This window comes from Embleya sp. NPDC008237 (assembly GCF_042956465.1).
GTDB lineage: Bacteria > Actinomycetota > Actinomycetes > Streptomycetales > Streptomycetaceae > Embleya.
Genome location: NZ_JBIBGL010000006.1, coordinates 1 through 56271, shown reverse-complemented (window position 1 = coordinate 56271; position 56271 = coordinate 1). Strand labels below are relative to the sequence as shown.

Here is a 56271-nt window from a genome sequence, read left to right as displayed (position 1 = left end):
GCTACGTCGGTCGTCGACTCGTGGATCGTCGGGCGAACGTTCACGCGCGGGCCGGCTCACCGGGCACCGGCCCACCGGCCCCGACCAGCACCTGGCCCAGCGCCAGCCCGCCGTCGTTCGGCGGCACCCGGCGATGGCGCAGCACGGTGAAATCCCGTTCGCGCAACGCCCGTCCGCAACCCGAGGACAGGATCGCGTTGGCGAACACGCCGCCGGTGAGCACGACCGGCGTGGGCCCGAACCGCTCCCGCGCGTGTTCGGCCACCGCGACCACCAGGTCGACGACCGCGTGGTGAAAGCGCGCCGCGAGCAGTTCCGGCTCGCTCCCGGCTCGCAGGTCGGCGATCGCCGCCGCGAACACCGGACCCGGGTCGGCGATCAGCGGATCGTCGTCGCCGTCCCCCGGGAGCAGCCCGAACGTGTACCCGGGAACCGGCCCGGAGCGCCGAACGGCCGCCCCCTCCAGCTCGATCGCCGCCTGCGCCTCGTAACCGGCCACGTGACAGACGCCGATCAGCGACGCGTACGCGTCGAAGAGCCGCCCCATGCTGGAGGTGGGCACGCAGTTCAGGTCGCGTTCGAGCTGGCGCGCCAACACCCGGCGTTCCTCGTCCGATCCGGCCTGCACGCACGGCAGGTCGTCCGCCCACTCGATGCCGGCGGCGTGCAGGTGGGCCAGTGCCATCCGATACGGGCGGGCCACCGCCGCGTCGCCCCCGGCCAGCGGCGCGTAGCGCAGGTGCGCCACCCGTCGGTAGCCGGCGTAGTCGGCGAGCAGGAACTCCCCGCCCCAGACCGCGCCGTCGTCCCCGTAGCCGGTCCCGTCGAACGCGACGCCCAGCACCGGCGCGGTGCCGTCCGATCCGTGTTCGGCCATCGCGGCGGCGATGTGCGCGTGGTGGTGCTGGACCAGCCGCACGGGCCGCCGGGCCGCGGTGCGCCGAGCCCAGCCGGTGGACCGGTAGCCCGGGTGGCGATCGGCGACCAGCACTTCGGGCCGCACGCCGGTGACCGTGCCCAGGTGCTCCGTCGCGTGCTCGAACGCACGTTGCGTGGCCAGGTCGTCCATGTCGCCGACATGCCCGGACAACCACGCCTCGTGGCCCTCGGCCAGCGCGAACGTGTTCTTCAGGTCCCCGCCGACGGCGAGTGTCGCGGGCACCGACACCGGCAGCCGGATCGGCAGCGGAGCCCAACCCCGGGAGCGCCGGACGAACAGCGGTTCGCCGTCCACGACCCGCACCACCGAGTCGTCCAGCGGCACCCGGATCGCCCGATCGTGGGTGAGCCAGCCGTCGGCGAGCGGCGCGAGCCGGGTCAACGCCTCGGCGTCGTCGGTCACGATCGGCTCGCCGGCCGCGTTGCCGCTGGTGAGCACGAGCAGGCGCGGCCCGGGCCGATCGTCGAGCAACCCCAGGAGCAGGTGGTGCACGGGCGTGTACGGCAACATGAAGCCCAGGTCGGGGCAGCGCGGGGCGATCGCCTCCGGCAGCGCGGACCGGGCGGCCCGGCGGCGCCGCAGCAGCACGATCGGTCGGGCGGCGCCGGTGAGCAACTCCCGCTCCGCGTCCCCGATCGCGGCATGCGGCTCGATCTCGGCGAGGGTACGGGCCAGCAGCGCGAACGGTTTGTCACCGCGCCCCTTGCGCTCGCGCAGCCGCAGTACCGCGTCCTCGTCGGCCGCGTCGCAGGCCAGGTGGTAGCCGCCGATGCCCTTGACCGCCAGGATCGCCCCCTCCGCGAGCATCCGGCGGGCCTCGTCCAGCGTGCCGAAGCCGATCGGCGCCCCGTCCGCGCCGACCAGGGTAAGCCGGGGTCCGCAGGCGTGGCACGCGATGGGTTGTGCGTGGAAGCGCCGGTTGCTCGGATCGGTGTACTCCCGGGTGCAGTCCGCGCACATCGGGAAATCGGCCATGGTGGTGTGCGCGCGGTCGTAGGGCAGTGCGGTGACGATGGTGAAGCGTGGGCCGCAGTCGGTGCACGTGATGAACGGATGCAGGTGCCGGCGATCGGTGGGGTCCGCCAGCTCGGCCAGGCAGGGCGCGCACGTGGCGACGTCCGGTGGGATCTGCGTACGCTGCCCGGCGCCCGGCTCCGGCGGTGTGGAGGCCACGATCGCGAATCCGGTGTCGCCGCCGATCTCGAGTTCCTCGTGGGTGATCGAGTCGACCGAGGCCAGGGCGGGCGCGTCGGTGTCGATCCGGCGGCAGAAGGCGGCCACCTCGGTCGACCGGCCCTCGATCTCCACCAGCACGCCCGCACCGGTGTTGGTGACATGGCCGGCCAGACCCAGCTCGGTGGCCAACGTGTAGACGAACGGTCGGAATCCCACGCCCTGCACGGTGCCCCGCACGGTGATCCGGCGCCGCTGTGCGACGTCGGCCTGCCCCTCGGCGGTCAAGACGGCTCCCCCGCCGGCGCGGGCCACCGGTCGAACCCGTGGTCGTCCTCGTGTGCGTGAGCGAGGTGCTCGTGCCCCTGCCCGTACTCGTGCTGGTGCGGGTGCGGGTGCGGGTGGGCGTGATCGTGCCCGTTTCGGTGGCCGTGGTCCGGCGATCCGCCCGAGTGCCCGTGCCCGTGCCCGTGCCCGTGCTCGTGTCCGTGCCCGTTCGCCGCGTGCCGCGCCATGACCGGCGTGTGCACCGAGCCCCCGTCGAGCACCGCGAGTGCCCGTGCCAGCAGATCGCCCACACCACGACCGGTCCTGGCCGACGTGAACAGCACCTCGACCCCGGGGTTGACCCGCCGGACGTTCGCCAGGAACGCGGGTTCGTCGAACTCCACCGCCTCGGCGAGGTCGGTCTTGGTCAGCACCACCAGGTTCGCCAGGCCGAACGCGGACGGATACTTGAGCGGCTTGTCCTCCCCCTCGGTCACCGACGCGAGCGCGACCCGCAGGCTCTCGCCCAGGTCGTAGGAGGCCGGGCAGACCAGGTTGCCGACGTTCTCCACGAACAACAGCCGGGTCCGTGTCGGCAGCCAGCCGGTGAGCTGCCCGCGCACCATCGCGGCCTCCAGGTGGCACAACCCGTCGGTGAGGACCTGCTTGACCGGCGCGCCGGCCCGGGCCAGCCGCGTGGCGTCGTTGTCGGTGGCCAGGTCGGCGGTCAACGCCGCGACCGGCACGCCGCGTTCGCCGGCCAGGCGCAGTTCGGCCTCCAGCAGCGCGGTCTTGCCGCTGCCGGGGCTGGACAGCAGGTTGATCGCGATCACCCCGCGTGCGGCCAGTTCGGCGCGCAGGTCGCTCGCGCCGCGATCGTTGTGGGCGAGTACGGCCTGCCGCAACTCGTCGACTCGGCACATGACGGATCAACCCTCCTGAATGGCCTCGGCGTATCCGACGTCCTCGACCGGGTCGGCCCAGCACACGTCGAGGATCTGCAACTCGCGTCCGCACAGCAGTTCGGCTGTCGCTCCCGCGCACTTCGGACAGCACAGATCCGGCGGCACGCCCACCGCCCACTCCACGGCGCACGCCGCGCAGCGGGCCCGGCCGACGACGGTCTCCATCACCAACTCGGCATCGCACAGCACCGTTTCGGCGCGCGCGACCTCGAAGGCGAAGGCCAGTGCGTCGGGGACCACACCGGCGAGTTCCCCCACCCGCAGCCGCACGCTCAACGCCGCGCGCTCGCCGGTGCGCGCGGCCGCCGCCTCGACCTGTTCGACGACGGCCATCGCAATCGACATCTCGTGCATCGGCCCTCCGCCGGTTCGCCGGTCCCACGCCTCGATCCACCGGCTCGGCCGGCCGAGCCCGAGGCTCCATTACAGGCTCGGCCGGCGATGTGTCCCGGCACCCACGCCGTGGCCGACGCCCGACGTACCCCATTCGCCGCAACCCGGTGGGCCCCGGCCGGGCACCGCGCGGGCCGGCCTACATGGCGCGCATCCGCAGATAGCGCTGGATGTCGGCCCGATTCACGAGCACGACCAGCCCCGCCAGGAGCACTCCGCCGATCAGGATCCTTCGCATGCCGGCACCTCTTCGGAATCGGAACCGCGCACCGCGTCCACGGCGGCGGGTCGTGCATCGACCGGGCCCGGCGCGTCCGAGGCACCGACTCGCCCGTCGACCGTTTGTTCGGTTGCCCGCCCGGCTGGGCGGTCGGTCTGGCGCGCGACCGGTGCCTGGTGCCGCAGCACCCGCAGGATCAGCGCGACCGCCTCGTCCACGGCGGCCGCCACGGGCGGACTGAGCCCCACCCGCTCGTCCAGGTCGGCCGGTTCGCAGCCGACCACCAGCACCCGGCGCGGCGGTGTGCCGCCGGTGCCCGCGCTCAGCGTGCCCAGCAGGGCGAGCACCGCGTCGGGCCCCATCCGGTGGCCGTCCAGCAGCGCCGAATCGGGCTCCACCGAGCCCGGTACGGCGGCCTCGATCAGGTAGACCGTGCCCGGTTCGCCGCCGCGTGCGGTGGCATCCACCAGGATCAACGTGTCGTAGCCTTCCAGGAGTTGGTAGGCCAGATGCACACCGCGCACCCCGAAGTCGACCACCTCGGCACCGGCCGGCAGCGAGTGTGCGGCGATCCTGCCGACCGTCTCCACCCCGAATCCGTCGTCGCCGAGGAAGATGTTGCCGACCCCGGCGACGAGCACGCGCTCGACGCCGTCGGTCGGCAGGCCGCGGCCGGTCATTCGTCCTCCGCGAGGGTGAGTTCGTCGGGTCGGAAGTACAGGAACCGGCCCTGTGCCCGCCGGATGTCCGCGCCGGGGTCGTCCGCCACGGTCACCGCGACATGCACTTCGCCGTCGACGTCGTGCAACACCGCCTCGACCACCGCGTCCCGGCCGTGCAGGAACAGGTCCTGGGCATCGGTACGGCGCAATCCCGGCCGCAATCGCACCCGGCTGCCCGCCCCGATCGAACGCCCGTCCACCGGAACCCGATCCGAACCGGGATCGAACCCCGCGTCGCTCGCCGGATCCCACCAGGGCCGCTCGCCGCCCGACCCGAACGGATCGGCCGCGCCGGGTTCGACCAGGGTCGTCGGCGCACTCGGTCCGCTGCTCCCGCGCAGCGTGCGCACCGCGCCGTGCAGCCGGTCCCACACCTCCGGGGGCAGCGAGTCGACCAGATCCACGGCGGCGCCCGCGCGAATGTCGGTGCCGCGCGCCTCGCGCTTCTCCCGCTCGGTCAGCGCCGACGTGCGCAGCGCGAGAATCTCGTCGATCTCGGTCGCGTCGTAGAGCGCGCCCGGGCTCTCCGGAGCCACCTGCGGGTGATCCTCCAGGATGATCGGCGAGGACAACACCACGTCGTCCCGCTCCCCGACCAGCACCGGCCAGGTCCGCAGATTGACACACGACGCCACGGCGGCGCCCGCCCACTCCGGCGGATCGGTCATCGACAGGAACGACCCGGCGTCCACCCCGAGCAGCACGTGCGCCGACACCAGCGCGTACGGCAGCGCCGCGTCCCGGTCGGCGCCCGGATCCGGCGTCCATCCGGCGGTGTTCGCCACCTCGACGGTGAGTTTGAGGGTGCGGTACGGGCCGGGGATCTCGGCGGTCCGCAGCCGGATCACGCCCTCCGCCCGGGCCCGCCTGCGGACCAACCGGCCGAGCACCCGGCCGTCGAGCTCGACCGCCTCGCTCTCCTCGCGCTCGGCCCGCTCGAACGGCACGATCAGCCCGTCACCGGCCAAGTCGACTACGGGCACCGCGAGTTCGACCCGCTCCTCGACGCCCTCGTCCCACGGCACGAGCACCCGATCGGGCAGCTCCAACGCGTCCACATCGGTGAATCCCCCGTCGGGGCCCACCTGTTGCACCGTGCGTCGTTGCGCATGCAGGAAGCGCAACTCGACCGAGAGGTTCGCACCGTCCCGCGGTTCGATCAGGCACTCGGTCCGCTGGTCGTGGTGTTCGCCGCTGCCCTGCCCCCAGGCCGGGGGCACCAGGACGCCGAACTGCCAGCGCATCCGGTTCTTGGCAGCCGAGGCCCGGTACGGGTAGAGCACGTAGCCCTCGAACAGTACGGCGTCGGCGATCTGCCGAGCGGCGGCGAACCGCTCCTCGGTGGCGAGCCCGGACGGTGTCATCGCACGATCTCCTCGGTGTCGCCGCCGCGATCCGGCGCGCGGTGGCGGCCGGCCGCGACGCCGAGGATGCGCGCGGCCGCGGAGTCGGGTTCGGCCGCCGCCAACAGGGCCTGCATCGTGGCCTCCCAGGAGGGCAGCGCATGCCGGGAACGGTAGGCGAGCAACGCGTCCATGCTCTCGCGCGGCAGGCGCAGCCAGCCGCAGCCGGGGAAGTGCTGCTCGATCATCTCCCGCCACACGGCCACCGGCATGCGGCACGCGGCCTCCTTGTGCCAGGGCACCGGTTCGACCCGGAATCCGCCGGGGCCGATGAACGCGGTTCCGGAGAAGAGCATCAGCAGCGGCGCCTCGCCCTCGCCCAGGGCGTGGAAGTAGCGGGAGGAGGCGATGTCCATGTCGTAGGTGCACGGAACCACCAGGTCGACCTCGGTCTCCCCGGTGAAGCCCGGCACGGTCAACGCGACCTGGGCGAACCGGATCGGGTGCAGCGTGCTGCCCCAGCGGGATCGTTCGCCGAACAGCACGTCCAGCCGGTCGCCCTCGGCCGCGCCGTAGCGCCGCCGGGCCGGCTCGATCCGCAGTTGCACGTGCAGCGCGAGCGCGTGCACCCGGGCCTGCTCGGCGGCGGTGATCCGCAACCGGAAGACCAGGGTGGGGCCCGCCGCGTAGCCGTCCGCTCGCACCCCGACGCAGGAGAAGTCCAACTCGGTCACGGCCGTTCGTCCCTTCCGGGCACGCGAGCCCGCGAGCGCACGTCGGCGAAGAACGCGGCCAGGTCGGCGCGCGCCTCGGCACCGCCGTCGAAGCCCTGCCAGTGCAGTCGCATCCGGCCCACCAGCGCGTAGCAGACGTCGACCGGGACCAGGAAACACTCGCTCGCCCCGTCGGTGCGCCGCACCAGCAGCGCCTCGACGTCGGCCTGCAGCAGTCGGGCGAGCCGACTCTCGCCGAGCACTGCCTGCCACAGCTGCGGATCCAGGTCGCTTTCGGTGGCGCCGGCCGGGCTGGGGTAGAAGGCGATCAGCCGGTCCGCCGCGGCGTTGCGCAGGAAGAACGCCATGCCGACCGGGATCTGCAGGGCCTCCCACGCACCGTCGTCCAGGCTGTGTTCGGGGTCGACGAGGTAGCGCTCGGGCACGGCCCGATAGCGACCGCCGGCCGCACCGCGCTGCTCGAACAACATGGCGCAGCCGCGGCACGCGCAGGCCAGGACCCGGGCGTCGGTGTCGACGAGGTGGCGGTGTCCCGGGCCGACCTCCTGGGCGCACAACTCGCAGCGTTCCGGCTGTGGTCCGGCCGGCCGGCGGAATCGGCGCAGCCCGTCCGCCGGCCGCATACGCGTGGGGGGTGGCGCGCTCACCGCGCGGCCCGAGCCGGGTCGGCCGGTCGCACGCCGATCTGGAGCAGCGCGGGTTCCGCGGGCGCGGCCGGGGCCTCCTCGATCTCGACGCGCTCGATCTCGGGTGCGTAGCCCGCGAGGATCCCCTCGATGGCCTCCCGCGCACCGTCGGTGCCCGTGCTCGTGCTCGCGCATCCGCAGCCGCCGCTCGCGGCGGTGATCCGCAGTCGTACGCTCCGGGCGTGCTCGTCGTAGTCGAGCAGTTCGGCGCGGTGTTCCGGGTGGGCCGCGAGACCGCGGGCGACCCGGGTGGGCACGTCGTCCGGATGCAGGTCGTGCAGGACCAGCAGCCCGGTGACCAGTTCGTCGTCGAGCACGGCGCGCCGGTCCGCATCGGCGTCGCGCAACAGCGCGGCCAGGCGGGCCAGGCCCGCGCCGTAGAAGTCCATCAGGGCGCGTACCAGTTCCTCGGCGGCGGCCCGGCCGGCCGGGTCGCCGCTCTCGGCCAGGCGGGTGAGGATCTCCTCGACCCGCAGTCCGGTCTGTTCGGCGTTCATCCGCTCAGCCCGCTCAGACCGGTGGGCACGTGCAGCTTCTGTAGGGTCTTGCCGTCGCCGAGGTACATGTGCACGCCGCACGGCAGGCAGGGGTCGAAGCTGCGCACGGCCCGCATGATGTCGATGCCCTTGAAGTTCTCCGGGGAGTTCTCCTCGAAGATCGGCGTGTTCTGCACCGCGTCCTCGTAGGGCCCGGGGGTGCCCAGGGTGTCGCGGACGCTGGCGTTCCACGGAGTGGGCGGGTACGGGTGATAGTTGGCGATCTTCCCGTCCCGGATCACCATGTGGTGCGAGAGCACGCCGCGCACGGCCTCGGTGAAGCCGACGCCGACCGCCTCGTCGGGCACCTCGAACTTCTCCCAGGTCTTGGTCCGGCCCGAACGCACCTCGTCGAGTGCCTTCTCGGCGAAGTGCACCGCCATGGCGGCCATGTACGCCTGGAAGTAGGTGCGGGCGCGGTTGCGCTCCAGGGCGTTGCTCCACTGCGGGATCTTCCACTCGAAGGTGGTCTCCGGCTTGGTCATCGACTTGGGCAGGTTGATCACCACGCTGTGCCCGGTGGCTTTGACGAAGCCGGTGTCGACCAGTCCGTTGAGCGCGGTGGACCACAGCCGGGCGAGCGGGCCGCCGCCGGTGTCCAGGGCCAGATAGTCGGTGCCGTCGAACCAGCGCGGCGACATCACCCAGCTGTAGTTGTTCTCGAAGTCCCGCTTCTGCGGTGCGGGGATGGTGTGCTGATTCCACGGGTGGCGCGGGTCGACCGGGTTGCCCAGCGGGTCGTGCGTGACGAACTGCTCCTGGCCCTCCCAGTCCTGGTAGTAGGAGCTGCCGAGCAGGATCCGGATGCCCAGGTTGATCTCGGTCAGGTCGTTGGTGATCAGTTTGCCGTCCACCACGATGCCGGGGCTGACGTACATCCGCCGGCCCCAGTCGGTCATGTTGCGATAGGTGAAGTCGCAGTGGTCGGGGTCGTTGAGCGCGCCCCAGCAGCCGAGCAACACCCGCCGTCGGCCGACCTCTTCGTAGCCCGGCAGGGCCGTGTAGAAGAAGTCGAAGAGGTCGTCGTGCAGCGGCACCACGCGCTTCATGAACTCGACGTAGCGCATCAGTCGGGACAGGTAGTCGGTGAACAACTGAACCGAGGCGACCGTGCCGACGCCGCCCGGGTAGAGCGTGGAGGGGTGCACGTGCCGGCCCTCCATCAGGCAGAACATCTCCCGGGTGTAGCGGCTGACCGCCAGCGCCTCGCGGTAGAACTCACCCTCGATCGGGTTGAGCGAGCGCATGATGTCGGCGATGGTGCGGTAGCCATGTTCCGCGGCATGCGGGGCCTCGGTGCGTTCGGCCAGATCCAGCACGCCGGGGTTGGTCTCGCGGACCATGCGCTCGCAGTAGTCCACCCCGACCAGGTTCTCCTGGAAGATGTTGTGGTCGAACATGTACTCGGCGGCCTCACCGAGGTTGATGATCCACTCGGCCAGGTGCGGCGGCTTGACGCCGTAGGCCATGTTCTGCGCGTAGACCGAGCAGGTGGCGTGGTTGTCGCCGCAGATACCGCAGATCCGGCTGGTGATGAAGTGCGCGTCGCGGGGGTCCTTGCCGCGCATGAACACGCTGTAGCCGCGGAAGACCGACGAGGTGCTGTAGCACTCGGCGACCCGCTTCTGCTTGAAGTCGATCTTGGTGTGGATGCCCAGGCTGCCCACGATCCGGGTGATCGGATCCCAGGACATCTCGGTGAGGCCGCTGCCGTCGCCGGCCACTTTGGTCGAGGGTGCCATCGTGTGTCGTGCCCTTCTGCGGTGTGGGACGGGACGGCGGCACGCTCGGGGTCGGCCGCGGGGTCGAGGACTGCGCGCGGCTCACCAGGGCGGGCGGTAGCCGGTGGTCAGCTTGCGGTCGGAGTGGCGCCACTTGGGTTCCTTGTCCACGGTCTGCGCGGTGATCGAGCGCAGTTTGCGGATCAGCAGGCCGTACGCGCCGCTGGCGGTCGCGGAGACCTTGCTGCCGGGCGGTTCGTCCATGAACGGCATGAACTTGTCCGGGAAGCCGGGCATCGTGCAGGCGATGCAGATCCCGCCGACGTTCGGACAACCGCCGACGCCGTTGATCCAACCGCGCTTGGGCACGTTGCACTTGACCACCGGACCCCAGCAGCCCAGCTTCACCAGGCACAGCGGCGAGCCGTACTCGTCGGCGAACTGGCCCTGTTCGTAGTAGCCGCCGCGGTCGCAGCCCTCGTGCACGGTGGCGCCGAACAGCCAGGTCGGGCGCAGTTTGTCGTCCAACGGGATCATCGGCGCGGACCCGGCGAGCTGGTAGAGCAGGTAGGTCAGCGTCTCGGCGAAGTTGTCCGGCTGGATGGGGCACCCGGGCACGCAGACGATCGGCAGGCCCGCCTTGGAGGTCCAGTCCCAGCCCAGGTAGTCGGGCACGCCCATGGCGCCGGTCGGGTTGCCGGCCATCGCGTGGATGCCGCCGTACGTGGCGCACGTGCCGATCGCCACCACGCCGGTGGCCTTGGGCGCGAGCCGGTCCAGCCATTCGCTCGTGGTGATCGGTTGGCCGGTGGTGGGGTCGTCGCCGAATCCGCACCAGTAACCCTCGGGCTTGATCGACTCGTTCGGGATGGATCCCTCGATCACCAGGACGAAGGGGTCGAGTTCGCCGCGTTCGGCCTTGAAGAACCATTCGATGAAGGTGTCCGCGCCCCCGACCGGGCCGCACTCGAAATCGATCAGCGGCCAGTGCACGGCGATCGGGGGCAGTCCGGGCAGCGCGCCGGTGACGATCTCCTCGATCGACGGCTGCATCGCGGCGGTCAGGGCGACGGAGTCGCCGTCGCAGCTCAGACCGGCATTGATCCACAGGATATGGATCGGGGACGGTGAGTCGGCCGGCGTGGCGGCGGTCGCACTCTCGGCGGTGTTCTCGGACGTGGCGCGCATGACGACGCCTCCTCGAAAGGTTATGAGTCAGACATAACGGACTCCTGAACCTTCCTATCAGTCCACCACGTGACGCGCCTCACACCCGGGCCATCCGGGCGAGTCGCGACACGCCGATTCCGCGGCGGCGCCGAGACCGGCCGGCCGCCGCGGCACCGGTCCGCGTCAGGAGGCCGGCGGTGCGGGCGCGACCCGGGTGGGGGTCGCGGCGGCTGCCGGGCCGTAGCGGGCCAGGAACATGTCCACACCGCCCGTGATCAGCCGCCGGGTCAGATCGGCGTCGGGGACCGCACCCGACGAGCCGTAGGCGATGTGCGGCATCAGGACCAGGCCGGAGAGTTGGATCGCAGCCAACGGCACGTCGTCGATCGCGAGTTCGCCGCGCTCGACGAGTTCCGCGAGCGCCGTGCGGACCACCACGTGGAAGCGGTCCGGTCCCAGCTCGCGCCAGGTGCGCCCCAGGTCCGGCAGCCGCGGCATCGAGCCCATCACCACGTTGTGCAGGGTGAGCACCTCCGGCGTGGCATGCCCCGCCACCCACGCCTCGCAGATCGCCGTCAGGTCGGCCCGCACGTCCGTCGAGGAGCCCAGCCGCTCCTCGATCAGGCGGGTGGACTCGGCGAGCGCCCGGTCCAGGATCTCGCCGACGATGGCCGTGAACAGGGCTTCCTTGCTGCCGAAGTGGTTGTAGACGGTCACCTTCGCGACGCCCGCCTCGGCGGCGATGGTGTCCATGCCCACCTGGTAGCCCTCGCGCAGGAAGGCCTGCGTGGCCGCCTCCAGGATCGCCTTGCGCTTGCGCGCCGCGCGGTCGCCGGAAGGGATGCGCTTGGGGGTCTGCTCCGCTGCCCACACAGTCGTGTCTCCGTTCGTCGAGCGCAGTCTAACCAAGGTGAACCGAACCGGTGAGTTCATCCGAACTGCACTGTTGAGTTCAACTGAACTGCACTGTATGGTTTGGCCATCGAAGCGGGCCTTTTCCGGGAGGGGATCAGCACATGAAGCGCTCGAAGCACCTGAAACGCATTGCGGACATACAGCACATGGAGCACAAGACGCACGAGCAGGCCGTGCGCTCGGCGCGACCGGGGGCGGCATTCGCGCTGCTCGCCGCGGTGCAGGCGATCCTCAACACGTCGGTCACCATCACCTCGGCCGCGGGGCCCGACATCGCCGCCGACCTCGACCTCGGCGCATCGGGCCTGATCTGGGCCGGCGCCGCGTACACCCTGGCGTTCAGCGGCCTACTGCTGCTCGGTGGCCGGGTGGCCGACCTGCGCGGACGGCGGGCCGGCTTCCGGATCGGCACCGCGGTGTTCGCCGCCGCGTCCCTGGCCGGCGCCCTCGTACCGGGCGGTGGATGGCTGATCGCGGCCCGACTCGCCCAGGGCGCCGGCGCCGCACTCGCCGCACCGGCCGCGATGGCGCTGGTCGGTGACGTGTTCCCGGCCGATGCCGCCCGTCGGCGGGCGATGGCCGCGTGGGGCGGGCTCTCCGGGGTCGGTGCGGCGCTGGGCATGCAACTCGGCGGCGCGACCGCGACCTGGGCGTCCTGGCGATGGTCGTTCGCGGTGCTCGCGCTGGTCGGCCTCGCCGTCGCCGTGCTCGCCGGCCGCCATCTGCCGTCCGGCCCGGCCCGGGTCCCCGGCCGGGTGGACGTACTCGGCGCCGCTCTGGTCACCGGCGGCGTCGCGGTGCTCAGCCTGGGGCTGGTTGCAGTGGGCACCCACGGCTGGCTCGCCCCGGAGGTACTGCTGCCGCTGGTCGTGGGGCTGCTGCTGCTGGCGGCCTTCGGCGTGGCCGAGAACCGGGTCGCGGCGCCGCTCGTGCCGCTGCCGTTCCTCGCCTCCCGTCGACGCGTGGCCGCGCTCGCCACAGGCATGCTCGCGCCGATCGCCGGGTCGACGGCCGCGTTCTTGATGTCGCTGTACTTCCAGCGGGTGCTGGAGTGGTCCGCGCTGCGCTCGGCGATGGGCTTCGTCCCGTACACGCTGATGCTGATCGCGGTCAGCGCCGGCAGTGTGCCGATCGTGGCCCGGCTGGGCGTGCGGTGGACGGCCGCACTGGGGCTGGTCACGATGGCCGGCGCCTTCCTGCTGTTCTCCCGGATCGGCCCGGACGCGGCCTACCCGGGAGCACCGCTCGCGGGCATGCTCACCCTGCCGATCGGCATCGGCCTGACCGCCGCAGCGGCGGTGGTCGCCGCCACCCGCGGCGTACCGCCCGCCCAGGCCGCGCTCGCCGGCGGCGCGTTCAACACCACGATGCTGCTCGGCCCCACCGTCGGCATGGCCCTGTTCGCCTCGCTCGCCGACGCGCACACCGGCACCGGCCCCTCCCCCGAACAGGCGGCCACCGACGGCTACACGTTCGCCTTCCGGGCCGCGGCGGCGCTGTTCGCCCTCGCCGCGCTCGCCGCGGTGAGCCTGCGGGCCCGCCGTACGCCCCATCCGCGACCCGTCCGGGTCTGAGCCCGACCGTGCCGCCACCCCACCCGAACCACCGCTCCACCCATCGAAGGAGTTCACCGATCATGACCACGACGACCTGGGTCGCGGGCTTCCGCTCCGCCGTGCTCGACCCGAACGAGAGCATCCTGATCCAGCCCTCGCGGGGCTTCCGCGACCAGACGGTGCGGCAGATCCTGCACCTGGACGGCGGCGGTACCACGCTGCGGGTGCTGCTCAGCAACGAATACGGCAAGGAACCGCTCGTCATCGGCGCCGCCCGGGTGGCCGTCGGCACCGGCGAGGGCACGATCGACCCCGCGACGGACACCGTGCTGCGCTTCGGCGGCGCGGCCGAGGTGACCATCCCCGTCGGCGGATACCGCCGGAGCGACCCGGTGGAGTTGGCCGTGCAGGCCGGGACCGACCTGGCGCTGACCCTGTACCTGCCCGGGGACACCGGCCTCGCCACCTACTCCGCCACCCCGTCGCAACTCGCCTACGTGCTACCGGGCAACGCCGTCTCGGCGAGCTTCGTGGGCGCGGAGGAGGCGGACAACCGCTACTTCGTCGCCGGAGTGGACGTACTGGCTCCCGAAGGCACCGCGATCGCCGTGGCGTTCGGCGACTCCTGGTTCGAGGGCGGGGGCACCTCCACCGGTGCCAACCTGCGCTTTCCCGACCAGTTGAACCGGCGACTGCACCGGGGTTGGGTGGTCAACCAGGGTATCGGCGGCAACCGATTGCTGACCGACGAGGTCGGCCTGCGCGGTCTCGCCCGCTTCGACCGCGACGTGCTCACCGTGCCCGGGGCCACCCACGTGCTCTTCCACTTCGGCCTCAACGACCTGGGCCTGCCGGGCATGTCCGGCGAACCACCGGCCACGGCGGAGGATCTGATCGCCGGATTCACCACGCTGGCCGCTCGGGCCAGGGCGGCGGGGCTGACCGGCATCGGGATGACCATGGGCCCCTACGCCGGCACCATCTATCCCGGCATCGACAGCGCGCAGGGGCGGGTGATCCGCCGTCGGGTCAACGACTGGATCCGCACCGCGGCGGTCTTCGACGCGGTCGTGGACGTCGCGGCGGCGGTTCAGGACCCCGACGAGCCGGATCGCATCCGGCCCGACCTGGACAGCGGCGACCACCTGCACCTCAACGACGCGGGCGCACGGGCGATGGCCGAGGCCGTGGACCTGTCGTACCTGCGACTGTGACGGCACCACCGGACCCGTCGGAGCGGGCACCGGGTCGTCCCGGACACGGCTCCGGGCACCCGACGGGAACTCGGCCCTCACCTTCCGTGGCGGGACGGCAGGTATCCACCCCACACGGCCCGACGGGCGCCCGACCCTCGCGTCCCGCGACGCGGCGGCGGGCGCCCGTCGCGTGTTTCCCGGCGGCGAACGCCGGGCACTCGCCGTGCCGTTCAGCAGCGATACGGCGCCGCCGGGCTCACCGCGGCCCGGTCCCTCGGGTCCAGGGACATCGTCGCTTCCAGCAGTGCCTCCAGGTCGGGGTCCGGCCACGGGCGCACGGCGGCCAGCGGGGGGCGATGCCGGCCGGTGGCGATGTCCTCCAGGATGTCGGCGGCGCCGATCCGCCCCCCGATCGCCCGGTCCGTCGCCGGCGCGCTGCCGGTCCACGCCGCCCGGAACGAGGCGCCCAGGCTGTACACCTCGGCGGCGTCGGTGAGGCTCACGTGGTGTCCGGGCCCGGTGTCCAGGAGTTGCCGGGCGACCTCGGGGGCCGTGGTCAGGTCCATCCCGCCCCGATAGGGAAGCGGCAGCGGAAGCAGATCCCGATGATGGGTCAGGTCGTGGTCGATGAACTCGATCCCGTCGCCCGGGGTGACCAGGATGTTCATCGGCTGGATGTCCCCGTGGTGCCAGCCCACCGCGTGCAGCCGCGCCAGCGCCGCGAACGCCCGCCGGGCCAGCGCGGGCAATCGGTCCGCGGGGCCGGGACCGGTACGGCGGGCCGATTCGCACCAGCGCCACAGGGTCACCCCCTGACGCCACTCCACCGCCGTCCACACGCCGTCGCCGACGTGTCCGTGTGTGCCGCCGACCGGATACAGGCCCTGTTCGCGAAGTATGGTCAACGCACGGGCCTCGTGGTGCAGCGAGACGGCGTCGGCCGGCCCCTCCGCGGTCTTGATCCGCCACCCGCCCGCCCGCCAGGCGTGGGTGTGATGCGAGGTCAGCGGGCGTGGCCGGTCGGCGATGCCGAGAGTCTCCAACGCGGCGGCGAGCAGCGGATCCATCGTCACATTCTCCCGGACGCGCAGGACAAGATCGTCCTGCGCCGGGCCGGTCCCCGGGAGAGAATTCGGGCGAGTTGCGCCGAGATCGGCAGGCCGGTCGCACTCTCGATCCAGCCGAACTCGCCCACGCAGTTGGTCTCCAGGTAGGTCCAGCCGGCCGAGGTGACCACGAAGTCCAGTGCGGCGTAGACCAACCCCAGGTCGCGCACGTGCTCCACGCATGCCCTCGCGATCTCCGCCGGCGGGTCGATCGCCCGGTACTCGGCCGCCTCCCGCGGAACGGCCCGCCAGTCGAGCGCGCCGTCGGTCCTGATCGCGGCGGCGAACACCCGATCGTCCACGACCGTCACCCGGGCGTCGAACAGTCGGTCCTCGACCAGGGCTTGCAGGTAGTGCAGAGTGCCGGCGATGCCCGCCAGGTCGTCCGTGAGGTGGATGCGGGTGGTCGGGATGAAGGTGGTGTGCCGCTGGGTGAGCGCCTTGACCACGACCTTGTCCCGGTGTGTGGCGATGAACGCCCGGGCGGCGTGCGGATCGCTGGTGAACAGCGTGTCGGGCACCGCGAAACCGTTGCGCGCGGCGGTCGCCAGTTGGGTGGGCTTGTGCAGTGAGGCCGCCACGACGGTGGGGTCGTCGATCCACACCTTCAGCGGGTGGGCGCGCAACAGGCCCAGCAGTGCGGTGGTGTTCTCGTCCGCACGCCAGCGCTCCTCGGCGGTGGCCAGGGTGTCCGGCCGGGTGGGCTTGCGCCAGTAGACCGCACAGCGCTCGTCCAGGGTCACCGTCGCCCGCCCCGAGGCCAGCACGGTGTGCCAGCGCCCACCGGCGAACCGACCCGTGACCAGCGGGCGTTCGCGCAGGCGGCCCGGGTCCAGCCGGAGCAGGGCCACGGGGCCGCCGAGGAGGTGCGCCGCCACCATGTCGGCGGTCAGGTCCTCCTCGGTGGCCACGATCACGACGCTCGCGTCGTGATCAGTCATCCTTCTTGTATCCCCTGGGTTCCTGCGTTCCGGTGTAGGTGCCGGAGTCGACCGCGTGGATCAGCAGCGTTCCGCCCGGGGTGACGTTGACGCACAAGTCGGGATCGTAGTGGTGCCGGGGCAGTGCGGGCGCACCTCGGGTGGGGACGGGGGCCCTGCGGCCGAGAATCAAGGGACCGGGCATGACCTCTCCTGACTGTGGGTGTCCGACGAACCCGAAACGGTGCGTCACCTTCATCAACGCCCGGATGGGGCACATCAGTTGCATCTGCTTGGCAAAAAGAGGCGGCCGACCCCCTCCCGCTTCGCCCGAGACGGTCGCTCCGAACGCGATGCGACCGCCGCGAAGGGTCCCCCGGATCCGTCCCGGACCGGGTCGGACGCGGATCGGGCCGACCTGACAGGATGGCCGGCATGCCCCTGGTGGAAGCGTCGGTCGAGGTACCCGTCGACCCGGCGACGGCGTTCGCGGTGTCGCAGACGACCGGCGCGGTGCGCAGGCGGTGGGATCCGTTCATCCGCGGGCAGCGCTTCCTGGACGGTGCCACCGAGCCGGGCAAGGGTGTGCGCACGCTCACCATTCATCGGGTCGGCTTTCGGATGATCAGCGAGTACGTCTCCTACCAGCCGCCGACCAACGTGGGCATGCGGATGGTCGAGGGGTCGTGGTTCTTCGCGAAGATGGGCGGCGGTTGGCGGTTCACCCCGGTCCCGGGCGAGCCGGGTCGCACCCGGGCGGTGTGGCGCTACAACTTCGGCTGTCGTCCGCGCTGGTTGGCGCCGGTCGCCGAGCGCATCGGGACGCTCGTACTCCGGCGTGAGATCGAGCACCGCATCGCCCGCTTCGCGCGTGCGTGTTCCGACCCGATCGTCCTGGCCGCGATCCGTGGCGGCGACGTGCCCCCGCCGGCGGGCGACGGAGCGGCGCGGGACTGAGCGCGGCGGGGCCGAGTCGCTCGGGCCGAGCAGGGCGGGCGCCGCCGGCCGAAGACCGCGCGACGCAAGGCCGGGCGACACCGAGACCCGGCACCCCGCGCGTCAGCGCGCTCTCGTGCCGCCGCTGCCGCCGGGTGTGCCGCCGGTCAGGCGCTCCTCCAGGTGTTTGCCCTCGATGTCCGGGTCCGGGACGTACTCGGCGAACCACTGGGGGTGGTACCAGAGCCTCGCGCGGATGATCGCCATCGTCGCCGGGACCAGGGTCAGCCGGACCACGAAGGCGTCCAGGAAGACACCGACCGCGAAGCCGAAGCCGATCGTCTTGATGGTCGGGTCGTCGGTGAACATGAATGCCACGAAGATCGCGAACATGATCAGCGCCGCCGCCGTCACCACGCGGGCGGACAGCCCGGTGCCGCGCGCGACCGCACCGCGTGCATCGCCGGTGGTGGAGAAGTCCTCCTTGATCCGGGAGACGACGAACACCTCGTAGTCGCTGGACAGTCCGAAGATGATCGCGAGCATCAGGATCGGCAGGAAGCTGATCGTCTCGGTCGGGGTGACGTCGAAGATGTGCTCGCCCCAGCCCCATTGGAACATCGCGACCAGGGCGCCGAGCGCCGCCGCGACCGACAGCAGGAAGCCGATGATCGACTTGATCGGCACCAGGATGGTCCGGAACGCGAAGGTGAGCAGCACGAACGCCAGCCCGATCACCACGGCCAGGAACACCGGAAGCGCGGCGGAGAGCTTGGCGGACACGTCGATGTTGGACGCGGTGCTGCCACCGACCAGGATCGGCGCGCCGACGCCCGCCTCGATCGCCGCACGGTTGTCGCGGATGTGGTGCACCAGGTCGGCGGTGGTGCCGGAGTCGGGCCCGGTGGTGGGAATCACCCGGACCACGGCGACCTGATCGTTCACGGCGAGCGGGCCCGCCGTGGCCACGTCCGGCTGCTGCTTGAGCGCGATCACCAGATTCTGCATGCCGGCCTGATTCACCGGCCCGTCGGCGACCACCAGGAGGGGTCCGTTGAACCCGGGTCCGAAACTCGCCGCGGTCAGGTCGTACGCCTTGCGCTGGGTCGAAGACTCGGGCTGGGAGGAGGCGCTGGGCAGGCCCAGCTCCATGCTCGTCGCCGGGATCGCCAGTACGAGCAACAGACCGATGCCGAGGACCAGCACCGGAATCCGGTGGCGCACCACGAAGCGTGCCCAGGCCGCGCCGAAGGTCCGGGCCGGTTCGGTCGCGGTGATCCGGGCCACCTCCTCGTGATGGCCGGGGCGCAGCCGCGTGTCGATGAACGAGGCAACCTTGGGACCGGCGAAGCCCAGGATCGCGGGCAGCAGGGTGAGCGCGATCAACAACGCGACCGCCACCGCCGCGGCGGCGCACAGGCCCATCAGGGTCAGGAACGGGATGCCCACCACGGCCAGCCCGCACAGGGCGATGATCACGGTGAGCCCGGCGAAGACCACCGAACTGCCGGCGGTGCCCAGGGCCAGGGCTGCGGACTCCTCCACCGCCATGCCGGAGATCAGATTGTTGCGGTGCCTGAACAGGATGAAGAGCCCGTAGTCGATGCCGCAGGACAACCCGAGCATGAGCGCCACCGTCGTGGACGCCGACGCGATGTTCACCACCGACGCGAGCGCGGTCACACCCATCAGGGCGATCACGACGCCGATGATCGCGGTGACGATCGGCACGCCGGCGGCCACGATCGCGCCGAACGTGATCAGCAGGATGATCAGCGCGATCACCAGACCGAGCACCTCCGGCAGCTCGGAGGGGGTGATCCGCCAGCCCGGGTACACACTGCCCGAGTACTCGACTTGCACCCCGGCCTGCCGGGCCGGCGCCACCGCGTCCCGGAGCTTGTCCAGGGTGGCGTCCTCGACGTCGGCCGGCTGCGCGGTGTACTGGACCCAGCCGAGCGCGACCTGCGCGTCGGGCGCCACGCCCTGATCGGTGAACGGGTCGGACACGGAGGCCACTTGCGGTACGGTCCGCAACTGCGCGATCGCCGCCTCGATACCGGCCCGAGGGCCCTGGTCGGTGACCTTGGCCGTGCCCTTCCCGGCGAACACCACCTGTGTCTGGCCGCCGCCGAGCGCAGGCAGCTTGTCCTGCAGCAGGTCCGTCGTGCGTTGTGCCTCGGTCCCGGGGATCGTGAAGGTGTCATTGGTCTTGCCGCCACTCACCGTGGCAAGAACCACCGCGCCCACGGCCAGGGCAAGCCAGATGGCCAACACGAGCCGCCGACGCCGAAACGCCCACTTCCCCAGCCGGAACAGATAGGTGGACAAGCCGCTTCCCTCCGCACCGACCGACCGGCCGTAACCCCTTCACGGACCGTCACGCGACGCCCCGCGATCACACCGACACATCGCAATCCCGCCCATTTTGCGCACTTTGCCGCAGCAAAGCCCCCGACGACGCGCCGGTGAATCCGCCGAGACCCCCGCCGAACCGACGAATCCCCGGCAGGACCTGTGCGCGGGCCCCGGGTTCGGCCGGCCGGTTGTTCGTGGTTGTATCGGGGCGAACCTCTGCCTCCCGATGGGAAGACCATTGCCCGTGCCCCGCCAGGATTCGACCCGGCGAGCCCTCGGCGCAGTCCGCGACTGGATGGTCTCGGCCCCCGGTACCTATCTCTGGCTGCTGATCCTCTATGTGACGACAGCCGATCAGTACATCCGGCTGACCGCCGACGAGCGCATCGCCTTCCTCCGCGGACAGAGCACGAACCTGCACAACCTCGACACCGCGCCGCTGCGGGTGCTGGTGACCAGCGCCGCGTGGGACCAGGGTTTGCACCTGTTCAAGTTCACGGTCATGTTCACCGTGCTGTGCGCGGTCGCCGAGCGGTGGATCGGGACTCGGCGGTGGCTGGCCGTCGCCGCACTCGGGCACGTGGGCGCCACGTGCATCAGCCAGGCGATCGTCCTGGCGCAGGTCCACGCCGGGACGGCGGCCCCGAGCGCGCGCTTTCAGCTGGACGTCGGCCCCAGCTACGGGTACATGGCCGTCGCGGGGCTGCTCTGCCACCGCATCGCCGGACCGTGGTTGTGGCCCTATCTGGCGGGCCTGGCCCTGTACGTCGGCCTGCCGATGTTCGTGCATCGGGACTTCACCGCGACCGGACACCTGAGCGCGGTGCTGATCGGGCTGTGTTGCCTGCCGTTCACCCGCAGCCGGCCGAAGTGGGACTCCGGTGCGTGGTGGCGTACGGTACGCCCCCGGAGCGTGCCGCCCGAGTCCGCGCGGCAGCCCGCGGGGCCGGCCGGAAGCCCCTTCCCCGCCGCCGACCCGGTCGAGGCGGCTCCCGCCTCCAAGCCGTCCGGCGGTTTCCCGCACGGGCGCTGAGCGGCCCCGTCCGCACCGGCCGTTCCTTCGCGCGTGGCGTATCGGCCGGGTGCGACACGCATCGGCCCGGTTCGCGACGAGACACGCCACTGCGCCGGGTCGACGATCGGATTCTTGCCCGATATGACCGGTTAATGTCGCTTCATGCAGGCATGGAATGGCAGCTCCCATCCCCTCGGCGCCACCTTCGACGGCTCGGGCACCAACTTCGCGGTGTTCTCCGAGGTCGCCGAACGCGTCGAGGTCGCGCTGATCGGCGACGACGGCACCGAGCAGCGGGTGCCGCTGCCCGAGGTGGACGGCTTCGTGTGGCACGGCTACCTGCCCGGCGTCGGGCCGGGCACACGCTACGGGTACCGCGTGTACGGACCGCACGATCCCGACCGGGGGCACCGCTGCAATCCGGCGAAGATCCTGATCGACCCCTACGCCAAGGCGATCGACGGCAACACCGACGGCCACCCGTCGCTGCTCGACTACCGTCCCGAGGCGCGGGACCAGCGGAACACCTCGGACAACCTGGGCCACACCATGTTGTCGGTGGTGACCGACTCGACCTTCGACTGGGGCGACGACCGCAGCCCGAATCGTCCTTACCACGAGACGGTGATCTACGAGGCGCACGTCAAGGGCATGACCCGCACCCATCCCGCCGTCCCCGAGCACCGGCGCGGCACCTACGCCGGCCTCGCCCATCCCGCCGTGATCGAGCACCTGACCGCACTCGGCGTCACCGCGATCGAGCTCATGCCGGTGCACCAGTTCGTCCAGGACGGATTGTTGATCGGCCGAGGGTTGTCGAACTACTGGGGCTACAACACCATCGGCTTCCTCGCCCCGCACAACGCCTATTCGTCCTCCGGGAGCCGCGGCGAACAGGTCACCGAGTTCAAGGCGATGGTCAAGGCCCTGCACGCGGCCGGGATCGAGGTCATCCTCGACGTGGTCTACAACCACACCGCGGAGGGCAACGAGTTGGGGCCCACGCTCTCCTTCCGCGGCATCGACAACGCCTCGTACTACCGCCTCGTGGACGACGATCCGGCGCACTACTACGACACCACCGGCACCGGGAACAGTCTGCTGATGCGGCACCCCAACGTGCTCCAGCTGATCATGGACTCGCTGCGCCACTGGGTCACCGAGATGCACGTGGACGGCTTCCGCTTCGATCTGGCGGCCACCCTGGCCCGGCAGTTCCACGAGGTGGACCGGCTCTCCGCGTTCTTCGACCTGGTCCAGCAGGATCCGGTGGTCAGCCGGGTCAAACTGATCGCCGAGCCGTGGGATCTGGGCGAGGGCGGCTACCAGGTCGGCAACTTCCCGCCGCTGTGGAGCGAGTGGAACGGCAAGTTCCGGGACTGTGTACGCGACTTCTGGCGCGGTACGGACGGCGTGCTGCCCGAGTTCGCGGTGCGCCTGACCGGTTCCGCCGACCTGTACACGAGCGAGCACCGCAGGCCCCTCGCGGGCGTCAACTTCGTCACCGCGCACGACGGCTTCACCCTGCGCGACCTGGTGTCCTACAACACCAAGCACAACGAGGCCAACGGCGAGCAGGGTCGCGACGGCGCCGACGACAACCGCTCGTGGAACTCCGGCGCCGAGGGCGACACCGACGACCCGGGCGTACGCGCGCTGCGCGAGCGTCGGCAGCGCAACCTGCTCACGACCCTGTTCGTCGCGCAGGGCGTGCCGATGCTCTCGCACGGCGACGAACTCGGCCGCACCCAGCACGGCAACAACAACGTGTACTGCCAGGACAACGAGATCGCGTGGATGGACTGGGCCCGGGCCGTCACCGACCCGGCCCGACAGGATCTCCTGGAATTCACCCGCGGCCTGGTCCGGCTCCGCGCCGAACACCCCGTGCTGCGCCGCCGGCGCTTCTTTCGCGGCGACGGCGCGGACGGCCCGGCCGACCTGCTGTGGTTCCGCCCGGACGGCACGGAGATGACCGCGAAGGACTGGGATCGACCCGACGCCCGCTCCGTCGTGGTCTTCCTCAACGGGGACGCCATCTCCGAACGGGACTCCCGAGGCGGCCCGATCGTCGACGACTCGTTTCTGTTCGTGCTCAACGCCCACTACGAGGGCGTGAACGTCCGCATCCCGGTCCTGCACGACCACGGCGACATCTGGCACGTCGCCGTGGACACCGCCGACCCGGACGGCGCCGACGAGGTGGAGGTCAAGGCCGGCAGCGTCCGGTCGGTCGAGGCACACAGTGCCCTGGTGCTGATCCGGCGCCGCCGGCCCGAGTGAGCACCGGAGCCGCACCGCCTCGCCGCGGCCGCAGTGAGCGCGGCCCGCGGTGCCCGGCCGCCCGGAATCCGGGGCCGGGCACCGCGGGCCGTGCGCCGATCAGTCCCGGTTCGAGGGGTGGACCGTGCCGGCGTAGCGGCGGGTGAACCCGTCCGCCGCCGCGACCGTGACGTCGTACCGGCCGTGCGGATCGGTCGGCCAGGTCACGGTGTCCCGGTCCCGGGCGCCGACCCACTGCTCGCGAGCGGTTCCGCCGAAGTCGTTCGGCGTGATGGTGAAGCGCACGTCGGTGTCGCCCTCGTTGGCCAGCCGAAGCTCCACCCGGGCCGCGTCGGGCCGGCGGCCGCTCAGTGTGGCCCGGACCGAGGGGACCGCGACGTCGCGCTGCGGATCACGGACCACGATCCCGGCGAATCGCCGGACGAAGCCGTCCGCGCCGTGCACGCTGAAGTCGTAGGCGCCGTCGGTGCCGGCGGCCTCCCAGACGTAGGTCGCGCTCTCGCCCGGCGCGACGGTGAACGGGGTGCCCGCGAACGGGAGCACGATGTTGGGGAACACGGTGAAGTGGTAGGTCACCGTGCCCTCGTTGGTCAGCGTGCACTGCACCCGGCCGGTCTTGCGGTCGACGGTGACATCCGCCCAGGGACGGTAGGGCAGCGGCCGGTGCGGCCGGTAGCCGGGTTCCTGGATGGGTATCTGCTGGGCGCCGGTCGCGGGCAGCTTGACGCCGGGCAGCGCCTTGGCCGCATCCGCCTTGGCGATCAGCGCGTTGGTGTCGGGCAGGGCCGGGATCGTGTAGTCGGGTCGGGCGAAGTCGAAGCACGAGGTGAGGTCGCCGCAGACCGCGCGACGCCACGCGGAGATGTTGGGTTCGTTCACCCCGGTCACCGTCTCCAGCAAGCGCAGCACCGAAGTGTGGTCGGCCACCTGGGAGTTGACGTGCCCACCACGACTCCACGGCGAGGCGATCCACAGCGGTACGCGCGTGCCGAGGCCGATCGGCCGGCCGCCGACGAACTCCTCGGGGGTGCCCGGCTCGGGCATCGGCGGCACCACGTGGTCGAAGTAGCCGTCGTTCTCGTCGTACATCAGCAGGAACACGGTGTGCTTCCACACCTCGGGGTTGGCGAACATCGATTGCATCGCGGTGTTCACCCAGTGCGCACCGTAGTTGGGTCCGGCGTCCGGGTGTTCGCTGAACAGATAGGGCGCGACGAGCCAGGAGACGGTGGGCAGCGTGCCGTCCTTGCAGTGCGCGTCGAAGGCGGTCAGGTCCCACTTGGTCATCGCGTTGACGTAACGCGGATCGTCCTTGGGGAAGTTGTGGAACTGCTTGAAGTAGGACAGGCCGTTGTCGTCGTAGTCGCCGTAGCGTTCGTCCTTGCTCGGGTTGTGGTACACGCGCCAGCTCACCCCGGCGGCGGACAGCCGCTCGGCGTAGGTGGTCCAGTCGGCGACCGGGTTGTCGGTGACGGGGGTGTTGTCGATCCACGGACCGGTGGTGCCGTCCCGGCCGGGCCCGGCGGTGCCCGACCACAGGTAGAGCCGGTTCGGGTCGGTGGGGCCGTTGAGCGAGGTGAAGTAGGCGTCACACACGGTGAACGCGTCGGCGAGGGCGTACTGGTACGGGATGTCCTCGCGGGTGAAGTAGCCCATCGAGCGTTCGCCCTTGGCCGCGACCCAGCGGTTCTGTGCGCCGTTGTTGACCGCGGTGTGACCGGTGCTCCAGTCGTGCGGGAGGCCGCCGGCGTTCTGCGCGTTGTACTTCGTGGAGTCCATCCGGTACGGCAGCAGGTAGCCGCCGTCGGTGCGGCCGGGGTGCGGCTGGCGGAACACGTCGTCGCCGCCCGGCAGCACCAGGCCCTGGCGGTCGGCGAAGCCGCGCACGCCCGCGAGGGTGCCGAAGTAGTGGTCGAAGCTGCGGTTCTCCTGCATCAGGATCACCACGTGCCGAACGTCCTTGATACTGCCGGGCTTCGGCCGGCGTGCGGCGTCCGCGGCGGGGTCCGGCGCCTGGTCCGCGAGCGCGGGGCTCGCGGTGAGGCCCACCGCGCCGGCCGCGCCGACGGCGGCGGAGGCGCCCACGAAGGAGCGGCGGCTGAACTCGGTCATGACGAACCGACCTTTCGGTGAGGGGAGGTGACGCGAAGTCAGGCGCGCAGCGTGAAGGTGGCGACGGCGGCGGCGTGGTCGCTGGGCCAGCCGTTGCCGGCGGTGCCCGGGATCGGCTTGGGCCAGCCGGTGACCAGGTTGTGCGCCTCCTCGGCGGATAGCGGTCCGGCGGTGTGCAGTGCGTCGATCCGGTCCTGCGGCTGGGACGGGTCCACCGGCGACCAGGTGTTGCCGGGCTCGCGGGCCGGATCGTGGTGGCGCTCGCGGAACACGTCGACCAGTCGGGCCTGTTCGAGCAATCGGGTGACCGGCCAGCGCACCGGCCCGGACGTCCCGTGGACACCGGCGGTGCGGGCGGTCCAGTCCAGGTGCGAGGGCGAGGCGAGGGCGCCGGCGAGCAGCACCGGGGTGTCCCGGGCCGCGTGCAGGTCGGGCGCCATCGCCGTGACCAGGGTCTGGGCCTGGCGGTAGCGCAGGCTCGCCAGTTCGGCCGCCTCTGCCTGCGCGGGCGTACGGCCCCGGCGAATCCCGATCGGCCCGTAGTCCCCCTCGTCCAGGCGCGCGGTCCACACCCGGACGGCCCGTACCCCGGGCGCCCGCACGGTGGCCGCGACCGCCGGCAGCTCGGCGTTCGCGGGGCGCGGGTCGGTGAGCGGGTGTCGACTGATCAGCGCAAGTCCGGCCGGGTCCTCGTACACCGCCCAACCCAGCGCCTCGGCCACCGACTTGCCCAGGGTGCCGCCGGTGTCCTGCAACGCCAGCACGTCCAGATCCCGGGTCAGCGCGAGCCGCAACACCTTGGTCACCGCGCCGTCCACGTGCCTGCCCGCATCCCAGGCGTCGAGGCCGGCGACCTTGAGCGTGGCGCTGCGCGCGTTGCGCCGGACCGGCACCTGCACGGTGAGCTGCGACGTGGCGCCGGTCGCGCCGTCCCGGCCCTCGACGGTGAGCACGCCCGGCCGGCGCGCACCGCCACGCGGGGCCTGGGCGGTGACGACGCCGTCGGCACCGACACCGAGCCAACCGTCGCCGGCTCGGGCACGGAAGGTGACGCCCTGGCCGGACTGTTGCCCGTTCGACGCGGTCCACAGCCCGGCCAGGCGCACGGTGGCGCTCTCCCCCGGCGTGACCGCCGCGCCGGTGACGGTGTCCACCGCGAACCGGGGCCGAGGCGGCACCGGCCGCGCCGCGAAGCCGAACGGCGCGGTCTGCGCGAGGATTCCGTAGCCGTCCTTGGCCAGCAGGTAGGCGGTGTAGGGGCCGTCCGTGAGTCCCTGCGTCTCGATGGTCACCTCGCCCTCGGCGGTGGTGACGTACTTCCAGGCCAACGATCCCCCGTTGCCCGGCTGTCGAGCCCCGTCGTACACCCCCACCCAGTTCTTCGCGTGCGGTGCGTCGGTGGCGAACCGAAAGGTCAGCTGATCACCCTCCTTCGGCACGGTGGGACGCAGAAGAGTGAGCGAACTCCCTGACATATCGTCAATTCCTTTCCGGAGCAGGAGTGAAGGTGCACATGACGGCATCGCGGCGGACAGGGGCGGACTCGGGGCCCGGGATCGTGACCGGGGCGGGGCCGACGGCGATCGGGGTACTGCGGCCACGGGAGGCGGGCACGGAAATGCTCCAGGCGGAAGTCGAGTTGTCTGTACAACTCGGCTCAGTAGGCCGGCACCCGATGGCCGGAGCGTGAACGCACGCGCTCCGGCGGGAAAGCTTCACGGGAAGAGCCGGCGGCCCCAGGACGAAGCCCCCGACTACAGGTGCGGGCGGCCACGATCGACTCGGCGGGAGGCGGCGACGACGGCGACGGCGACGGCGACGGCGACGAACCCGACGGACCGAGCGCGCATTCCGTGCCGGCGTCATCCGCCGGTCGCAGTGGATGTACGCGAGGCGATCACCACGACCGGCGCCTACCGCTCGGGCGCCCGGCGCCCGGTGGCGAGGCCGCCTCCCGCTCGGCTTGCACGGCAGTCGGCGCCGGCACACAGGGCGACGACTCGAACCCACGTGGTCATGACGCCCGTGCCCCTGACGCCACTGCCACCGCCTGGACCGCGACCCTCGGGATGAGCGGCGCCGGCGGGCCCGTGCCACTCGGGCAGCCGGCGGCCGGCAAGGTCGCACGTCCCGGCCGGCCCACCACCACCGCACCCCCTCGTGCGTTCCGAGCCGCCCCGGGAAGGCGACGGGCCCGGGCCCGTCCGGGCCGCGGCGACCCGATCCCGCGATGCCGTCGGCGCGGATGTCGCCCGGACGAGCCCGCTCGCCCTGAGCCTCGGCTTGTCAAGTCTCCTCTGGAGAGTTATAAGGTGGGGAGCACCTCATGCGCACAGGCCCGCTCCGTGGCCCCGGAAAATGGCGCGCGTGGTCGAAAAGCGCGCGGCATCGTGCCGCGACGGGCCCTCGCCGGTGCAGAGGTCGGCGCGGCTCGCCGAACCGGCGTCCCGCGGCTGCCGTCCCGATTGTCGAATCGGCCCGCCGCCCGCCCTCCGATCGAGGCGGCCCCGCCCGAGCCCACCCCGATCGCCTCCGACGGAAGACGGAAGAAGGGCCGATACAGATGCCGATGCGATGGGAATCCTTCCTCGCGGCAGTCCAGGAGCGGGGCGAATACTCCTCACCCGAGGAGGCGGAACGCGCCGTCCGCGTCGTGCTCGCCCTCCTGGGTGCACACCTGGTCGGCGGCGAAGGCGCCGAACTGGCCGCCCGGCTCCCCGAGGCGTGCGCCCTGGTTCTGCTCAATCCGCTCCCCGCGCACGAACCGCTCAGCGCGGACCGGTTCGTCCGGGCCACCGGCGCGTGGATCGAGGGCGCCACCGACGAGACCGCCAAGTGGGACGTCGGAGCGGTTCTCAGCGTCGTCGCCGACGCCACCGACGACGACCTGATGAACCGCCTGCTCCTACAACTGCCGCCGGGCTACGACGTCCTCTTCGGCCGCCCACGACGCTGACCCCGCCCGAGCGGGGAAAGGCGGCGGGGTGACGGAACAGCGACGCGGGCCCGGTCCCGCGTGGCCCCGGCGGGGTGACCGATGGGCGACACCGGCCCGGGCCATGCGCAGCCGACCCCGCGAGGGCCCGCGCCCGCCCCGGATCAGGGCCGGCCAACGATCGGAACCGCCGCACAGTCGGAACCGGAGCCACACCGTCGGCGGCCGGCCCGGCGTCGATCCGCCCGGCCGCGGCGGCACGGCGCAGCATTCGTCGCGTGCCGGCCCGAACTGCCGCCTGTCGCAGTAGTCTCGGCGGGTCCGTGGAAGTGCCGGTCCGAAGGGTGAGCCCGTGACGTCGATATCGAACAGCGACGAGGACGCCTGGCGGCTGCCGCGTCTGGACGAGGTGGAGGCGGCGTCCGTCCCGCCCCGGATCGACACGAGCATCGCGCACACCGCGCGGATCTACGACTATCTGCTGGGCGGCAAGAGCAACTTCGCCGTGGACCGCGCGGCGGCCGAGCACATCCTGGCCGCGATGCCGGATCTGCCCACCACGCTCCGGCTCAACCGACTCTTCCTCCAGCGCGCCGTGCGATACGCCGCGCGGCGCGGCATCCGCCAGTTCCTGGACATCGGGACCGGCATCCCCACCGGCGGGAACACCCACGAGGCGGCCCACCAGGTCGCGCCGGACGCGCGGGTGGCCTACGTGGACAACGACCCGATCGTCCTCGTCCACGGTCGGGCCCTGACGAGCGATGCCGGCCCGGGACGAACCACCTTCACCCAGGCCGACCTGCGCGACCCGAAGGCCATCCTGACCGCGCCCGAGGTGCTGGAGGTGATCGACTTCGCCGAGCCGGTCGCGGTGATGCTGGTCGCCATCCTGCACTTCATCAAGGATGACGAGAACCCGACCGGGATCGTCGCGACACTGCGCGACGCCCTCGCCCCGGGCAGCATGCTCATCCTCTCGCACGCCTCCTCGGACGCCGACCCCGCCCGCGGCCGCGCGGGAGCCGCCGGTTGGAAGAACGCCTCCGCCGAGATGACCATGCGCGACTACGACCGCGTGCTGGCCTTCTTCGACGGCTTCGAACTGGTCGAACCGCCCGGCATCCGCCCGCACTGGAACCCGGACGGCGAGCCCGAGGATCCCCTGGACTCCGTGGAGAACGTGTGGGGTTACGGCGGCCTCGGCATCCTGCGCTGAGTCGGCTGAGTCGGCCGAGTCGGCCGCGGCACCCGGTCCACCCCGATCCGGCCGACGCATCCGGCCCCGACTCCGCCGAGCCCCGCCGGCCCCCGGCCGCCGATCCGGGCCCGGCGGCCAAGGCGCGGGTCGGCGGGCCCGCGAAGGCCCGTCGCCCGCCATCGGCCGTCGCACTCAGCCGCCGGCCACCCCGGTCGGCCACGGTGCCTGCCCCGGCCACGGCGCCGCGTCCTCCAACTGGGCCGCCAAACGCAGCAGTTCAGCCTCGGCACCGAGCCGACCGGTGAGCTGGATCGCCACCGGCAGGCCCCCCTCGTCGAAGCCCGCCGGCACGCTCGCCGCGGGCAACCCCGAGACGTTGAACACGGACGTGAACCAGGTCATCTTCGCAGCGTGCGCGTACATGCTCGCCGGGTTGCTCGTGTCCAGGACCCCGAGTTCGGGCACCGGAACACCCAACGTCGGGCTCAGCCAGACGTCGTGCGTGTCGAAGAAGGGCGCCACCTCGCGGCCGATCCGAACCACCGTCTGCAACGCTCGGACCAGATCCTGACCGCGCATTCCGGCGGTGTGCTCGTGGATGACCCGGGTGAACGGTTCGAGGTCGTCCTCCCGCAACTCACGGCCGAGTTCGGTGAGTCGGTCCTCGATCTGGGCGTGCGTGGCCGCCGCCATCACCTGACCGAGCGCCCGACCGGTCGCCGGACCGTCCCACACCGGCGCACCCTCCTCGACCCGATGGCCGAGCTCGGCGAGCAGCGCCGCCGTACGCTCCACCGCCGCAACGGCCGCCGGGTGGGCGGCCGTTCCGTCCACGTTCGCGGTCGCGAAGCCGATCCGCAGCCGCCCCGGCGCGGTGTCCAGCGCGGCCAGGAAGGATCCGGCGGCCGGCATCGGCAACGTGGCATACGGCTCGCCGGGCAGCGGACCGGCGACGACGTCGAGCAGCGCGGCGGAGTCGCGGACCGTACGGGTGACCGCGTGCGCGATCGCCAGCGGGTAGGCCAGCCCGGACACGCCGTGGTCGTCCGGAACGCGCCCACGCGAGGGCTTGAGCCCGAACAGTCCGCAGCAGGCCGCCGGGATGCGAATCGAGCCGCCGCCGTCGTTGGCGTGCGCGGCGGGCAACATCCCGCCCGCGACCGCGGCGGCCGACCCGCCGGAGGAACCGCCCGTCGAGTGGGTGGTCCGCCACGGGTTGTGCGACGGGCCGTGCAGGAGCGGTTCGGTACTGGCGTTCTTGCCGAATTCGGGGGTGTTGGTCTTGCCGACGATCACCAGCCCGGCGCGGCGATAGCGGGCGGCCAGCGCCCCGTCCCGCTCGGCGACCGCATCGGCGAACAGCCGTGAGCCGTGCGTGCTCACCATGCCGGCGACATCGCAGCCGAGGTCCTTCACCGCGAACGGCACGCCCCGCAGCGGCCCGTCCGGCAACGTGCCCTCGGCCTCGGCCCGAGCCGCCTCGAACCGCGTGGACACGAACGCGCGCAGCGTCGGGTCGCGCTCCTCGATCCGGGCGATCACCGCGTCCAGGATCTCGATCGGCTTGACCGTGCCCTGTCGTACGAGCTCGGCCAGCCCCACCGCGTCGTTGTCGTCCAGCAGTTCACCGGTGCCCATGGCCGTGCCTCGTTTCGTTCGACTCGATCAAACAAATGCATGATGCAGTCAAGCAATACAGATGACAAGGACATGCGCACCCCGAGCCCCCGGCACCCCGGGCGCCCCGAGCCCGCGATCACCCCGACCGGCGTACCGGCCGACCCGGCAACCCGACCCGACCTCGACCCCGACCCACCCGACCCGACCCGACCCGACAAACCGACCCGTCGCCCACCCGACCTCTCGACCGGACGCCCCATCGACCCACCCACACGGCTCCCGCCACGAGCGCAATCGCGATTCAGGGAACGTGTCACCCGCACCATCGGTTGAAGAATCCGAGGACGACACAAGGAGAGTGGGACGGATGGCGGGAAATGCCGCGGCTCGGCGACTGGTCACGGGTGGACTGGCGCTGGCCGCCGCCGGATGGGCCCTGCGGGACGTCCCGGCGGAGTTCGGCGGTCGGGCCGAGGGCGAACGACTCGCCCGCTTTCGACGATCGCCGCAGTACCACGAGGGTGCGTTCCGCAATCCGGTCCCCGCCGACCTGGTCGCGGCCGGCAGCGCCCCACAGCTCATCGGCCAGATGCTCCGCAACCGCAGCGAGCGCCGACCCGCCGCACCCGTGCCGCTGGTCAGCGCTCCGGCCACACCGCCGGCCCGGGACGGGCTGAGCGCCGTCTGGTACGGCCACGCAACCACCCTGGTCGAGATCGAGGGCCGCCGGGTGCTGTTCGACCCGGTGTGGAGCGAGCGGGTGTCCCCCTCCCAGCTCGTCGGTCCGCGCCGGCTGCACCCGCTCCCGATCCCCTCGGCCGCACTGCCGACGCTGGACGCGGTGGTCATCTCGCACGATCACTACGACCACCTCGACCGGGCGACCGTACGCACCCTCACCGCGACCCAGACCGCGCCGTTCCTGGTGCCCCTCGGCATCGGCGCCCACCTGGAACGCTGGAACGTCCCCGCCTCGCGGATCATCGAACTCGACTGGGAGGAGGACGCCGTCGTCGCCGGCCTGCGCTTCACCGCCACCGCGGCCCGCCACTTCTCCGGCCGCACGCTGCGCCGCAACGACACGCTCTGGGGCTCGTGGGTGATCGCCGGCGCCGGGCACCGGGTCTTCTACGCCGGCGACTCCGGCTACTTCGACGGCTATGCCCGCATCGGCGCGGCGCACGGGCCCTTCGACCTGACCCTGATGCCGATCGGCGCCTACAGCCCGAGTTGGCCCGACATCCACATGAACCCGGAAGAGGCGATCAGGGCCCACCTCGACCTCGGCGGCAAGGTGCTGCTGCCGGTGCACTGGGCGACCTTCGACCTGGCCCCGCACCCGTGGGCCGAACCGGTCGACCGCCTGTGGCACGAAGCCAAGGCCAAGGACGTGACACTCGCCGTCCCGCGCCCCGGCGACCGCATCGACACCGCCGCTTCGTCCCAGCCGACCCCGTGGTGGAGCGTGCTCACCAACACCCCCTGAGCCGGGGAGGCTCCGCTCCGTCCGACGAGGCCTCGGACGGAGCGGAAAAGCGCCGAACCGGACCGACCGGACCGACCGCCGCCGGCCCGGCCGACGGAACACGAGCCCAGCGGGAACATCGCCGACCGAAGTAACATCGGCCGCCAGTGATCTCAGCGAGGGGGGCATCGCGTGCGGGCGATCGTGGGCGTGACCGTATCGGCCGTCATCCTGTTGGCGGCATGCAACGACACCGACTCCCCGAAGAAGCAGGCCACGGCCCCACCTTCGACATCGTCCCCGACGCCGACGACCGCACAGACCGTCGTCGCCCCGGCACCGGCCACATCCGCGCCGCCGGCGCCGACCGCCTCCGGAGCACCGAGCCCGTCGGCGACGTCCGGCACACAGCCGGCACAGCAGGCCGCGTCCACCGAGGCCGCGATCCAGCGCTACGAGCAGTACCTGCACGCCGTGGGCCGCGAGGACCTCGCCACGGTCTGCGAAATCGCCGGCCCGGCGGCGAAGAAGGCCCAGGACGACGGCTTCGGCCCGTGCACCACCACGATGCCCATCACGTTCCGGATGTTCTCCGCCGCACAAAAGAAGGCCCTGCAAACCGCCACGGTCGACCCGAGCCGCGTCTCGACACGCCGACCCGACAAGGTGGAGGTCCCCGCCAAGGCGGTCCGCACCACCGTCACCTTCTCCCAAAGCGACCTCGGCGACCAGACTCTCCAGTACATCGACCACGCCTGGTACATCGTCGACTAGGGCCTGTCCGCAATCTCGCGTCCGGCCGGAGACCGGTCCTGTCGGCGGGCACGACTCAACGCACACCCCGTGCCGCGCGCCGCGCCGGCATCCGGCTGCCGAGACCGATGGCGAGTGCCGCCACGATCAGCGCCGCCGCGACCGCGAAGGTGACCCGCATGCCGGTGGCGACGGCGCCCGCCCGGGCCGTGGTGACGTCGTTCGTGGCCGACGCGAGGGCGAACACCGCGCCCATGACCGATGTCCCGGTGATCAGCCCGAGATTGCGCGACAGGTTGAGCATGCCGGACACGACACCGCGGCGGTCCGGCGGGACGTCGGCCATCACGGCGGTGTTGTTGGCCGTCTGGAACACCGCATAGCCGGCGGTGACGACCACGATCGGCGCCAGGTAGCCGGCGACGCCGAACGACGCCGGCGTCGTCGACAACGCGAACGCACCGACGGCCATCGCGCCGAGTCCGACCGCGGTCATCCGTGGTGCGCCGAACCGATCGGCGACGCGGCCGGCCGGCACCCCGGTCAGCGCGGCGACGACCGGACCGACCGACAGCACGAGCCCGACCAGGGCCTCTTCGAGCCGGAGCGTGCGCGCGAGGTAGAACGGCCCGACCACGAGCGTGGCCATCATCACCGTCGAGACCAGCGCGCTCATGGCCAGGCTCGCGCTCAGCACCCGATCCCGGAACATCGCCGGCCGGATCAGCGGTGCGCCGGCTCTCGTCTCGACCCGGACGAACACTCCGACGCCGATGGCGGCGCCGGCCAGCAGGGCCGCGTTGAGCCATCCGAAGTCGCCGCGCCCGATCGTCATGGCGAGCGCGTAGGCCGCGAGCGTCAAGGCGAGCAGCAACGTGCCCACATGGTCGAAGCGGGCCCGCCCGGTCTCGGCCCCGGGTCGGTCGACGGGCAGGTGGCGGTACGCGAGGACCAGCGTCACCACGCCCGCCGGTGCGTTGACCAGGAAGATCGCCCGCCAGCCGGGCCCGGCGATCAACGCGCCGCCCAGGGACGGGCCGAGCGCGGTGCCGATCGCGGACATCGTGCCGAGCAGACCCATGGCACTGCCGGTCCGCGCCTTGGGCACCGTCTCGCCCACGAACGCCATGGTCAGCGCCATCATCACGGCCGCGCCGAGGCCCTGCGCCGCCCGGGCGGCGACCAGCAGCCACAACGAGGGCGCCAGGCCGCACAGGACCGAGGCCACCGTGAACAGCAGGATGCCGGCCAGGAGCAGCCGACGCCGACCGATGATGTCGCCGAGCCGGCCGACGCTGACGATCACGGTGGTGATCGCGAGGAGGTAGGCCAGGACGATCCACTGGACCGCCTGGAAGGAGGCGTCGAACGTGCCGGCCAGGGTCGGCAGCGCGACGTTGGCGACGCTCGTGCCAAGCGAGGACAGCAGCATCGACAGGGACAGGCCGGCCAGCGCCCACCGCACCGCGGGTGTGCGCTCGGCGCCGCCCGTGGCCGCCTCACCCGATTCCGCACTGATCGTTTTCACGTGCACTCCGTTTCCTGGTGGCTCCCGAAGCCCGATGTTCGGGTGACCCGGCGGGGTTCGTGGGGTGCGGCCGGCCGTTCGGCCCGATGCCGCGGGGCTCGCGTCCTGCCCGGCCGGTGGGCCGGAGTCAGACCCGTGAGGACCGTCGGCCGGGTCCGCCGTACCCGGCCCGCCATCCCCCGGCCGGTCCGTGTCGTTCGATCCGGCCGCCGGGTCGGCGCACCGCACGGCCGGACGCACTGTGTGGGCTCATGCCGAGGAGGGTTGTCCGCACCCCGCGATCCCGGCAACTCTTGTTGCCAATTCCGGGACGGCGGGGTGGAATGCCCCCATGGACAACGCACCGGCCTACCGAACGGTCCTGGACGAGGTCGCCCCACGACTCAGGCGCCTGCGTGCCCGGCACGGTCTGACCCTGGCCGCGCTCTCCGAGGCGACCGGCATCTCCAAGAGCACGCTGTCCCGACTGGAGTCCGGACAACGCCGTCCCAGCCTGGAACTGTTGCTGCCGCTGGCCGGCGTCTACCACGTGCCGCTGGACGAGTTGGTCGGCGCTCCCGAGGTGGGCGACCCCCGGGTCCGGCTGACCCCGCGCCCGCTGCCCAGCGGCGGCACGTCGGTGTCCCTGACCCGAACCCCCGGTCCCCTCCAGGCGTTCAAGATGGTCATCGCCGACCGGGGCACCGAGCCGAACCTGCGTACCCACGAGGGCTACGAGTGGCTGTATGTGCTGAACGGCCGGCTGCGGCTGGTCCTGGCCGACCACGACCTGGTCCTCGGCCCGGGCGAGGCCGCCGAGTGGGACACCCGGCTGCCGCACTGGTTCGGCAGCGCGGACGGACGCCCGGTGGAGATCCTCAGCCTCTTCGGCAGACAGGGCGAGCGCATGCACGTCCGCGCCAAGCCGCACGCCTGACGCCACCACGGCGGCGCGGGCCGTGTGCCGGTGTCGCAGGCGGGATTCGGGCGGTTGCGGTGCCGACGGGATTCGAACCCGCGGAAGGAGCCGGGCAGGCCCGCCCGTACCCCCTCACTCGACGCGGCGGGAACCTCCGCCGCGTCGATCGCAATGGGCCGCTCTGCCACGGCACCCCAACCTGCGGAACTGCGCAATCCCGCTGCGCCGAGCGTAGGTTGCGCGGTTCCGCGGTGACCACCCGATTTCGCCGCGGCGCACCTTCGCGCTCCGCACCGCGCGAACCGGCCTTCGTCGTACCCGGCTTCCCGAACGGCCATTGCGGGCAAGCACGTTCGACGCGTCGAACGGAGCCCGCCGATGACCCGCGGGGCCGCCCGGGAGGGTTCGGCGGCCCCGACGGGGAGTCGTCAGTGGCTCGGCAGCACGCACACCGAGTCGAGGCCGAGCACGTGGTTGAGCCGACCGAAGGCCAGCCAGGACCCGATCGCCATGCTCAGTTCGACGATCTCGGCCTGGGTGTAGTGCGCGGTCATCCGGGCCCAGAACTCGTCGTCCAGGTTGTGGTGGTCCACCGCGTACCGCTCGGCGTATTCGGCGGCCAGCCGGGTGCGGTCGTCGAAGATCTCGGTGGTGCGCCACTCGGTGACCGCGACGTCGAAGCCGTCCTCGACCTTCTCCCCGTCCCGTTCGGTGCGCCAGTCCAGGCAGAAGACGCACCCGTTGATCTGTGCGATCCGAAGTCGTGCGGCCTCGAACTCGCGCAGCCCCAGGTTCGATGCGTCGTAGACCTTCATCGAGAACGTGGAGGCCGCGATCCCGATCTCGGGCACCATCTCCGCCCACACGTAGGCGATCGGGTCCTTGTCCTCGGGGATGTCGATGTGCATGGTTACTTCCTTCCGAGCTTGCCGACTGCGGGACGGAGCGGAATGTCGAGAGCGTCGTAGAGCCCGGGTTCGGCGGCGACCAGCCAGTCGATGGCGCCGACGAGTCGGCCGACGGCGGTGGCGTTCCCGCCCGCGGACCGGTTCGTGCCCTCGTCGGTGGCCTCGACCGTGACCTCGATGCGCGGGCGTCCCTCGATGATCACCCGGTGCGCCCCGTCGCCGTTGGGCGGAGTGGGCCAGTCCGGCGCGCAGGAGGGGTGGATGCGGGTCACGTGCTCGATGACGATCCGCGACTCGCCCCCGACAATGCCCTGCACCTCGAACCGCACCGCGCCCTGGGTGCCGGCCTCGAACTCGCCCATCGTCGTGGTGCGTACCGTGCTCTCCAGCGGACGGCGGTCCATCGTTTCCCGGATTTCGTCCAGCTCGACGCCCAACGCCCGTGCCATCAACCGGATTTGCCCGCCCCAGACCATGGTCGGCATCTCCGGCCACAACATCGGCGCCCCGTAGTCCATCGGCTGCCCCATGCCGACCAGGTTCCGGACCGAGTCCTCCTGGTCGTAGGTGGAGTAGTCGAAGATCTCCTGGCAGCGGATCGCGTCCACGGTGGTGCCCAGCCCGCTGATCAGCAGCGGCAGCACGTCGTTGCCCCAGCCCGGATCCACACCGGAGACGAACAGCGACCCGCCGCCGGCCTCGATGGCGGCAAGTACCGGCTCGCGCAACTCGGTCGGGGCGTTGCGCTGGTCGTAGAGCGCGTACAGGGCGGGAGTCACCACCACCGCGCCGGCCCTGATCGCCCGCACGATGTCGGCGAGCGCCTCGTCGGGACGGATGTCGCCCGACGCCGCGTACACCACCGCGCCCGGCCCGGCGGCCAGCACGGCGTCGATGTCGTTCTCCGCCGCGACCCCCAACTCGTGATCCAGCCCGGCGAGTTCGCCCGCGTCGCGGCCGACCTTGTCGGGATTGTGCACCAGCACCGCCGCGAGCTTCAGCGCCGGGTGCGCCTCGACGGCGCGGATGGCCGCGCGGCCGACGTTCCCGGTACCCCAGACAACCGTGGAAATCATGCGCTGGAGGGTAGCGAGGGCCCCCTACGGTTCATAGGCCCACGACCGGAAAAGTTGACCTGCCGGCCGATCGGCCGGCCGAGACCACACCGCCGGAGAGGGGGCTCGCCCGCCCCGCACCGCCGGCCGGGCGCGGGACGCGACGCGCCGTCGGGTTCGGCCGACCCGCACCGTCACCGGCCGAGCAGCCGACTTCGGCCGATCCCACCCGGTGCGCTCGGCTGCCTCACTGTTCGCCCAGGACCATCCACGTGCCGTTGGCGGCCAGCGGCTCGAAGCCCACCTGCGCATAGACCGCGTGCGCGTCGGCGGTGGCCAACATCAGGCGCCGCAGACCGGCGGGGCGCAGGTGGTCCCGGATGTGCGCGACCAGCGCGGTGCCCAGACCCTTGCCCCGGACGGCCGGGGCGATGTAGACGTCGCAGAGCCAGCCGAACGTGGCCCCGTCGGTGACCACGCGGGCATATCCGACCTGGGCCGCGGAGGCCGTGTCGTACACCCCGAAGTTGAGCGACCCGGCGATCGCCGCATCCTGCTTGTCCCGCGGGCGACCCTGCGCCCAATAGGCGTCGAGCGACAACCAGCTGTGTATCAGCGCGACATCGAGCCGGGTCGGATCGGTCGAGATCTCGTAGCCGTCCGGAAGGTGAAAGTCCATATCCGGATCCAACCAGCCCGCTCCCACCGCCGACCACCCGTTATTCGCACGCCGCTCAACGCACGGGCACCAGGGCCTCCGCCCGCGCCCGCAGGGTGGGGGCGCCGCCGCGCCCGGGGGAGACCAGGCGCAGCCGGAGCAGGTGGCCTCGGCCGGGTCCGGGGGTGTCGCGTTGCAGGGTGCCGGTGACGCAGTCGAAGGTGGCCGCGTCGGTGTGCCGCACGAAGAAGGCCGGACCGGCGATCCCGGCGAGCAGCTCGATGGCGTCGGCCAACAGGCGGGGGCTGCCGGGTCGGGCGTGCTCGACGTCGACGGCGAAGACACCGTCCGGCAACACGGTGGTGCCGCGCAGGCTCCACGGCGAGCCGGGCAGATCGCAGGCGACCCGCAACCTGGGCAGCAGGTCCGCCGCGGGGTCCGCCGCCACCCAGCCCTGCCGGGTCGTCTGCTCGGCCAATTCGCGCAATGCGTCCCCGGGCGCCTCTTCACCCGACACGCCGAAGAAATCGTCCATGACAGTCACTGTAAGTCGAAGTGTCGTAACCGGCTTCTCCGGAGCGAACGCCACGAACCGCCCGGCTTCGCACATTCGCGACACGGTGCTCGCATGCTCGTCGAGCACGCATTCGAATGACCGTGCCGCACCCTCCGATTCCGCCCGTTCGCACGCACACCGCCGGAGCCGGGGCTCAGAACAGTCGAGCGGCCCTGGTGCTCTCGGATTCCTCCAGTTCGAGAAGCCGCCGCTTGCGTTCGAGGCCGCCGGCGAAGCCGGTCAGCTTCCCGTCGCTGCCGACGACACGATGGCAGGCCACGATGATCGAGATCGGATTGTGCCCGACCGCCTGTCCCACCGACTGGGCCAACGCCTTGTTCCCCAACCGCTCGGCGAGCGCGCCATAGGTGGTGGTCTCGCCGAACGGAATCTCCCGCAGCATCGCCCACACCCGCTCCTGGAACGGATCGCCGTGGGTGGCCGTGGGCAGGTCGAACGCGGTCCGGTCACCATCGAGGTATTCGGCCAATTGGGTCGCCGCCGCCGCGAGCAGCGGGTCCTCGCGATGGTCGACCCGCCGGCCGAGTTCCTCCTCCGGAGGCATGTACCAGTGCTGTGGGAAGTAGAGACCCACGATGGCATTCCGCGCTGCCACCACGATGAGCCCGCCGAGCGAGGTGTCGACGATCGCGTGCCGTGTGTTCATGGTGCCGATCTCCCCCTGTGTCGCGGTGTACGTCCTCATCCTTCATCCCCGTCATCCCGTGGACGCACGGGCCCCGGGGAAAACGTGGGACCCGACGTCGCGGGGGTCTGCTTCGCGGCATCGACTCCGCCGGGATCCCGCCTCTCCGTCGGAATCCCGCCTCGCGGAACGGACGGGCAACGGGGACGTGGCTTCGCCCCCTGACGCGCTTTGCCGAAGCGGCAAGGAAGTTTGTGGCTCCCGCCGAATCGCCACATGATCATGATCCGTACCGAGGTGATCGGTACCGAGACCCGGGAGTTGCCATGACACGGCCTGTCCGAACCGCCGACCTCACCCATCGCCTGGTCCCCTCCCCCGCCGGCCGCATCCACCTGGTGGAACAGGGCACCGGTCCACTGGTCCTGCTCGTCCACGGGTTTCCCGATTCCTGGTACGGCTGGCGCCGGCAACTGGCCGACCTGGCCGCGGCCGGCCACCGTGCGGTCGCCATCGACGTCCGCGGCTACGGCCGCTCGTCCAAGCCGCAGGACATCGCCGCGTACCGGATGACGGAGCTGATCGAGGACAACGTCGCCGTGGTCGAGGCGCTCGGCGAGCGCTCGGCGGTGATCGTCGGGCACGACTGGGGCGCGACCATCGCCGCAGTGTCGGCCCTGGTCCGGCCGGACGTCTTTCGCGCGGTCGGGCTGCTGAGTGTGCCGTACACCCCGCCCGGCGGACCGAAGCCCGGCGACGTGTTCGCGGCGATGGGCGGCGACGAGGAGTTCTACGTCCGGTACTTCCAGGAGCCCGGCCGCGCCGAGGCGGAGATCGAGCCGGACGTACGGGGGTGGTTGGCCGGCTTCTATGCCGCGCTCTCCGCCGACACGATGCCCGGCCCCGATGCGCCGGATCCGCACTTCGTCGGCCGCGGTGGCAGGCTCCGTGACCGATTCCCCACCGGCCGCCTGCCCGGGTGGCTCGACGAGGACGACCTCGACGTCTACGCCGGGGAGTTCGAGCGGACCGGAATGAGCGGGGCGCTCAACCGCTACCGGAACATGGACCGGGACTGGGCGGACCTCGCCCCGTACGCCGGCGCGCCGATCACCCAGCCCTCGCTGTTCCTGGGCGGCGCCCTGGACGCCTCCACCACGTGGCTGTCCGATGCGATCGATGCCTTCCCCGACACGCTGCCCGGCCTGCTCTCCTCGCACGTCCTGGCCGGTTGCGGCCACTGGCTCCACCACGAGCGCCCCGCCGAGGTCGACCGGCTCCTGATCGACTGGCTCGCCGCGCTGCCCCGCTGAGAGATCCGTCGGCCGGCCGGGTGAGCTGAGTCCCGGGCGTACCGGGTATGAGCCTGGTGGATTCCCCGTCGAGGTGAGTGAGTGCCATGTCGTCCACGGACAACGAAGTCGATCTCGGGGTGCTGGTCGGGCACGACGGCTCGCCCGCCGCCGACCGCGCGCTGGATTGGGCCGCGCAGGACGCCGTCGCCCGGCGCGTACCGCTGTACGTGGTCACCGCCGTGCCCGTCGGCGGGCTCGGCCACCGGCATCGGGTCGAGCTGCGCGAGCGGGCACATGCGCTGGTGGACGCCGCCTGCGCGCGCGTGCGGGCGCGGTTCGCCGAGGCGGACGTGGAGGGCTCGGTCCGGGAGGGCGACGCGGCCGAGTCGCTGCTCGAGGCGAGCGGCCGTGCCGACACGATGGTGATCGGCAGTCGCGGTCACGGCGGTTTCGCGGGCCTGCTGCTGGGATCGGTGTCCCTGCGGGTGTGCGCGCACTCGTCGTGCCCGGTCGTGGTGGTACACGCCGACGCGGCCGAGGACGCGAGCGGCGTGGTGGTGGGCATCGCCGGTCCCGAGGACGGGCCGGCCGCCGAGTTCGCGGCGAGCAGGGCACGGCGGCTGGGCGGTCTGCGCGCGGTGCACTCGTGGGCGCTCCCGGTGACCGGCCTGGCGCCCAGCCTGATGTTGCCGTCGATGTTCGACGTGGACGAGATCGCCGCCGAGCGCGGCCGGATGCTCGAAACGGTGCTCGGTCCGATCCGGCTCGGCGATCCCGAACTGCCGGTGGACACCGTGGTGATGAACGGTACGGCCGGGCGTGACCTGGTCTGCGCGTCCATCGGCAACGCCCTCGTGGTCGTCGCCACGCACCCCCGGCACGGCCCCCTGCCGATGCGGCTGGGCCCGACCACCCACGCCGTACTGCATCATGCGCGCTGCCCGGTGGCCGTGGTCCCGGTGCACTGACCGCGGCTCCGGCGACCCGGCGACGGGAGGCGAACGGACAACCGGACCGACGCGGCGCGCGGATCGAGGCGGCGGGGGCAGGTCGACGCGCCGCGCTTGCGGCGGCGCGTCGCCGGACCGGACCCACCGCGCCGGACGGGGCCTAACGCGCTGCGTAGACGTTCTCGGCGAAGGCGGCGATCTGCTCCTCCGACAGGTGTCGCGCCACGTCCGCCTCGCTGATCATGCCGACCAGGCGCTTGCGCGCGATCACCGGCAGTCGACGGATCTGGTGCACCTGCATCTCGCTCAGTACTTCGGCGATGTCGGCCTCCGCGTCGATCCAGCGCGGCGTCCCCACGCACAGCTCGCCGGCCGTGACCTGAGCCGGATCGTGACCCTCGGCAACGCACTTCGTGACGATGTCGCGGTCGGTGATGATGCCGCACAGCCGCTCGTTCGCATCGCTGACCGGGAGCGAACCCACGTCGAGCCGGCGCATCAACTGCGCGGCCCGATCCACCGTCTCGGTCTGCGGAATCCACTGCGCACCCTCGTGCATGATGTCCTTGGCCTTCGTCATGGTGATACCTCTCGTCGGGCCTGCCGACGGCAGCACACCGACCGCAGGGCTCGGGACCGCGCCGCGGACACCGCGACGCGGTCCTTCCATCGTCTCCGTCCCACTCCCGGTCGGCCACCCGGGTGAACGGCCACTGTGGGCGCCGGGAGCGCGCCGCGATCGGTCGGGTTCACGGTCACCGGTCGAACCACCGAGGACACCGAACCACCGGGGGCGCCGTGCGCTACCGGCGGCTCATCGGCAGCGCCGGCACCTGCCGGTGAGTTCGATGGCGTGGCGAATCTCGGTGAAGCCGTGTCGGGCACCGGCGGTCGCGGTCCACCGTTCGACGGCCTCCGAGTGCACCTCGACCGCTATACCGCACAGCCGGCAGATCAGCAGGTGGTGGTGATCCGGTCGCCGTCGCCGTCGGTACTGGCGCTCGCCGTCGACGGTGTACCGGCTGTCCGCACTACCGTCCGCGGCCAGTGCGGCGAGGCTGCGATAGGTGGTGCTGAGGCTGACCGGGCGGTTCCGGATTCGATCCCCCCGGTCTGCGCCTCGCTCGTTGTCTGTGTCCGGGTCCCGATCTGCGCCTCGCTCGCGATCTCGGTCGCCGTCCCGGTCTCGGTCGCGCTCTCCGTCCCGGTCCCGCATCCAGACGAACAGTTCCTGGGCGCTCACGAAGCCGCCGTGCGCGGCCAGGGCTCGGGCCACGGTGTCCCGATGGGCGGTGGCCCGGCGCGGGGTCTGCGGGCGGCCGATGGGCTCGCGGGCGGGGTCTGTTGCCGACGGCATCGATCCTCCGGACGGGTTCAGCCTGCCGCCGCGGCCGACGCGGCGGCGGCGGGTCGGCGCCGGACGAGGCGACCGAGCAGACCGTGGCGCGGCGACAGGAGCAGGGACAGGACGAATCCGGCGGCGGCCACCAGCGCGATGGTCGCCCCCGCGGCGACGTCGTAGTGCCGGGAGATCTCCAGCCCGGCCGAGGCGCTGCCGATGCCCAGCGCGCCGGCCAGTGCGGTGGTGCGGGCGAGCGAGTCGGTCCACAGTCGGGCCGCGGCGGCCGGCGCCACCAGCAGCGCCAGCGTGAGCATGATGCCCACCGCCGGGGTCAGCACCACGACGACCGCCTGGACGACCAGCAGGAGCAGCAGGTCCAGCGCGGTCACCGGGTGGCCGGCGGCCCGCATGCCCTCGTGGTCGAAGGCGGCGAAGGTGAGTTCCTTGGCGCACAACCCGAGCACGAGCAGGATCACCGCCCCGGTGCCGGCCGTGACCACGAGGTCGCGGGTGTCGGTGGTGACGATGGAACCGACCAGGAAGGCGGAGAGTTTGCGGTCTCCCGCGGGCCCGGCGGCGACCAGTGCGGCGCCCAGGGCGAAGCCGGCGGCCAGGATCACCCCGGTCGCCCCGGACGCGGTCCGGCTCGGGCTCCGGGTCAGGCCGACGATGGCCAGCGACAACAACACGCCGACCGCGGCACCGCCCAGGTAGATGTCCAGGCCCAGCATCGAGGCGAGCACGACGCCGGGGAAGGTGGCATGGGTCATTGCCATGGCGTGGAAGGCCAGCTTGCGCAGCACCACCTGGACGCCGACGACGCCGGCGAGCAGGCCGACCATGACGGCCTCGGCGTAGGCGCGGTGGGTGTACGTGTCGAACCAGGTCATCGGGGGCTCCCGGTCGGCCGGGGGACCACCGGCGGGGCGGGGATCCGCACGGCCGGTGCGTGGGCGGACGCGCGCACGCCGCGCCGGCGAACGAGGCCGGCCGCGGCCAGGGCGAGCAGATACGCCACGACCAGGGTGAGCACGACGGTCGGTCCGGCAGGCAGGGCCAGGTCGTGGTCGATGGAGGCGGTGTAGCTGATGGTCAGGCCGAGGTATCCGCACAGTACGGCCGAGCCGACGCCGATCGCGATGATCGGGCCGAGCCGATCGCCCAGGGTGCGGCCGATGGTCGCGGGGACCACCAGAAGCGCCAGCACCAGCGCGGTGCCGATGGTGCGTACCGCGGCGACTACGGTCAGGGCGATCACCAGGTTCAGCGCCAGATCCAGCGCGCCGACCCGGTGGCCGGCGGCGCGGGCGGCCTCGACGTCGAAGCTGCGCAGGAACAGTTCCCGGCCCAGCGCGGCGAGGACGGCCAGGCACACCATGGCGACCACCGCGGTCTCGAGGATCTGCGTGCGGGACGTGTAGAGGATCTGGCCGAACAGGAAGGTCTGGAAGTCGGCGGTGTAGGAGTGGCTGCGCGAGACGACGACCACGCCGATCGAGAACATCGCGGTCAGCACGATCGCCAGCGCGGCGTCGTCGCTGGTGCGCCGGTTGCGGGTGAGCAGGGTCAGCACGCCGGCGGTGATGCCGGCCGCGATCAGCGCGCCCTCGAACACGCCGTCCGCGCCTCGGAGGGCGAAGCCGATGGCGACGCCGGGGAAAACCGTGTGGGTGAGCGCGTCGGCGACGAACTCCAGCCGGCGCAGCGCGACGAACGCGCCGACGGTGCCGCACAGGACGCCCAGGATGGTCAGTTCGATCAGGGCCCGGGTCAGGTAGGGGACCCGGAAGGGCTCCATGAGCAGGGTGGTGTCCACGGCCGGCCTCAGCCCGGGGTGACGACGAGTCGGCCGGCGTCGAGTTCGAGGACCTGTCCGCCGTAGCAGGCGCACAGCAGTTCCGGGGTGAGCGCGGACTCGGTGTCGCCGAAGGCGAATTGCCGGCGGTTGACCAGACAGGTCTGCTCGCACAATCGTTGCGCCACGGCCAGGTCGTGGGTGCTGACCAGGACCGCGGTGCCGGCGTCCTTGGCCCGGACCAGCGCGTCGATCAGGGCTTCCTGACTCACCGCGTCGACGCCGTTGAACGGCTCGTCCAGGACCAGGATCGGCGGTTGCGCGGACAGCGCGCGGGCCAGCAGTACGCGCTGGCGTTGGCCGCCCGACAGGGCACCGAAGCGCGCGTGCGCCCGATCGGCGAGGCCGACCACGGCCAGCGCCTCGTCGGCGGCGGCCCGGTCCCGGCGGCCGGGACGCCGCAGTCGGCCGATCAGCCGGTAGCGGCCCATCAGCACCACCTGGCGCGCGGTGACCGGGAATTCCGGGTCCAGGTTCGCCGCCTGCGGTACGTAGCCGACGAACGCGCGGGCCGCGGCCGGGCGCCGACCGGCCACGGTGACCGCTCCGGCGACCACGGGGACCAGGCCCAGGACGGCCTTGATCAGGGTGGACTTGCCGCCGCCGTTGGGGCCGACCAGGGCCACCGCCTGCCCGGCCGGGACGCGGCCGTCGACCCGGGTCAGCGCCGGGGTGCGGTCGTAGGCCATGGTCGCCTCGGTGAAGCGGACCGGATCCGGTGTCGTCTCGATGCGGTCGGTCATCGCTCAGCCCCGCAGTGCGGCGACGATGGTGTCCGTGTTGTGCGCCTCGGATGCGAGGTAGGTGGCGCCGGCGGACCCGGAGGCGCCGAGCGAGTCGGCGTAGAGCGAGTCGTCGCCGGCGACGACCTTGACGCCCGCTTCCCGGGCGATGGTCGCGGCGGTCTTGGGCGGCAGCGCGCTTTCGGCGAACACGGCCTTGGCGCCGGTGGCCTTGATCCTGGCCACGACGTCCTCGATCCGGCTGCCGGAGAGTTCGGCCTGGTCGTCGAAGCTCGGGATGATCGAGCCGACGAACTCCAGCCGGTAGCGGTCGACGTAGTAGCCCAGTGCGTCGTGGTTGGTGACGAGTTTGCGGTTCGCCGCCGGAATGCCGTCCAGCTTGGCCCGGTTGTCGGCATCGAGCGCGTCGAGCTTGGCGGCGTACCCGGCCAGGTTGTTCTCGTACACCTTCGCGTTGGCCCCGTCGGCGGCGGTCAACGCCTTGGCGATGTTGGTCACCATCACCTTGGCGTTGAGCGGGTTGTGCCAGATGTGCGGGTCGTACTCACCGTGTTCGTGCTCCTCGTGCTCTTCCTGCTGGGCGTGCTCCTCGTGCTCTTCGTGCTCGCCCTTGCGGAGCTGCACCCCGACGGAAGTGTCCACCACCGGGCCCTTGAAGCCCGCGGCCTGGACCGCCTTGGGCAACCACGCCTTCTCCATGTCGACGCCGTTTTCCACGACCAGCTTGGCCGCGCGAATGGCGTTCAGATCCGTCGGCGTCGCCTCGTACTCGTGGGCGCTCGCGTTGGCCTTGATCAACTGGGTCACCTCGACCCGGTCGCCACCGACGTTGCGCACGAAGTCGGCAACCTGCGTCGTGGTCGCCACGACCTTGATCCGGGGCCCGGAACCGCCGCCCGGCGACCCGCCGCCGGCCACCGGCGCGGCGGACCCGGCCCGGTTCTCGCCCTTGGTGCCGTTGGTGTCCTTGGTGTCCTTGTCGTCGGAACCACACGCGGTCAAAGTCCCGGCGGTCAGGGCGGTGGCGGCGACGGCAAAAACCGCACGGGTGGATATACGCATCAGAACTCTCTCCAGGCAGGGGTGAATCGACGCACCGACGGGCAGACGCCGCCTCGATCATTCGATAATGAAAACCATAATCATCTAACCAACCCCTGTCCAGACGCCCCCCATCGCCCCCCAAGAGCGACCCTCGACCCGGCTCCGGACGCGGCCCCGGACGCGCGGCGGGCGGCGGGCGGCGGGCGACGGGCGATGGGAGGCCGGGCGGCACGGGCGTGAAGCAACACCGACGTTGGGCGAGCGCGAGCACGGGGCCGCCCGGACGAGGGGTGAACGGGAAGCCGGCGGCACGGGCGTAGAGCGAACGCGAGGCAGCACGGGCGTTGGGTGGGCGCGGATACGGAAACGGGCGCGGCGCGGACGCGGAGCGGGCACGACCACGAGGCGGAGCGGGCGTCGGGCAGGCTCGGGGCGAGCACGAGCGCGGGGCCGCACGAGCGGGAGGCGGGCACGAGCGCGAGCCCGAGCGCCCGTGGGGCGGACGTAAGCAAGGGGCGTCGGGCGGGCTCGGGTCGAGCAAGGGCACGGGCAGGAGGCGAAGCGGCGCAGGGCGGGCGGGACCGTGCGGCCGCGCGGGCGTGAGGCGGGCACGGCTCGGGTGCGGAGGGGCCTGCGGCGCGGCGCGGGATGAAGGCGGGCCGCGTCCGCGGTTTCGAGGAGATCTTCCGGCCACGAGCGGGGATACGTGTTGCCGTCCGAGCAGTCGATCGTGGCCGTGCTTGTGGTCGTGGAGCGGGTCGGGAACGTGAAGTCGGCGCTGCGGGTGTTGAAGGCCGCGGGTCGGCGGCGGGCTTGTCGTGGGCTCCCGATGTCTTCATCTGCATAGCCCACGGCAGCAAGCATCGGCGGCGGGAAGCGCCGGTGTCCCCCGGCGCGAGTACGCGGGGGGACACCGGGGTGGGAGGACCGGGTGGGCCGGGTGGCCTGTGTGGGTGCTACGACTTCGACGTCGCGGATGGAGGTTGCGGGTCGGTCTGCTGATCCGCGCCGGAGGAGCCGACCGCGGGCGGATCCGTGTCGGGGGTGCTCGCTTCGGGCGTGGTTCGGCCCGAAGTGGCAATGGGCGGAGGGGTGTCCGAGGTCGCGGCGGTGCCGGCAGTGGCGGCGGAGCGAGCGGCTTCGGCGCGCACGAGGGCGCTCATGAGCAGGTAGGCGTCAAGGGGCATGGCGGGATCTCCCGGGTTCGCGGGGCTGAGGTGTCGAACGCGGACACGCCGGTCCGGCCACGCGCGGGGTGCGGCGGCGGCTCGGCGGCGGTGATCGCTCAGCAGCGCAGGACGACGGTCCGCGAAGGGGTCGGTCCGGGAACGCTCGTGGCCGTGCGGGCGCGGATCCGGCCGGCCTCGGCCGGATCGGCGGGACGGGACGCCACGGTGTCCGCGAGGGCGGAAGTCGAAGCGGTGGTGGAGTGGTGCCGAGGCCGGGCCGTGGTCGGCGTGCACGCGGGGCCGACGGCGGGTCCGTGTCGGCCGCCGGTTTCGCCGGCGGGCGTGGCGCTGCGCACCGAGTGGTCGCCGGGCGGTCCGTCGGCGGGCGCGTCGGGGGTGACGGACACGGTGGCGCGGCCGACCACGCCGATCGGGCAACGCTCCGGATCCGCCGCCGCGCGATGGGCGATTCCCGGGACGTGGGTCGCGTGCAACAGGGCCATCAAGGCAATCAGCACGATCACCCCGAACACGCCGTGCCGGGCGGAAGCACCACCGGCCGCGACCTGCCCCATCCTGACCTCCCTCGGTACCGCTCTCCGAGAGAACCTCCGATTTCCGTCGCCGGCACGGCAACGAGGCCGAACCGACCAAGATTTCACCCGATCCGGCGAACCACCCCACCACCTGCCCGGCCCGCCCACACCGGTCGGCCCTCCCCCGGACACGCGCGGACGGTCCCGAGCGCTTCGGCCTCCGGCTCGGCTTCCGGACGACCGGAGAGATCGGCGGCGGTCGGCAAGGCCGGCGAGGTGCGGCAAGGTGCGGCGAAATACGGCTCGGCCGCGGCCGCGCGCAGCAGGTGGCAGCCGGCGATCCGCGTCGAGTGGAATCGATCGGCCACATGGACCAGCCGTCCGCTCGGCCGATAGCGTCACCGCATGGACGACACGGCCGCACCCCATAGACCCACGCTGCGCAAGGATGCCGCGCGCAATCGGCGCCGGATCATGGATGCCGCGCGCGATCTGGCGCGCAGGGGCAGGCCGCCCCAGTTGAACGCGGTCGCACTGGCCGCCGACGTCGGCGTCGGCACCGTCTACCGGCACTTCCCCACCCCCGAGGCGCTGCTCGAAGCACTCGCCGCCGACCGGTTCGACGAGCTGATCCGACACGCCCAACGCGCCGCCGGGCTGCCGGACGCGCGGCGCGCCCTGCGCGACTTCCTGGCGGCCGCGCTGATCGCCTACGCCCAGGACGAGGCCTTCACCGCGGCTGCCTTCGGCCCCGGGGCCGCCACCGCCGAGACCCTGGAACTGCGCGACCACCTGCTGCGCGTGACCGGCAACCTGCTGACCCGTGCGGCCGGCGCCGAGTCCCTGCGCCCGCCCCTGGGGCCCACCGACGTCCAGCTCATGCTCTGCGGACTGGGCTTCGCCGTACGCCACTCCCCCGACCGCAACGACCCCGAGTTGGCGCAGCGCTACCTCGACGCGCTGCTGGACGGCGCCCTCGTCGCGGCCACGGGAGACGCGGCCGGCTGACGCCCGGATGCGCTGTGGCAGGGTCGCGGACATGTCTTTCGATCACAACGACCACTACCATCCGCTGCTGCTGCGTCAGGTGCCGAAGAACTGTCGGACGGCATTGGATGTGGGCTGCGGCACCGGGCGTTTCGCGCGCCGGCTCGCCGCGTCGGGCATCGTGGTGGACGCGATCGATCCGGCCGAGGAGGTGGTCGCCGAGGCCCGTCGCCGATCCCCGACCACCGCGGGTGCGCCGAATCCGAGCTTCGTGTGCGCGGACGTCACCGACATCGAACTCCCGCGCGGGCACTACGACTTCATCTCGTGCCTGGCGAGCATCCATCACGTGCCGTTCGACACCGTCGCCACCCTGCGGGACGCCCTCGCACCGGGCGGGGTCCTGGTGATCCTGGGCTGCCATCCCGAGCGGACCCCGGTGGACTGGGCGTACAGCCTCGCCGCCGTCCCGGTCAACGCCGCCGCCCGGCTCGCCGTGGCCGCGAAGGAGCGGCTCCGCGACCGCGAACGCGACCGCGCGGTCGAGCAAGGCACGACGGCGCCGGTGCGTACGCCCACGATGCCGCTGTCCAGCATCCGGCGCGAGGCCGCGGCGCTGTTGCCCGGATGCGCCGTGCGCCGATTGCTCTTCTGGCGCCATCTCCTGGTCTATCGAGCCCGGCCCTGAGCCGGCGTCGAGGCGGCGGCGCGCCGCGACACCCGGTTCCGCCGGCCGCGATCTGCCGGGAGCCGGTGGGAGCGCGACCTACCGTGGCGAGGTGAACGATCCGTATGCGATGAGTCGGCGTGCGGTGCTGCTGGGCGTTGCCACAGTGGCGACGGGTTGCTCGTCCTCCGGTGGGCGGACCGCGACATCGACGCCCACGAGCGGCACACCGGCCGCGACCGCGGCGCCGACCGGACCCGCGCCGCCGAGCGGGGGCACTCCCGCCACGACTACCCCGTCCGCGCTGCCCACGGTCACCGCGTGGGCGCCCGATCCCGGCGACGTGCAGCCGCAGGTGAAGCAGCGTGCGGTCACCCTGGTGTCGGCTCTGGGGGCGTGGCCGCCCGGCGGGCAGGGGCCCGAGGCGGCCCGGGCACGCCTCGCCGTGCTGGGCTTCGACCCGGAGTTGGCCGACCGGGCGGGCTCGCTGTCGTCCCCGGCTCCGGAGGCCGTGCTCGAAGTGGTCGACGCCCAATACGGCGGCATCCTGGACGACACCGCGAGTGTCCTCGTCGTCTGCCGGCGGTGGACGCGGGCCGAGGACGGCACGGTGACGGCGGACGGGTCGACCGTGGACGTGCGGTTGAGCCGGGCCACTCCCGTCTGGACGGTCACCACGCTGTACCCCTCGGATCCCGGACCGGCCGCCGCGTCGCTCTCCGCCCAGGCGTCCCGGATCCTGGCCGACTCGCGCATCACCCTGCCGCCCGCCGCGGCGGCCGACGTGCGGGCCGGCGCCGTGCACGCGTCGGTGCTGACCGCGTTGGAGACGCTCGCCGCCGACCGCACCATCGACGTCAGCATCCTGCGCTCGGGCCACCCCATCAACGTGTTCGGCACCAACCGCCCCAGCGACCACCCACGGGGGCGGGCCGTCGACGTATGGCGCATCGACGGCCGATCCGTGGTGGACCCGACCACGCCGCGCGCCCTCGTCGAGGGCTTCATGCGGGCGGGCGCGGCGGCCGGCTCGTACAACGTGGGCGGCCCGTACCAACTCTCCGGCGCCGCGTTCTTCAGCGACCCGACCCACCGGGACCACGTGCACCTCGGGTTCACCACATGAGATCGCCCCACCCGAAATCGGCCGGCGTCGGGTTCGAAACGGGCCGGGCTGCGCCGATGGCGGGTGGTAGGGGCGGCGCGTTCCGATCCCGGGTCCCGTCGGGGCGGAGCGGCGTATTATAGCTCTGAGACGGAAAGCTGCCGGCGCCTCGGGATCCCGAGCCCCGACCGATGTGCGGTGCTCGTGTGACAGACGGCCCTCCGTGTCGACGCGCACCCCGGAGGGCGCGCGGAGGCCGGTGCCCGGTGTGTTCGGCGACACCGGCCGCCGGGTCGCGCACCAGTTGGCCGGGTGGTGTTGTGGAGGAGCCATGCGCAGTAGTGGCGAATCGACGTTGATGGAACCCGAGGCGCTGCAGTGCGCGCTGTTCGGCGTGCGATTCCCGGCCCGTCCGGAAGCGCTGTCGGCGGCGGCCACGAACAACGGAGCCGCGGTATGGGTCACCCGGGCCCTGGCGGCACTGCCGGAACGCCCGTACGAGGGGCCGAACCAGGTGTGCATGGCCCTGTGCGGGCGACACGCCGGAATGGACCCAGGTCTGTAGCCACTCCCACCGCCCAACCCACGACGCCGCCCGCGACCGACCCACGCACCGCAGACCGACGGGGGCAGCCGAAGCGACAGCGGCCGCCCGCTCCGGCACACCGCCTCCCCGCCGCTCCCGCGCGCCGCGCCGTACTTCGCGCGCCGCGCAATCTTCGTACGCTGAACCGGCGTCGCGCACCGCGCCGTCACCCGTCCGCCGCGCCGCGTCACCCACCGCCGCGCCCCCCTTCCGCGCCGCCGTCACCCACCGCCGCGCCACCCGCCGCTCACCGCCGCACCGTCGAGGGCGCCTCGACCTCCAGGTACCGCCGGCCGGCCCTGCCGCGGTACTCCAGCACCACCCAGCCCAGCTCGCCCAGCACTCGTGCGCACCCGCGCAGCGCCGTCTCCGCCTCGTGCCGCGCGCCGCTTCCACGCGGGCCCGGCCACTCCACCCGCACCACCGCGGGATGCTCGGTCGCCGTGACGCAGTATCCCGTCGCCGTGCGCTCGCCCCGCTCGTCGACCGCCGACGGCGGCACCCCGGCCGCCTCCAGGGACAGGCTGATCGCCCGCACCATCCGAACCCGCTCCCACTCGGCGGGCACCGCACCCGGATCCGGCACCGCCGTGTTCACCACCGCCCGAATCCGCAGCAGCGCATCGAACGCCTCCCGAACCGCCGCCGCCCGCTCCGCCGTCCCCGCGCCCCCACCCGCCACCGACACCGGCCGCACCTCGGCACCGGTCGCCGGCTCGAAGCCCCCCGCCGCATCCGTCCCGCTCCCGGTCACCCTGCTCCTTCGTCCACGGCCGGCCGGGACGCGGGTCGCGACTCGGGCACGAACCCGCGCGCATCCAAGCGCAGTTCCCAGGTGAGCACACCGGGGCGGGCGTACCGGGTCACCCGGGCGATCCGGATGTCACGCGACCCCCCGGCCCGACCCTCGACCACCCGGCCGGCGCCTTGCTCGTCGCATCATCGAAGAGTCCATGTCCCCAGCGTAGGTGTGAGGGTGGGCCGTGCTCCGATCCGCCGGTCGCCGCCGGCCGTGACCGGTGTCGGATGCGCCGCGGACGCCGCAGGTCGTAGACCCACCCGTCGGAACCCGCTTCGGCCGGTTCGGACCGGCCGGGGCCGACCCGCCGGTCGGTGGTCCGCAGCGATCCGTTACGCGGCGACCGGCAGCGGCGGCGAGTCGGCCGCGGCCTGGTTGATCGTCCCGGTCAGGGACAGTCGGCACGCCGCGGCGTAGGCCCGGAAGGCGCCGAAGAAGCCCTGACGCACCCGGAACCGCACGGGCACAGGCCCGCGCCACCGCGCCACGCCGGCGCCGATGCCGTGGCACGGTCTAGCCAAAATGTGCCGATAAATCGATGTTCGTTGACCATGTGCCGAGCCCGGTGTGAGGGTTCCTTCGCTCGGGCGACGAACCCGGCGCGATGGCAGTCGGATTCGTGGTCGGGGCGTGCCTTCAACCCGAGGAGCCTCGATGCATCGCAGAACGCTGACGCTCGGGTCGGTCCCGGCCCTGCTCGCCGGCCTGGTGATCGGCACCACCGCCCCATCGAACGCGGCACCACCACCGGCCCCCGCCTCGGCCGCCGCTCGGACGGCGGCGATCGACGCGGCCGACCGGGCCGTCGGCAGCGGTCCGAACGCGCCGGCCCGGGCACCCGGCGAAACCTACCTGCGGAGCATGGTGACACCGTGGGTGGACGACCTCTACTCGATCGCCTACACCCGCGTCTACCGCGGACTTCCCGTAGTCGGCGGCGACGCCGCCGTGTTGGCCGACGGCACCGGCAAGGTCCGTGCCGTGGAGACCGGCGGCGCACTTCCCGGCGACATCCCGACCGAGCCGACCGTACCGGCCGAGGCGGCCGAGACCACCGCACGCACCCGACTTGCCGTGGTCGACCGGATCGACGCGCGTCGCCTGGTGGTGCACGTGGGCGCGGACGCCGCCCGACCGGCCTGGGAGACCGTGCTGATCGGCCGCACCGACTCCGCCCCCAGCCGTCTGCACGTCTTCGTCGACGCCGGCACCGGCGTGGTACTCGACTCCTACGACGACGTGCACGCCGGAACCGGGCACAGCAAGTGGAACGGCCCCGACCCGATCACCATCACCACCGCCGGCTCCGGCGGCACCTATTTCATGCAGGACCTCACCCGCCCGGGCCTGAGTTGCTCGAAGTACAACGCCGGCGTGCTCACCAAGACCGTCGACGACTGGGGCACGGGCAACCCCACCGCCGTGGAGACCGGCTGCGTCGACTCCATGTGGGCCGCGCAGAAGGAGTGGAACATGCTCCGCGACTGGCTCGGCCGCAACGGGCACAACGGGAACGGCGGCACCTGGCCGGTGGTCGTCGGCATCGACACCGTGAACGCCTGGTTCGACGGCACCCGGGTGTTCATCGGCCACGACGTCAAGAGCCAGTGGTTGGGCGCGATGGACATCGTGGGCCACGAGTACGGTCACGGCATCGACCAGACCAGTCCCGGCCATCCGTTCGCGCAAGTCGGCCTGATCGAGGGCACCGGCGACATCTTCGGCGCGCTCACCGAGGCGTACGCCAACGAACCCGCGCCGTTCGACACCCCGGACTACACCGTCGGCGAAATGGTCGACCTGGGCAGCCACGGACCGATCCGCTACATGTACAACCCCTCGCTCGCCGGGGACCCGAACTGCTATTCGAGCACGTTGCCTCCGGACGAGCACAGAGCCACGGGCCCGCTGAACCACTGGTTCTATCTGCTCGCCGAAGGCACCAACCCCGGTGGCGGCAAGCCCGCCAGCCCGACCTGCAACGGCAGCACCCTCACCGGAGTCGGCATCCAAACGGCCGGCAAGGTCTTCTACGGCGGCTTGCTGCTCAGGACACGCGGCACGGACTACCCGAAGCTACGCGGCCAAACCCTGAAGGCGGCCAAGGTCCTCGACCCCACGTGCGCCCTGTACCGGAAGACCAGGGATGCCTGGAACGCCGTGAACGTGCCGGCGACCTACGACCCGTCCTGCCCTGTGGCCCCTTGACCCGGTTCCCCGCGCCGCCTCGGCGGCCGGGGCGGACACCTCCACGATCGGCACGCCGGGGTCGCGCGATTTAGCCAGTATTTGCTGGCCTCGCCGGATCCCTTCGCTCAACCCACGTGACCGTGTGAGTGTTTCGCTCGCTCGGGCACGAACCCCGGCGTGCACGGTCGGCCGCAACGCTCACAAGGCGTGCGGCACAAAGCCGGATTCGTGGTCGAGGTCTGCCTTCCACTCAAGGAGCCTCGATGAATCGCAGAACGACCACGGCCGGGACCGTCCTGGCCATGCTCGCCGGTTTGGCGATCGGCACGGTTGCTCAGCCGGCCGCCGCCGATCCGTCCCCTCCGCCCGGCTCGCAGGCCCTGGCGGTCTCCGCCGCCGACCGGGCCGCTGCCAGTGGTCTGGACACCCTCGCCAAGGGTCCCGACGAGGAGTACCAGCGCCAAGCGGTGACCCCCTGGGTCAACGGCCTCTACTCCGTCGCCTACGAGCGCACCTACCGGGGCATCCCGGTGGTCGGCGGCGACGCCGTCGTGCTCGCCGACGGCCAGGGCCGCGTCCGCGCGACCCAATCCTCGACCGATGCCCGCATAGCCGTCCAGATCCAGCCCGTCGTGGCGGCCGGCGCGGCCGAGGCCACGTCCAAGACCAAGCTCGCGGTCGTGGACAAGGTCGACTCGCACCGTCTGGTCGTCCGGGTCAAGGACGGCAAGAGCGCACTGGCCTGGGAGACCGTGCTGATCGGTCGTACCGCCACCGCACCCAGCCGGCTGCACGTCTTCGTCGATGCGAGCACGGGCACGGTGCTCGACACCGTCGACGACGTCAAGGCCGGCAGCGGCAACAGCCAATGGAACGGCCCGAATCCGCTCACCATCGACACCACCGGCTCGGGCAGCTCCTACTCGCTGCGCGACCCGAACCGTCCCGGTCTGACCTGCGCGGACTACAGCACCGGCCAGGTCTTCACGAAGTCCAGCGACTCGTGGGGCAACGGCCAGGCGTCCAGCAAGGAGACCGGCTGCGTCGACGTCATGTGGGCGGCGCAGAAGGAATGGAACATGCTCCGCGACTGGCTCGGTCGCAACGGGCACAACGGCAACGGCGGGAGCTGGCCGGTCAAGGTCGGCCTCAACGACGTCAACGCCTACTGGGACGGCTCCTCCGTCTCCATCGGCCACAACCAGTCGAACCAGTGGATCGCGTCCATGGACGTGGTCGGCCACGAATTCGGCCACGGCATCGACCAGTTCACCCCCGGCGGCGCGGGCACCGAACCGGGCCTGGGCGAGTCCACCGGCGACATCATGGGCGCACTCACCGAGGCCTACACCAACGAGCCCTCCCCGTACGACACCCCCGACTACACCGTCGGCGAGGTCGTCAACCTGGTCGGCCAGGGCCCGATCCGCTACATGTACAAGCCCTCCACCAACGGCGACCCGGACTGCTACAGCTCCTCCATCCCCAACACGGAGGAACACGCCGCGGCAGG

General features: G+C 72.1%; 53 protein-coding genes and 1 tRNA gene. 18 read left to right on the top strand and 36 right to left on the bottom strand.

The annotated features are described in order from the left end of the window. Nucleotides 1–40: 40 nt before the first annotated feature. From hypF to ACFZBU_RS17150, 12 genes are all read right to left on the bottom strand, one after another. Nucleotides 41–2401 carry a carbamoyltransferase HypF gene (gene hypF / locus ACFZBU_RS17205; RefSeq protein ID WP_391584413.1) on the bottom strand — a complete coding sequence of 787 codons (2361 nt, stop codon included), beginning with the start codon at nucleotides 2399–2401 and terminating at the stop codon, nucleotides 41–43. Beyond that, on the bottom strand, nucleotides 2398–3303 hold the full coding sequence (gene hypB, locus ACFZBU_RS17200) for a hydrogenase nickel incorporation protein HypB (RefSeq protein WP_391584412.1): 906 nt from the start codon (nucleotides 3301–3303) through the stop codon (nucleotides 2398–2400). The genes hypF and hypB overlap by 4 nt, the downstream gene beginning before the upstream one ends. 6 nt (nucleotides 3304–3309) lie before the next feature. Continuing rightward, nucleotides 3310–3699 carry a hydrogenase maturation nickel metallochaperone HypA gene (locus ACFZBU_RS17195; RefSeq protein ID WP_391584411.1) on the bottom strand — a complete coding sequence of 130 codons (390 nt, stop codon included), beginning with the start codon at nucleotides 3697–3699 and terminating at the stop codon, nucleotides 3310–3312. A 178-nt stretch (nucleotides 3700–3877) separates the two neighbouring features. After that, on the bottom strand, nucleotides 3878–3976 hold the full coding sequence (locus ACFZBU_RS17190) for a DUF6893 family small protein (RefSeq protein WP_391584410.1): 99 nt from the start codon (nucleotides 3974–3976) through the stop codon (nucleotides 3878–3880). Further along, nucleotides 3961–4638, bottom strand: a complete 678-nt coding sequence (locus tag ACFZBU_RS17185; protein WP_391584409.1) for a hydrogenase maturation protease — start codon at nucleotides 4636–4638, stop codon at nucleotides 3961–3963. Before ACFZBU_RS17185 ends, ACFZBU_RS17190 begins: the two co-directional genes overlap by 16 nt. Next, nucleotides 4635–6044 carry a hypothetical protein gene (locus ACFZBU_RS17180; RefSeq protein ID WP_391584408.1) on the bottom strand — a complete coding sequence of 470 codons (1410 nt, stop codon included), beginning with the start codon at nucleotides 6042–6044 and terminating at the stop codon, nucleotides 4635–4637. Before ACFZBU_RS17180 ends, ACFZBU_RS17185 begins: the two co-directional genes overlap by 4 nt. Next, on the bottom strand, nucleotides 6041–6757 hold the full coding sequence (locus ACFZBU_RS17175) for a DUF6084 family protein (protein WP_391584407.1): 717 nt from the start codon (nucleotides 6755–6757) through the stop codon (nucleotides 6041–6043). Before ACFZBU_RS17175 ends, ACFZBU_RS17180 begins: the two co-directional genes overlap by 4 nt. After that, nucleotides 6754–7404, bottom strand: a complete 651-nt coding sequence (locus tag ACFZBU_RS17170; protein ID WP_391584406.1) for a DUF5947 family protein — start codon at nucleotides 7402–7404, stop codon at nucleotides 6754–6756. The genes ACFZBU_RS17175 and ACFZBU_RS17170 overlap by 4 nt, the downstream gene beginning before the upstream one ends. Continuing rightward, a complete protein-coding gene (locus ACFZBU_RS17165) occupies nucleotides 7401–7940 on the bottom strand; it encodes a hypothetical protein (protein ID WP_391584405.1) in 540 nt (179 codons plus the stop codon). The genes ACFZBU_RS17170 and ACFZBU_RS17165 overlap by 4 nt, the downstream gene beginning before the upstream one ends. Beyond that, complete coding sequence (locus ACFZBU_RS17160; RefSeq protein ID WP_391584404.1) at nucleotides 7937–9721, bottom strand: nickel-dependent hydrogenase large subunit; 1785 nt, start codon at nucleotides 9719–9721, stop codon at nucleotides 7937–7939. Before ACFZBU_RS17160 ends, ACFZBU_RS17165 begins: the two co-directional genes overlap by 4 nt. An 81-nt stretch (nucleotides 9722–9802) precedes the next feature. Then, a complete protein-coding gene (locus ACFZBU_RS17155) occupies nucleotides 9803–10888 on the bottom strand; it encodes a hydrogenase expression protein HypE (RefSeq protein ID WP_391584403.1) in 1086 nt (361 codons plus the stop codon). Nucleotides 10889–11053: 165 nt separating this feature from the next. Then, the gene (locus ACFZBU_RS17150) at nucleotides 11054–11743 is read right to left on the bottom strand and encodes a TetR/AcrR family transcriptional regulator (protein WP_391584402.1); all 690 of its coding nucleotides are present in this window, start codon (nucleotides 11741–11743) and stop codon (nucleotides 11054–11056) included. Nucleotides 11744–11886: 143 nt separating this feature from the next. Between ACFZBU_RS17150 and ACFZBU_RS17145 the strand changes: the two genes are divergently transcribed. Together ACFZBU_RS17145 and ACFZBU_RS17140 are read left to right on the top strand one after the other, a co-directional pair. After that, nucleotides 11887–13359 carry an MFS transporter gene (locus ACFZBU_RS17145; RefSeq protein WP_391584401.1) on the top strand — a complete coding sequence of 491 codons (1473 nt, stop codon included), beginning with the start codon at nucleotides 11887–11889 and terminating at the stop codon, nucleotides 13357–13359. A gap of 62 nt (nucleotides 13360–13421) precedes the next feature. Continuing rightward, complete coding sequence (locus tag ACFZBU_RS17140) at nucleotides 13422–14555, top strand: GDSL-type esterase/lipase family protein (RefSeq protein ID WP_391584400.1); 1134 nt, start codon at nucleotides 13422–13424, stop codon at nucleotides 14553–14555. A 212-nt stretch (nucleotides 14556–14767) separates the two neighbouring features. On the opposite strand, the gene ACFZBU_RS17135 is transcribed toward ACFZBU_RS17140, so the two are convergent. From ACFZBU_RS17135 to ACFZBU_RS17125, 3 genes are read right to left on the bottom strand one after another with little or no spacing between them, the layout of a single operon-like run. Beyond that, nucleotides 14768–15604 (bottom strand): phosphotransferase, encoded by an 837-nt coding sequence (locus tag ACFZBU_RS17135; RefSeq protein ID WP_391584399.1) that lies wholly within the window; start codon nucleotides 15602–15604, stop codon nucleotides 14768–14770. A gap of 2 nt (nucleotides 15605–15606) precedes the next feature. Further along, the gene (locus ACFZBU_RS17130) at nucleotides 15607–16584 is read right to left on the bottom strand and encodes a hypothetical protein (RefSeq protein ID WP_391584398.1); all 978 of its coding nucleotides are present in this window, start codon (nucleotides 16582–16584) and stop codon (nucleotides 15607–15609) included. Next, nucleotides 16577–16768, bottom strand: a complete 192-nt coding sequence (locus ACFZBU_RS17125) for a hypothetical protein (protein ID WP_355541728.1) — start codon at nucleotides 16766–16768, stop codon at nucleotides 16577–16579. The genes ACFZBU_RS17130 and ACFZBU_RS17125 overlap by 8 nt, the downstream gene beginning before the upstream one ends. 230 nt (nucleotides 16769–16998) lie before the next feature. Between ACFZBU_RS17125 and ACFZBU_RS17120 the strand changes: the two genes are divergently transcribed. Beyond that, entirely contained in the window at nucleotides 16999–17520 is a 522-nt protein-coding gene (locus tag ACFZBU_RS17120; protein ID WP_391584397.1) for a type II toxin-antitoxin system RatA family toxin, read from the top strand. 102 nt (nucleotides 17521–17622) lie between these two features. On the opposite strand, the gene ACFZBU_RS17115 is transcribed toward ACFZBU_RS17120, so the two are convergent. Beyond that, nucleotides 17623–19830 carry an MMPL family transporter gene (locus ACFZBU_RS17115; protein ID WP_391584396.1) on the bottom strand — a complete coding sequence of 736 codons (2208 nt, stop codon included), beginning with the start codon at nucleotides 19828–19830 and terminating at the stop codon, nucleotides 17623–17625. Between the two features lie 271 nt (nucleotides 19831–20101). Between ACFZBU_RS17115 and ACFZBU_RS17110 the strand changes: the two genes are divergently transcribed. Beyond that, nucleotides 20102–20890, top strand: a complete 789-nt coding sequence (locus ACFZBU_RS17110) for a rhomboid-like protein (protein ID WP_391584395.1) — start codon at nucleotides 20102–20104, stop codon at nucleotides 20888–20890. Nucleotides 20891–21034: 144 nt separating this feature from the next. After that, nucleotides 21035–23155, top strand: a complete 2121-nt coding sequence (gene glgX / locus ACFZBU_RS17105; protein ID WP_391584394.1) for a glycogen debranching protein GlgX — start codon at nucleotides 21035–21037, stop codon at nucleotides 23153–23155. Between the two features lie 99 nt (nucleotides 23156–23254). Here glgX and ACFZBU_RS17100 read toward each other — a convergent pair whose 3' ends face one another. Beyond that, the gene (locus ACFZBU_RS17100) at nucleotides 23255–25267 is read right to left on the bottom strand and encodes a phosphocholine-specific phospholipase C (RefSeq protein ID WP_391584393.1); all 2013 of its coding nucleotides are present in this window, start codon (nucleotides 25265–25267) and stop codon (nucleotides 23255–23257) included. 38 nt (nucleotides 25268–25305) lie between these two features. Then, the gene (locus tag ACFZBU_RS17095; RefSeq protein WP_391584392.1) at nucleotides 25306–26742 is read right to left on the bottom strand and encodes a hypothetical protein; all 1437 of its coding nucleotides are present in this window, start codon (nucleotides 26740–26742) and stop codon (nucleotides 25306–25308) included. Nucleotides 26743–27830: 1088 nt separating this feature from the next. Between ACFZBU_RS17095 and ACFZBU_RS17090 the strand changes: the two genes are divergently transcribed. Then, nucleotides 27831–28223 (top strand): DUF2267 domain-containing protein, encoded by a 393-nt coding sequence (locus tag ACFZBU_RS17090; RefSeq protein ID WP_391584391.1) that lies wholly within the window; start codon nucleotides 27831–27833, stop codon nucleotides 28221–28223. Nucleotides 28224–28554: 331 nt separating this feature from the next. Then, nucleotides 28555–29421, top strand: coding sequence for an SAM-dependent methyltransferase (locus ACFZBU_RS17085; RefSeq protein WP_391584390.1), 867 nt, complete (start codon nucleotides 28555–28557; stop codon nucleotides 29419–29421). 174 nt (nucleotides 29422–29595) lie between these two features. Here the strand turns inward: ACFZBU_RS17085 and ACFZBU_RS17080 are convergent, their stop codons facing one another. Next, on the bottom strand, nucleotides 29596–31041 hold the full coding sequence (locus ACFZBU_RS17080; RefSeq protein WP_391584389.1) for an amidase: 1446 nt from the start codon (nucleotides 31039–31041) through the stop codon (nucleotides 29596–29598). Between the two features lie 349 nt (nucleotides 31042–31390). Here ACFZBU_RS17080 and ACFZBU_RS17075 point away from each other — a divergent pair, with 349 nt between their 5' ends. Continuing rightward, nucleotides 31391–32509: an MBL fold metallo-hydrolase gene (locus ACFZBU_RS17075; RefSeq protein ID WP_391584388.1), complete on the top strand. Its 1119-nt coding sequence runs from the start codon at nucleotides 31391–31393 to the stop codon at nucleotides 32507–32509. Nucleotides 32510–32698: 189 nt separating this feature from the next. Beyond that, on the top strand, nucleotides 32699–33262 hold the full coding sequence (locus tag ACFZBU_RS17070; RefSeq protein ID WP_391584387.1) for a hypothetical protein: 564 nt from the start codon (nucleotides 32699–32701) through the stop codon (nucleotides 33260–33262). Between the two features lie 55 nt (nucleotides 33263–33317). Here the strand turns inward: ACFZBU_RS17070 and ACFZBU_RS17065 are convergent, their stop codons facing one another. Then, the gene (locus ACFZBU_RS17065; protein ID WP_391584386.1) at nucleotides 33318–34769 is read right to left on the bottom strand and encodes an MFS transporter; all 1452 of its coding nucleotides are present in this window, start codon (nucleotides 34767–34769) and stop codon (nucleotides 33318–33320) included. A gap of 331 nt (nucleotides 34770–35100) precedes the next feature. Between ACFZBU_RS17065 and ACFZBU_RS17060 the strand changes: the two genes are divergently transcribed. Then, entirely contained in the window at nucleotides 35101–35685 is a 585-nt protein-coding gene (locus ACFZBU_RS17060) for a helix-turn-helix domain-containing protein (RefSeq protein WP_391584385.1), read from the top strand. Between the two features lie 57 nt (nucleotides 35686–35742). On the opposite strand, the gene ACFZBU_RS17055 is transcribed toward ACFZBU_RS17060, so the two are convergent. The 6 genes from ACFZBU_RS17055 to ACFZBU_RS17030 form a co-directional block, all read right to left on the bottom strand. Further along, nucleotides 35743–35861: transfer RNA gene (locus ACFZBU_RS17055), tRNA-OTHER, on the bottom strand. Between the two features lie 234 nt (nucleotides 35862–36095). Then, nucleotides 36096–36575, bottom strand: coding sequence for a carboxymuconolactone decarboxylase family protein (locus ACFZBU_RS17050; protein ID WP_391584384.1), 480 nt, complete (start codon nucleotides 36573–36575; stop codon nucleotides 36096–36098). A gap of 2 nt (nucleotides 36576–36577) precedes the next feature. Next, complete coding sequence (locus tag ACFZBU_RS17045; RefSeq protein ID WP_391584383.1) at nucleotides 36578–37651, bottom strand: dihydrodipicolinate reductase; 1074 nt, start codon at nucleotides 37649–37651, stop codon at nucleotides 36578–36580. Between the two features lie 226 nt (nucleotides 37652–37877). Further along, nucleotides 37878–38309 (bottom strand): GNAT family N-acetyltransferase, encoded by a 432-nt coding sequence (locus ACFZBU_RS17040; protein WP_391584382.1) that lies wholly within the window; start codon nucleotides 38307–38309, stop codon nucleotides 37878–37880. Between the two features lie 55 nt (nucleotides 38310–38364). Further along, nucleotides 38365–38823 carry a hypothetical protein gene (locus ACFZBU_RS17035; protein ID WP_391584381.1) on the bottom strand — a complete coding sequence of 153 codons (459 nt, stop codon included), beginning with the start codon at nucleotides 38821–38823 and terminating at the stop codon, nucleotides 38365–38367. A gap of 175 nt (nucleotides 38824–38998) precedes the next feature. Continuing rightward, nucleotides 38999–39511, bottom strand: coding sequence for a methylated-DNA--[protein]-cysteine S-methyltransferase (locus ACFZBU_RS17030; RefSeq protein WP_391584380.1), 513 nt, complete (start codon nucleotides 39509–39511; stop codon nucleotides 38999–39001). Nucleotides 39512–39816: 305 nt separating this feature from the next. On the opposite strand from ACFZBU_RS17030, the gene ACFZBU_RS17025 reads away from it, so the two are divergent. Both ACFZBU_RS17025 and ACFZBU_RS17020 read left to right on the top strand, forming a co-directional pair. Then, nucleotides 39817–40803, top strand: a complete 987-nt coding sequence (locus tag ACFZBU_RS17025) for an alpha/beta fold hydrolase (protein WP_391584379.1) — start codon at nucleotides 39817–39819, stop codon at nucleotides 40801–40803. Between the two features lie 86 nt (nucleotides 40804–40889). Continuing rightward, complete coding sequence (locus tag ACFZBU_RS17020) at nucleotides 40890–41753, top strand: universal stress protein (protein WP_391584378.1); 864 nt, start codon at nucleotides 40890–40892, stop codon at nucleotides 41751–41753. A gap of 142 nt (nucleotides 41754–41895) precedes the next feature. Here the strand turns inward: ACFZBU_RS17020 and ACFZBU_RS17015 are convergent, their stop codons facing one another. The 8 genes from ACFZBU_RS17015 to ACFZBU_RS16980 all read right to left on the bottom strand — a co-directional run bounded on the left by ACFZBU_RS17015 (nucleotide 41896) and on the right by ACFZBU_RS16980 (nucleotide 48463). Continuing rightward, nucleotides 41896–42315: a CBS domain-containing protein gene (locus tag ACFZBU_RS17015; protein WP_391584377.1), complete on the bottom strand. Its 420-nt coding sequence runs from the start codon at nucleotides 42313–42315 to the stop codon at nucleotides 41896–41898. Nucleotides 42316–42549: 234 nt separating this feature from the next. Continuing rightward, nucleotides 42550–43092, bottom strand: coding sequence for a Fur family transcriptional regulator (locus ACFZBU_RS17010; RefSeq protein WP_391584376.1), 543 nt, complete (start codon nucleotides 43090–43092; stop codon nucleotides 42550–42552). 17 nt (nucleotides 43093–43109) lie between these two features. Further along, complete coding sequence (locus ACFZBU_RS17005; protein ID WP_391584375.1) at nucleotides 43110–43967, bottom strand: metal ABC transporter permease; 858 nt, start codon at nucleotides 43965–43967, stop codon at nucleotides 43110–43112. Continuing rightward, the gene (locus tag ACFZBU_RS17000; RefSeq protein ID WP_391584374.1) at nucleotides 43964–44893 is read right to left on the bottom strand and encodes a metal ABC transporter permease; all 930 of its coding nucleotides are present in this window, start codon (nucleotides 44891–44893) and stop codon (nucleotides 43964–43966) included. Before ACFZBU_RS17000 ends, ACFZBU_RS17005 begins: the two co-directional genes overlap by 4 nt. Nucleotides 44894–44901: 8 nt before the next feature. Further along, entirely contained in the window at nucleotides 44902–45675 is a 774-nt protein-coding gene (locus tag ACFZBU_RS16995) for a metal ABC transporter ATP-binding protein (RefSeq protein WP_391584373.1), read from the bottom strand. 3 nt (nucleotides 45676–45678) lie between these two features. Further along, on the bottom strand, nucleotides 45679–46737 hold the full coding sequence (locus tag ACFZBU_RS16990; protein ID WP_391584372.1) for a metal ABC transporter substrate-binding protein: 1059 nt from the start codon (nucleotides 46735–46737) through the stop codon (nucleotides 45679–45681). Between the two features lie 938 nt (nucleotides 46738–47675). After that, nucleotides 47676–47906, bottom strand: coding sequence for a hypothetical protein (locus tag ACFZBU_RS16985; RefSeq protein WP_391584371.1), 231 nt, complete (start codon nucleotides 47904–47906; stop codon nucleotides 47676–47678). A 98-nt stretch (nucleotides 47907–48004) separates the two neighbouring features. Then, the gene (locus ACFZBU_RS16980; RefSeq protein WP_391584370.1) at nucleotides 48005–48463 is read right to left on the bottom strand and encodes a hypothetical protein; all 459 of its coding nucleotides are present in this window, start codon (nucleotides 48461–48463) and stop codon (nucleotides 48005–48007) included. A 366-nt stretch (nucleotides 48464–48829) separates the two neighbouring features. Between ACFZBU_RS16980 and ACFZBU_RS16975 the strand changes: the two genes are divergently transcribed. The 4 genes from ACFZBU_RS16975 (at nucleotide 48830) to ACFZBU_RS16960 (ending at nucleotide 51748) form a co-directional block, all read left to right on the top strand. After that, the gene (locus ACFZBU_RS16975) at nucleotides 48830–49432 is read left to right on the top strand and encodes a TetR/AcrR family transcriptional regulator (RefSeq protein WP_391584369.1); all 603 of its coding nucleotides are present in this window, start codon (nucleotides 48830–48832) and stop codon (nucleotides 49430–49432) included. 31 nt (nucleotides 49433–49463) lie between these two features. Further along, entirely contained in the window at nucleotides 49464–50099 is a 636-nt protein-coding gene (locus ACFZBU_RS16970; protein ID WP_391584368.1) for a class I SAM-dependent methyltransferase, read from the top strand. 91 nt (nucleotides 50100–50190) lie between these two features. After that, nucleotides 50191–51204 (top strand): hypothetical protein, encoded by a 1014-nt coding sequence (locus ACFZBU_RS16965; protein WP_391584367.1) that lies wholly within the window; start codon nucleotides 50191–50193, stop codon nucleotides 51202–51204. Between the two features lie 310 nt (nucleotides 51205–51514). After that, a complete protein-coding gene (locus ACFZBU_RS16960) occupies nucleotides 51515–51748 on the top strand; it encodes a DUF2795 domain-containing protein (RefSeq protein WP_391584366.1) in 234 nt (77 codons plus the stop codon). A gap of 268 nt (nucleotides 51749–52016) precedes the next feature. Here the strand turns inward: ACFZBU_RS16960 and ACFZBU_RS16955 are convergent, their stop codons facing one another. Together ACFZBU_RS16955 and ACFZBU_RS16950 are read right to left on the bottom strand one after the other, a co-directional pair. Next, on the bottom strand, nucleotides 52017–52523 hold the full coding sequence (locus ACFZBU_RS16955; RefSeq protein ID WP_391584365.1) for a hypothetical protein: 507 nt from the start codon (nucleotides 52521–52523) through the stop codon (nucleotides 52017–52019). A gap of 377 nt (nucleotides 52524–52900) precedes the next feature. Beyond that, the gene (locus ACFZBU_RS16950; RefSeq protein WP_391584364.1) at nucleotides 52901–53035 is read right to left on the bottom strand and encodes a hypothetical protein; all 135 of its coding nucleotides are present in this window, start codon (nucleotides 53033–53035) and stop codon (nucleotides 52901–52903) included. A gap of 187 nt (nucleotides 53036–53222) precedes the next feature. Here ACFZBU_RS16950 and ACFZBU_RS16945 point away from each other — a divergent pair, with 187 nt between their 5' ends. Continuing rightward, nucleotides 53223–54776, top strand: a complete 1554-nt coding sequence (locus ACFZBU_RS16945) for a M4 family metallopeptidase (RefSeq protein WP_391584363.1) — start codon at nucleotides 53223–53225, stop codon at nucleotides 54774–54776. Nucleotides 54777–55021: 245 nt separating this feature from the next. Further along, a partial coding sequence (locus tag ACFZBU_RS16940) for a M4 family metallopeptidase (RefSeq protein ID WP_391584362.1) occupies nucleotides 55022–56271 on the top strand: 1250 nt, incomplete at its 3' end.

Excerpts from the sequence above, each read along its gene's own strand:
- ACFZBU_RS17095 (WP_391584392.1), bottom strand. The coding sequence starts at position 26,742 with ATGTCAGGGAGTTCGCTCACTCTTCTGCGTCCCACCGTGCCGAAGGAG.
- ACFZBU_RS16985 (WP_391584371.1), bottom strand. The coding sequence starts at position 47,906 with ATGCCCCTTGACGCCTACCTGCTCATGAGCGCCCTCGTGCGCGCCGAA.
- hypB (WP_391584412.1), bottom strand. The coding sequence starts at position 3,303 with ATGTGCCGAGTCGACGAGTTGCGGCAGGCCGTACTCGCCCACAACGAT.
- ACFZBU_RS17195 (WP_391584411.1), bottom strand. The coding sequence starts at position 3,699 with ATGCACGAGATGTCGATTGCGATGGCCGTCGTCGAACAGGTCGAGGCG.
- ACFZBU_RS17005 (WP_391584375.1), bottom strand. The coding sequence starts at position 43,967 with ATGACCTGGTTCGACACGTACACCCACCGCGCCTACGCCGAGGCCGTC.
- ACFZBU_RS16960 (WP_391584366.1), top strand. The coding sequence starts at position 51,515 with ATGCGCAGTAGTGGCGAATCGACGTTGATGGAACCCGAGGCGCTGCAG.
- ACFZBU_RS16970 (WP_391584368.1), top strand. The coding sequence starts at position 49,464 with ATGTCTTTCGATCACAACGACCACTACCATCCGCTGCTGCTGCGTCAG.
- ACFZBU_RS16990 (WP_391584372.1), bottom strand. The coding sequence starts at position 46,737 with ATGCGTATATCCACCCGTGCGGTTTTTGCCGTCGCCGCCACCGCCCTG.
- ACFZBU_RS17160 (WP_391584404.1), bottom strand. The coding sequence starts at position 9,721 with ATGGCACCCTCGACCAAAGTGGCCGGCGACGGCAGCGGCCTCACCGAG.
- ACFZBU_RS17130 (WP_391584398.1), bottom strand. The coding sequence starts at position 16,584 with ATGACTGATCACGACGCGAGCGTCGTGATCGTGGCCACCGAGGAGGAC.
- ACFZBU_RS17035 (WP_391584381.1), bottom strand. The coding sequence starts at position 38,823 with ATGGACGATTTCTTCGGCGTGTCGGGTGAAGAGGCGCCCGGGGACGCA.
- ACFZBU_RS17120 (WP_391584397.1), top strand. The coding sequence starts at position 16,999 with ATGCCCCTGGTGGAAGCGTCGGTCGAGGTACCCGTCGACCCGGCGACG.
- ACFZBU_RS17155 (WP_391584403.1), bottom strand. The coding sequence starts at position 10,888 with ATGCGCGCCACGTCCGAGAACACCGCCGAGAGTGCGACCGCCGCCACG.
- ACFZBU_RS17180 (WP_391584408.1), bottom strand. The coding sequence starts at position 6,044 with ATGACACCGTCCGGGCTCGCCACCGAGGAGCGGTTCGCCGCCGCTCGG.
- ACFZBU_RS17165 (WP_391584405.1), bottom strand. The coding sequence starts at position 7,940 with ATGAACGCCGAACAGACCGGACTGCGGGTCGAGGAGATCCTCACCCGC.
- ACFZBU_RS17185 (WP_391584409.1), bottom strand. The coding sequence starts at position 4,638 with ATGACCGGCCGCGGCCTGCCGACCGACGGCGTCGAGCGCGTGCTCGTC.
- ACFZBU_RS17020 (WP_391584378.1), top strand. The coding sequence starts at position 40,890 with ATGTCGTCCACGGACAACGAAGTCGATCTCGGGGTGCTGGTCGGGCAC.
- ACFZBU_RS17030 (WP_391584380.1), bottom strand. The coding sequence starts at position 39,511 with ATGAACACACGGCACGCGATCGTCGACACCTCGCTCGGCGGGCTCATC.
- ACFZBU_RS16975 (WP_391584369.1), top strand. The coding sequence starts at position 48,830 with ATGGACGACACGGCCGCACCCCATAGACCCACGCTGCGCAAGGATGCC.
- ACFZBU_RS16945 (WP_391584363.1), top strand. The coding sequence starts at position 53,223 with ATGCATCGCAGAACGCTGACGCTCGGGTCGGTCCCGGCCCTGCTCGCC.
- ACFZBU_RS17100 (WP_391584393.1), bottom strand. The coding sequence starts at position 25,267 with ATGACCGAGTTCAGCCGCCGCTCCTTCGTGGGCGCCTCCGCCGCCGTC.
- ACFZBU_RS17050 (WP_391584384.1), bottom strand. The coding sequence starts at position 36,575 with ATGCACATCGACATCCCCGAGGACAAGGACCCGATCGCCTACGTGTGG.
- ACFZBU_RS17010 (WP_391584376.1), bottom strand. The coding sequence starts at position 43,092 with ATGCCGTCGGCAACAGACCCCGCCCGCGAGCCCATCGGCCGCCCGCAG.
- ACFZBU_RS17025 (WP_391584379.1), top strand. The coding sequence starts at position 39,817 with ATGACACGGCCTGTCCGAACCGCCGACCTCACCCATCGCCTGGTCCCC.
- ACFZBU_RS17125 (WP_355541728.1), bottom strand. The coding sequence starts at position 16,768 with ATGCCCGGTCCCTTGATTCTCGGCCGCAGGGCCCCCGTCCCCACCCGA.
- ACFZBU_RS17090 (WP_391584391.1), top strand. The coding sequence starts at position 27,831 with ATGCCGATGCGATGGGAATCCTTCCTCGCGGCAGTCCAGGAGCGGGGC.
- ACFZBU_RS17045 (WP_391584383.1), bottom strand. The coding sequence starts at position 37,651 with ATGATTTCCACGGTTGTCTGGGGTACCGGGAACGTCGGCCGCGCGGCC.
- ACFZBU_RS16995 (WP_391584373.1), bottom strand. The coding sequence starts at position 45,675 with ATGACCGACCGCATCGAGACGACACCGGATCCGGTCCGCTTCACCGAG.
- ACFZBU_RS17040 (WP_391584382.1), bottom strand. The coding sequence starts at position 38,309 with ATGGACTTTCACCTTCCGGACGGCTACGAGATCTCGACCGATCCGACC.
- ACFZBU_RS17140 (WP_391584400.1), top strand. The coding sequence starts at position 13,422 with ATGACCACGACGACCTGGGTCGCGGGCTTCCGCTCCGCCGTGCTCGAC.
- glgX (WP_391584394.1), top strand. The coding sequence starts at position 21,035 with ATGCAGGCATGGAATGGCAGCTCCCATCCCCTCGGCGCCACCTTCGAC.
- ACFZBU_RS17145 (WP_391584401.1), top strand. The coding sequence starts at position 11,887 with ATGAAGCGCTCGAAGCACCTGAAACGCATTGCGGACATACAGCACATG.
- ACFZBU_RS17135 (WP_391584399.1), bottom strand. The coding sequence starts at position 15,604 with ATGGATCCGCTGCTCGCCGCCGCGTTGGAGACTCTCGGCATCGCCGAC.
- ACFZBU_RS17060 (WP_391584385.1), top strand. The coding sequence starts at position 35,101 with ATGGACAACGCACCGGCCTACCGAACGGTCCTGGACGAGGTCGCCCCA.
- ACFZBU_RS17080 (WP_391584389.1), bottom strand. The coding sequence starts at position 31,041 with ATGGGCACCGGTGAACTGCTGGACGACAACGACGCGGTGGGGCTGGCC.
- ACFZBU_RS17190 (WP_391584410.1), bottom strand. The coding sequence starts at position 3,976 with ATGCGAAGGATCCTGATCGGCGGAGTGCTCCTGGCGGGGCTGGTCGTG.
- ACFZBU_RS17075 (WP_391584388.1), top strand. The coding sequence starts at position 31,391 with ATGGCGGGAAATGCCGCGGCTCGGCGACTGGTCACGGGTGGACTGGCG.
- ACFZBU_RS17015 (WP_391584377.1), bottom strand. The coding sequence starts at position 42,315 with ATGACGAAGGCCAAGGACATCATGCACGAGGGTGCGCAGTGGATTCCG.
- ACFZBU_RS16980 (WP_391584370.1), bottom strand. The coding sequence starts at position 48,463 with ATGGGGCAGGTCGCGGCCGGTGGTGCTTCCGCCCGGCACGGCGTGTTC.